The organism is Mycobacterium montefiorense (assembly GCF_025823255.1).
In the GTDB taxonomy this organism is placed as follows: domain Bacteria; phylum Actinomycetota; class Actinomycetes; order Mycobacteriales; family Mycobacteriaceae; genus Mycobacterium; species Mycobacterium montefiorense.
In genome coordinates, this window is record NZ_JACKVL010000009.1 from 55,783 (window position 1) to 112,780 (window position 56,998).

Consider the following 56,998-nt stretch of genomic DNA (forward strand, 5'->3'; position numbering starts at 1 on the left):
TCAGCACCACCTTGTGTTCCGGGGCCAAGAACACCGAATTGCCCAGCTGTTCGCGCGCCTTGGCGGTGTGTTCCGGTGTGGTCAGGTACGGGTGAGCCCCGGCGCTGCGCTCCGCGGACAGCGCCAACACCTTGGGTCCGAGTGCGGCGAGCACCCGCCGGCTGGTCGGCACCAGCGCCTCGTCGAGAGCGTCGAGGTAGCCGACCAGCGCGGCGTAAGGCTTGACGTACTCCTGGGTGTGCTCGGGGTGGCCGACTCCGAGGCCAAGCAAAAACCTTCCGGGGTAAGCACTTTCGATGCGCTTGAAGGATTCGGCGACGGGTTTGGCCGCCGCCGTCCAGATGTTGACGATGCCGGTGGCCAGCTGCAGCGAGCTGGTCTGCCCCAAAGCCGTTTCCACCCAAGCCAGTTCGGCGTCCGGCGATCCGCCGATCCAAGCGCTCGGGTACCCGAGCGCTTCGATCTTGGCCGCCAGCTCGGGTGTCACCGAACGAGTGGGCAGCCACGCACCATAGCGGCCGAGGTTGGGCTTCAGTGCTGCGGCGTCGTTCATCGAGGTTCCCCTCCGCGGTTGGTTACGAGCGGTTCAGTCCGAGCGGCCCCGCCAATTCGGCCAGTGCCGAGACCAGGTTTTCATCTTTGGTCAGGACCTGCACAGGCACATGGTCGGCACCGGCCGCGACGTGCTCGTTAAGCCGTGCGGCGATCGCGTCGGAGGTGCCGTAGGCCACCACCGCATCGACCAGCCGGTCGCTGCCCGGCCGGACGACCTCGTCGTCGGAAAAGCCCGACCGCTTCCAGTTGTTGCGGTAGTTGACCAGGTTGAAGTACATGTCCAGGGCCTTGCACCCGACCGCGCGGGCCGCGTCGGCGTCGGTCGTCAGCACCACCTTGTGCTCGGGCGCCAGAAACGCCGACGTGCCGATCAGCTCACGTGCGTGCGCGGTGTGTTCCGGAGTGGTCAGATACGGGTGCGCGCCCGCACTGCGTTGCGCCGAGACTCCCAGCACGCGCGGGCCCAGGGCGGCCACCACCCGGCGATCGGCGGGCACCCCGTAGTCGTCAAGGCGGTCCAAGTACTCCACCAGCGCGTCGTAGGGCTTCTGGTATTCGCTGATCACCTCGCGGTGGCCGACACCGATACCGAGCAAAAAGCGGTCCGGGTACGCCGTGTCGATCCGGTGGAACGACTCGGCTACCTCCTTGGCGGGCGCGGTCCAGATGTTCACGATTCCGGTGGCCACCTGCAACGTGGTGGTCGCGTTCAGGATGGGCTCCACCCACGCCAGCTCAGCGGGCGGGGAACCGCCTACCCAGACGGCTCCATAGCCAAGGGACTCGATTTCTTTGGCCTGCTGGGGCGTTACGCCCCGTCCGAACGATCCGAACCGGCCGAGATTGGGTTTGCTTGCAGCTGCGTCGGTCATGACGTCTCAAACCGCGCCGATCGTGACGCTATTCCTCGCTATTGCGAGTCGGCTTCCTCGATGTCGTCGTCCGTGGCGGCGACATCCGCGGCGGCCGGGCGCTGCAGCGGCAGCAACACGATGAACCGGGTATCGCCGGGCTTCGATTCCACCCGCAGATCCCCGTGATGTTTCTTGACGACGATGTTGAAGGCGAGGTCAAGCCCGAGGCCGGTGCCTTCGCCGAACGGTTTGGTGGTGAAGAACGGCTCGAAGATGTGCTCGCGGATTTCTGCGGGGATTCCCGGCCCGGTGTCACAGATCTCGACCCGGGCCATGTTCTCGCCGTAGCGGCAGGTGCGGACGGTCAGCGTGCCACCCGTGTCACGCATCGCGGCGATTGCGTTGTCGATGATATTGGTCCACACCTGGTTGAGATCTGCTGGATAGCAAGGGATTTCGGGAAGTGACTTATCGATATCCTTGACGACGTTGATCGCCTTGGAGTCCTTGTCCGTGTCCTTGGTCAACCGGTCGGCGAACATCACCAGCGTGCTGTACAGCAGGTCGTGCACGTTGGTCACCTGGAACGGCGCCCGATCCATTTGCGAATACTGCTTGGCATCGGCGACCAGCGCCGAAATCCGCTTGCTGGCTTCCAGAATCTGGTTCATCAGCAGTTCGCCTTCGATGGTGTAGTTGATCCATCGGATCGCCTGCTCCAGCGACGTCGACGCGAGTTCCTCGGTAACCGTGGAAATCCGCTCCAGCCAATCGGTGTCGATGCCACCCTCGACGAACGTCGGCGCGATGTCCCAGCCGCCGTCGATGCCGTGGTCGTCCAGCCAGTCGCCGACGGCGTCCTCACGGTCGGAGGTCTCGATCGCGCTCAAGTGCTGCGACGCGACTTTGGCGACCTGCTCGGCGACCCGCTCTTGCAGGCGCACCAGGGCGCTGAGCGCCTCGGGTGAGACGGTGCCGTCGGCAAGCATGGCCAGCTTGTGCCGCATGTTGGCCACTCGCTCGCGCAGATCCGACGCGGCCCGAGAGATCGCCGCGGCCGGGTTGTTGAGCTGATGGGTCAGCCCGGCCGACAGCCGGCCCAGCGCCAGGAGCTTCTCCCGGTTGTCGATGATCCGGCGGGTCCGGTCGGTGCCGACGGCGATGCCGTCGAGCAGGTGGACTGCCATCGGGAACTGGTCGCGCATGAACTGGGCGAAGACGGGCGCGTCCATCACGAAGAAGCGCGACGGCTTGGTCACGTGGACCGAGGCGTCGTAGTTCTTCTGCTTCCCGCCGGTGAACGCCCGCCAGGCGCCGCAGTAGACGCCGCGCTGCGAGGTGCGATTGGTTTCGATGTCCTGCCCGCCGGAGAGCTTGGACATCATCAGCTCGCCGGAGATCATTACGTAAAAGCACGTCGCCGGTTCGCCTTCGACGCAGATCGGGCCCGGCTGGTAGTCCTCGATGTGGCCCTGGCTGCACAACACCGCGAGCTGTTCGTCGGTCAGGGCCTCGAACAGGAACAGGCTGCGCAGCTCGTCGGGCTGACACGGCATGTTGGCGGTCATGATTCCGCCAAGTAGCGGTGGACCAGCATCACCGCCATCGACCCTTCACCGACGGCGGCCGCCACCCGTTTGGCAGACGTGGAGCGGACGTCGCCGGTGGCGAACACGCCCGGCACGCTGGTTTCCAGGTGATGCGGTGGGCGGTCCAATGTCCAGCCGCACACGTTGCGCAGATCCGGGCCGGTCAGGATGAAGCCGTGGTCGTCGCGGGCGAGCACCCCGTCCAGCCAGTCGGTGCGCGGGGCGGCGCCGATGAAGATGAACATCCGGGCGCAGGAGACTTCCTCGATTTCCTCGGTCCGGTTGTTGACCAGCGTCAGCCTCTCCAGGTGGCCGTCGCCGGTGGCGCGCTGCACCTCGGTGCAGGTCAGCACATTGATCTTGGGGTTCGCCTCGATCTGCTGGATTAAGTAGTACGACATCGACGCCTGCAACGACGGGGCGCGCACCACGATGTTGACCGACTTGGCTGTCCGCGACAGGTACATCGCGGCCTGACCCGCGGAGTTGGCCCCGCCGATCACGTAGACCTCTTCCTCCTCGCAGTCCGACGCGATGGAGATGGCCGCCCCGTAGTAGACGCCGCAGCCGGTCAGCTCGTTGCACCCCTCGGCGTCGAGATTTCGGTAGGCGACGCCGGTGGCGAGGATGACCGCGTGCGCGTCGACGGAGCCGCCGTCGGCGAACCGCACGGTGCGCTTGGGTCCGTTCACCTCCAGGGCGATCGCCTTACGGGCGGTGATGAGCTCGGCGCCGAACTTCTCGGCCTGCCGGCGCGCCCGCTCGGCCAGCTGGCCACCCGAGACCCCGTCCGGAAAGCCCAAGTAGTTCTCGATCCGCGAGCTCTGTCCGGCCTGGCCGCCGGTCGCGGTGCGCTCGATGAGCACCGTGCGCAGGCCCTCCGACGCGCCGTAGACCGCGGCGGCCAGTCCCGCGGGACCGCCGCCGATGACGATCAGGTCGTAGAACTCCTGCGACGGCGTGGTGGTCAACCCCAGCTTGTCGGCCAGTTCCGCATCGGACGGTTCCACCAGCGGGTCGCCGTGTTCGGTGACTACGACGGGCAGCCGCAGGCTGTCGGCGCCGGCGGCGTTGAGCAGCCGCTCGCCCTCGGGTTCGTCGGCCATGAACCAGGAGTAGTGCAGCCCATTGCGCGCTAGGAAGTCGCGAACCTCCCAGGACCGCGCCGACCACCGATGCCCGATCACCTTGGTGTGCGGGATGGGGTGGTCGGGCGCCGCGCGCCAGGCTTCCAGCAGCGCGTCGATGACGGGGTAGAGCTTTTCCTCCGGCGGATCCCATGGTTTGAGCAAGTAATGGTCGAGATCGACGACGTTGATCGCATCGATCGCGGCGTGGGTGTCGGCGTAGGCGGTCAACAGGATGCGCCGCGCCGACGGGTACAGGTCCATCGCATGCTCGAGGAACTCGATACCTGTCATCTGCGGCATCCGGTAGTCAGCGACGAGTGCCGCGACCGTTTCCCCGCGCAGTTTAAGCTGCTTGAGGGAGTCGAGCGCCTCGGCGCCCGACTCCGCGCGCACGATGCGGTGATCCTCGCCGTATTTGCGCCGCAAGTCCCGGGCCACGGCGCGGGATACCGCGGGATCGTCGTCGACGGTAAGGATCACCGGTTTACGCGACTGCGCGGCGCCATCAAAGGGACGTGTCATCGGGGTCAAGTATGCGCTTGTCAGGCCCGGTATGGTGGGGCGCGCGAGCGCTCTGATCGCGGATTTTGGCCACACCGTTCCAGCGGGTAACATGGGCCGACGGTGCGTCATTCCGCGCCGGCTTTTTTTTGTGTGTCCGTTCCCGAGGAATTTCCTGTCACCGGCTCACGTTCCAAAGTCGGTGTGAATGCTGTGCCGTTGTTGGCGCAGACGAACACGAAACTAAACGACGAGGATTTGACGAGAAGTTATGGCCAAGAAGGACGGCGCCATCGAGGTCGAGGGCCGGGTGGTCGAGCCGCTGCCCAATGCGATGTTCCGCATTGAGCTGGAGAACGGTCACAAGGTGCTTGCCCACATCAGCGGCAAGATGCGGCAGCACTACATCCGCATCCTGCCCGAGGACCGGGTGGTGGTGGAGTTGTCTCCCTACGACCTGTCCCGGGGCCGCATCGTGTACCGGTACAAGTAACCAACCAACAGACGAGAACAGGATCGAAAAGCCGTGAAGGTCAACCCCAGCGTGAAGCCGATTTGCGACAAGTGCAGGGTGATCCGTCGGCATGGGCGGGTCATGGTGATCTGCTCCGATCCGCGCCACAAGCAGCGCCAGGGCTAACAGCCGGGCTGAGCAATACCCACAACTGAATGCAGACCTCCCAGTACCACTGAGCGGCTGGCATCTATAGAGATGGACCGCTCACCCACGCCCGGTCGGAGGCCGGGCCCCGACACATCGGGAACGGACTGGGATAAGACCTCCGCCTAGAAAAAGAGGAAACGCCACCTATGGCTCGACTAGTAGGCGTCGATCTGCCGCGTGATAAGCGGATGGAGATCGCGCTGACTTACATCTTCGGTGTCGGCCGCACCCGTTCCAATGAGATTCTGGAAGCAACGGGGATCGACAAGGACCTGCGTACCAGGGACCTCAGCGACGACCAGCTGACCCATCTGCGTGACTACATCGAGGCCAACCTCAAAGTGGAGGGTGACCTGCGCCGCGAGGTGCAGGCAGACATCCGCCGCAAGATCGAGATTGGCTGCTACCAGGGTCTGCGGCACCGTCGCGGCCTGCCGGTGCGTGGCCAGCGGACCAAGACCAACGCGCGTACCCGCAAGGGCCCCAAGCGCACCATCGCCGGCAAGAAGAAGGCCAGGTAACCGACCATGCCACCAGCCAAGAAGGCAGCAGCGTCGGCCCCTAAGAAGGGGCAGAAGACCCGCAAGCGGGAAAAGAAGAACATCCCGCACGGCGCGGCGCACATCAAGAGCACGTTCAACAACACGATCGTGACGATCACCGACCCGCAGGGCAACGTCATCGCGTGGGCGTCGTCGGGCCACGTCGGCTTCAAGGGCTCGCGGAAATCGACTCCGTTCGCCGCGCAGCTGGCTGCCGAGAACGCCGCTCGCAAGGCCCAGGAGCACGGAGTGAAGAAGGTCGACGTGTTCGTGAAGGGCCCGGGTTCGGGCCGCGAGACCGCCATCCGTTCGCTGCAGGCCGCGGGCCTCGAGGTCGGCGCGATCTCCGATGTCACCCCGCAGCCGCACAACGGCTGCCGCCCGCCCAAGCGACGCAGGGTCTAGGAGGAGAATCATGGCTCGTTACACCGGACCCATCACTCGCAAATCGCGCCGGCTGCGCACCGACCTCGTCGGTGGCGACCAGGCATTCGAGAAGCGTCCCTACCCGCCCGGCCAGCACGGCCGCGCGCGGATCAAGGAAAGCGAATACCTGCTGCAGATGCAGGAGAAGCAGAAGGCCCGCTTCACCTATGGCGTGATGGAAAAGCAGTTCCGTCGCTACTACGAAGAGGCCGTTCGCCACGCCGGCAAGACAGGTGAGAACCTGCTGCAGATCCTCGAGAGCCGGCTGGACAACGTCGTGTACCGGGCCGGGCTGGCGCGGACCCGCCGGATGGCCCGCCAGCTGGTCAGCCACGGCCACTTCAGTGTCAACGGAGTGCACGTCAACGTGCCCAGCTACCGGGTGTCGCAGTACGACATCATCGACGTGCGGGACGGATCGCTGAACACCGTGCCGTTCCAGATCGCGCGGGAGACGGCGGGCGACCGTCCGCTCCCGAGTTGGCTGCAGGTGGTGGGGGAGCGTCAGCGCATCCTCATCCACCAGCTGCCCGAGCGGGCACAGATCGACGTACCGCTCACCGAGCAGCTCATCGTCGAGTACTACTCGAAGTAAAGACTTTTCGAGCCACCCGGCTCGGAAAATCTAACGGCATCAAATAGCGGGTGCCGAGAAGGAGAAAAGAAACACCATGCTGATTTCTCAGCGGCCCACACTGGCCGAAGAAATCCTCACCGACAGCCGGTCCCAGTTCGTCATCGAGCCACTGGAGCCCGGATTCGGTTACACCCTTGGCAATTCGCTGCGGCGAACACTGCTGTCGTCGATCCCCGGTGCGGCCGTCACCAGCATTCGCATCGATGGCGTGCTGCACGAGTTCACCACCGTGCCCGGCGTCAAGGAGGATGTCACCGACATCATCCTGAACCTCAAGGGTCTGGTTGTGTCCTCCGAGGAGGACGAGCCGGTCACCATGTACCTGCGCAAGCAGGGCCCGGGTGAGGTCACCGCGGGTGACATCGTGCCGCCGGCCGGCGTCACGGTGCACAACCCCGGCATGCACATCGCGACGCTGAACGACAAGGGCAAACTCGAGGTCGAGCTCGTCGTCGAGCGCGGCCGTGGTTACGTGCCGGCCGTGCAGAACCGTGCCTCCGGTGCCGAAATCGGCCGTATCCCAGTCGATTCCATCTACTCGCCGGTGCTCAAGGTCACGTACAAGGTGGACGCCACCCGTGTCGAGCAGCGCACCGACTTCGACAAGCTGATCCTGGACGTCGAGACCAAGAATTCGATCACCCCCCGCGACGCCCTGGCGTCAGCGGGTAAGACCCTGGTCGAATTGTTCGGTCTGGCACGCGAACTCAACGTCGAGGCCGAGGGCATCGAGATCGGGCCGTCGCCGGCCGAGGCCGACCACATCGACTCGTTCGCGCTGCCGATCGACGACCTGGACCTGACCGTGCGGTCGTACAACTGCCTCAAGCGCGAGGGTGTGCACACCGTCGGCGAGCTGGTGAGCCGTACCGAGTCCGACCTGCTCGACATTCGCAACTTCGGTCAGAAGTCCATCGACGAGGTGAAGGTCAAGCTGCACCAGCTGGGACTGTCGCTGAAGGACAGCCCCCCGAGCTTCGACCCGTCCGAGGTCGCGGGTTACGACGTCGCCACCGGCACCTGGTCCACCGAGGGTGCTTACGACGACCAGGACTACGCCGAAACCGAGCAGCTCTAAAAGAATTCCGTCCCGGTCCTACCTGATACGGGGACCGGCCCCAATTAGGAGATAGTCGCAATGCCCAAGCCCACCAAGGGCCCTCGCCTCGGCGGGTCGTCTTCGCATCAAAAGGCTCTGCTGGCCAACCTGGCCACATCGCTGTTCGAGCACGGTCGCATCAAGACGACCGAGCCGAAGGCACGTGCGTTGCGGCCGTACGCGGAAAAGCTGATCACGCACGCGAAAAAGGGCACGCTGCACAACCGTCGAGAGGTGATGAAGAAGATCCGCGACAAGGACGTGGTGCACGCCCTTTTCGCGGAGATCGGACCCCACTTCGCCGATCGCAACGGCGGCTACACCCGCATCATCAAGGTCGAGGCACGCAAGGGCGACAACGCCCCGATGGCCGTGATCGAGCTGGTGCAGGAAAAGACCGTCACGTCGGAGGCCGACCGCGCGCGTCGGGTGAAGTCTTCGAAGAAGGCTTCGGAAACTGCAGAGGCACCTGTCGCTGCGGCACCGGCCGAAGAGGCTGAGGCCGAAGAGGTCGTGGCCGAGTCCGAAGAGACGACGACGGAGGCAGCTGAGCCTGCCGCCGAGGCCGAAGAGGCCGAGGAGCCCAAGGCTGAAGCCGCCGACGAGGGTGACGAGTCCACCGACAAGTAGCGAAGACGTCCGTCTTAGGCTCGACATTGCCTATGACGGAACCGATTTCGCGGGCTGGGCAACTCAAGCCGGGCAGCGCACTGTCGCCGGCGTTATCGATGACGCGCTGACCACGGTTTTCCGCACGCCGGTACGGCTGTGGGCGGCCGGGCGCACCGACACCGGAGTACATGCCACCGGGCAGGTAGCCCACGTCGATGTGCCCGCCGCCACCTTGCCGAATGCCTACCCGCGTTCACCGCGCGCCGGCGATCCGGAATTCCTGCCGCTGTTGCGTCGCCTGAGCCGCTTTTTGCCCACCGACGTTCGGGTGCTCGGAATTGCGCGCGCCCCATCGGGTTTCGACGCACGATTCTCTGCACTGCGGCGTCATTACGAGTACCGGTTGTCGACAGCGGCTTACGGCGTGCAGCCGCAGCAGGCGCGCTACATCACCGCCTGGCCCCGTGATCTGGACGTGGACGCAATGGGCGTCGCGTCTCAGGATCTGCTGGGGCTGCACGACTTTGCGGCCTTTTGCCGTCATCGCCCGGGCGCCACCACGATTCGCCATCTACAGCGACTCGACTGGACGCGCGAGGGCGATCTGATCACCGCCCACGTCAGCGCTGATGCGTTCTGCTGGCAGATGGTGCGCTCACTGGTCGGGGCGCTGCTGGCCGTCGGTGAGCGTCGGTGTACGCCACAGTGGTGTGGTGAATTGCTGAGCGCGACAAACCGATCCAGCGATTTCGCGGCCGCGCCGGCGCAGGGCCTGACGTTGGTGGGGGTGGATTATCCGCCCGACGACCAGCTCGCATCGCGCATCCTGATCACCCGGGATCTGCGCACCCGCTAGTCTCGGGCGTCCAGCAGGTGCTCGGCGTGCTTGTCGGTGGACAGGCACAGCGAACAGATGTATGCGTCGTGGGCCTGGCAAGCCAGCATGTCGGGGCGTTCGAAGTCGTGATTGCAGACGTGGCAAGTCAATTGATCGGCCGCCGGGTTACCGTGCTCGTCGTACATCGGCAGCTCGATGCCGTCGTGGGTGCGCCGCAGGTAGTAGCGGCCCCGGGTCGCGATCGCTAGGACGGGCGGCATCACCAACGCGACGGCGATGGCCACCAACGGCGAATAGGGCCGCAGCGCCTCACCCAGGCCGCCGAAGAACGCGCTGATGGAGAGCCCCGCGGCCAGCAGCATCGAGCCGAAGCCGACCGGGTTGATCGGGTACAGCATGCCGCGCCGGAACTCCGGCGCCTTCGGTGAGAGCCCCAACAGGTACTTGTTGAAGACGATGTCGGAAGCCACCGCCACCACCCACGCCATGCCGCAGTTCGCATAGAAACCCAGGATCGTGTTCAGGAAGTCAAACATGTTGGCTTCCATCAGGATCAGCGCAATCGTCAGGTTCACGCCGAGGAAGACGACGCGGCCGGGGTAGTGCTTGGTGACGCGGGTGAACGAGTTGGTCCACGCCAGCGAGCCCGAATACGCGTTCGTCACGTTGATTTTGATCTGGCTGAGCACCACCAGGATCACCGCCAGCGTCAGAGCCAGCCAGTCCGGCATGAAGTTACGGTAGATCTCGTCGAATTGGTGCACCGGCTGATTCGCGATCGAAATCGAACCCGCCAAATGAAAGACCAGATAGACGGCCAGGAACAGCCCAACGATCTGCTTGATCGCGCCGAACAGCACCCAGCCGGGGCCGGCCAACAGCACCCACGTCCACCAGCTGCGCGAGTTCTTTCGCGTGCGCGGCGGCATGAACCGTAGGTAGTCGATCTGTTCGGCGATCTGGGCGATCAGGGCCAGGCAGACACCCGCGGCCAGCAACGCCGACCCGGCGTCCACGCCGCCGTGGCCCTGTCTGCCGGTGTAGGAGAAGAATTGGCCTACCGATTCGGGATGGCTGGTGACCAGATAGATGAACGGGGCAACCATCAGCATCAGCCACAGTGGTGTGGTCCAAAGTTGCAGCTGCGAAAGGACTTTCATGCCGTAGATCACCAGCGGGAAGATGACCAGCGTGGAGCAGGCGTAGCCGATCCACAGCGGAACATGCAAACCCAGCCGCAGACCTTGCGCCATGATCGAGCCTTCGAGCGCGAAGAAGATGAACGTGAACGTCGCAAATATCACGTTGGTCACCACGGAGCCGTAATAGCCGAAACCGCTGCCGCGGGTGATCAGATCCAGGTCGATGTTGTAGCGCGCGGCGTAGTAGGCCAGGGGGAGTCCGGTCGCGATGATCACCACCGCGAAGATCCCAATCCCGCACAACGCATTTGAGGTGCCATAGGTGATGCCGAGATTGGCGCCGATCGCGAAGTCGGCCAGATACGCGATGCCGCCCAGCGCCGAGATCCCGACCACCGCCGTAGACCACCGGCGGTAGCTACGCGGAGCGAAGCGCAGTGTGTAGTCTTCGAGCGTTTCCCGGGTGGCCGGCAATGTGTCGCGGTCGGTCGCGGCGGTGGTCGTCACGACAGTATTCTGCGGTCACGCGACCGCCACCGCCACTTGGGGCGTCTTAGAATTGTCTGTGCGCCTGTGGATTACGGCTACAGCTTGCCGGCGGCGAAGGCCGCGGCCTGATCCACCAGCCCGGAGTCGATGTAGGAGGGCTGCAGATGCGAGGCCCATACCGCCTTGCCGGTGCCCGAACAGATCGGGTCGCCGGGCGCGCACTCCTCGATCGTCTTACCGGCGAACGCGGGGCTGAAGCTGGGGACCGGGCCGAGTACGCGCTGAGTGCCGTTGCCGAACAGCGCGACGGCCGCGACGTGTTGATCCATGCCCGGCGGCAGCGGGTTCTTGAACCCGAACGAGGGCTGCGTCACCGCGACCACCAGGTCGGCCGACACGGCGCCGAGCGAATAGCCGCCGAGCACCTCGCGGGTGTTGGGGCAGTGTTTCGCCATGTACTGAACATGAGAGCTCATGTCGATGGCGCCCTTGGCGGGATCGACGTCGGCGGGGTAGTTGACGCCGTAGACGCCGACCGGCAGCTGCGTCTTGGAGCGCAGCGAGTTGGCGAACGCGTCGCCCACCAGCCCGGCGCCGGGCGGTTCCTCACGGCCCCGGGCGAACACCACTTCGGCGCCCGGACACGCCGGCGCGGCCGAGACGACCGGGGCCAAAGTCACGGTCGGGGCAATCATCAACGTCCCGGTGAGCGCAGCGGCACCCGCTACTCCGGCAAACTTGCTACCCATCTGTCCAACCCCATCAGCCGATGGTACGCATTTTCGTCGGGCGCTAGTGAACGGCTGTGACCACTGTGCGACCCCGATGTGACCGGATCTTTGCGTCGCTACATCTTGCCGGCGACGAAATGTGCGGCTTGGTTGGTCAATCCGGGCACGTAGCCGAGGTGGGCTTGCCATGAGTTGCCGTCGGAGCAGATCGGGTCGCCCCGGTTGCACAGGTTGATGATCTTGCCGCCGAAATCCGGGCTCAGCGCGCTCATCAGACCGCCGGCCCGCCCCGACGGGTTCCCGAACAGGGCGACCGCGGCGACGTGATCGGCGGCGTTGGCCGGCAGCGGCTCGTGAAAGCCGAGGGCGGGCAGCGGGGCGGCGGTGACGATGTCCATCACCGCGGCGCCCTGGGAGTAGCCGCCGAGCACCAGCGTGGTGTTGGGGCAGGCGTCGGCCATGTGCTGGATGTGGCCGCTGGCGTCGTTCGCGCCGTCGGTGGCGGCCAGGAAGTCGTCGTTGGCGGGGTAGTTGACCCCGTATGCCCCCACATTTCGGCTGGTCTGCTGGCGCAGGGAGTTGATGAAGGCTCCGCCCACCTTCCCGACGCCGGGCGGTTCGTTGGTGCCCCGGGCAAATATCACCTCGACGTCCGGGCACGATGCGGACGCCCGCGGGATCAGCGGGGCCGCGAACAGCATGGTGGCCGCCGCGAGCAGTGCGATGGCCGCCAAGCTGGGGTATCTTCGCGCCCGCGGTCTTTTTGCGGCAAGGCTCATGCCGCGATGGTACGTGTTACTGACTGTGCGTCAGTGAACTGCAGCAACCACGTCGGTCTGCGGCGAGGTCGGGCCGGGTACCGACGGGGTGGGCATCTGCGGGCCGTATCCCGGGGTCAGCGGGCCAGGAGTCTGCGGGAGGGGGCCGGGCGCTTGCCCGGGAGTCTGCGGGCCGTAGCCGGGGATCTGCGGGCCAGCGCCCGGGACCGACGGCCCGTATCCGGGCACCGATTGGCCGGTGCCGACCAGTTTGGATGCGACGAACGCCGCCGCCTGAGTGGTGTAGACGGGGACGTAGCCCTCGGTGTGCCCACTCCACTCGTTGCCGGGGCCGGAGTGGCAGATCGGGTCGTTGGGGTTGCACAGGTCGATCGCTTTGGAGCCCAGCATCGCGCTCTGGCTGGGCAGCGTCCCGCCGGCGCGGTCGGCCACGTCACCGAAGGTGGCGACGGCGACGATGTTGTTGGCGTACTGCGCCGGGAGCGCACTACCCCAGCTGATGCCGCCGATCGGGACGCCGGCCACGATGTCCATCACCGACGCGCCTTGGGAGTAGCCGCCCAGCACGATCTTGGTGTTCGGGCAGGTTTCCACGCTCTTCTTGACGCGGTCGATGGTGTCGTTGGCGCCGTCGCCGCCGTGCAGCTGCAGCTTGCTGGCGGCATAGTTCACGCCGTAGGGCAGGATGTTCAATCCGCCGGTCTGCTGGCGCAGCGAGTCGACGAAGGCGTCGCCGACGCGGCCCAGGCCGGCCGGCTCATTGGTGCCCCGGGCGAAGATGACCTCGACGTCGGGGCAATCGAAGGCGTGCGCGGTGGGGGGACTCGGCGTGGCGAGCAGGCCCGAGCCCGCGACCAGGGCGGCAGCGCCCAGGCCGAGCCAGCGACCGGCTAACCGCACGCTGCCCGCCCGACGGGTACGAATGCGGTGAAAAATCACGCGGCAATTTTACCCATTTTGAGACCTTCCGAAACGTGTGCGCCTGTGAATAACCGGCGACGGGGGTGCCGATTAGCGGTTTAACGTGGCACAACGATTCGCCGATCTTGGGAGGTCAGTGCCCCACCAACCGACGACTTGGGTGCATGTCAGCGGTTACCGATTCCTGCTGCGTCGCATCGCGCGCGCATTACTGAGCGGGGATACCTGCGCGTCCAGCGAACCCCTTTGGTCGCGAACCGGGCCCCTGAAGGTTGGCTGCGTGCTGGCGGCCATCGGGCTGGCGGGATGTGCGTTTGTTGGGGTGCTGCGGCCCCAGGTACGGCTGGATCACGCTCAGATCGTCGTCGGCAGGGCAACCGGAGCGCTGTATGTGCGAGTCGGCGATATCTGGCACCCGGCGATGAATCTGGCCTCGGCGCGGTTGATCGCGGCGACTGATGCCAATCCGCAGCCAGTGTCCGAGTCAGAACTGAGCCACACCAAACGCGGTCCGCTGCTGGGTATTCCGGGCGCACCGCAGCTTCTCGGCCCGCTGCTGTCGGGCGACGAAGCGGCCTGGACGATCTGTGATACTGACGGCGGAGCGGCCACGACCGTCGTCGTCGGGTCGACTCGGGGGTCGTCGGCCCGTCGTCTAGGCCGCGATCAAGCCCTCCTGGTCACATCCGGTACGGGTCCGCCGGCCTACCTTCTCTACAACGGGCTGCGCGCCGTGGTGGACCTTGCGGACACCGCCGTGCTGCGTGCCCTACGACTGGAGGGTCGCGCGCCGACCGTCGTCTCCCAGTCATTGCTGAACGCGGTTCCGGAGGCGCCGCCGATCACGGCTCCACGGATTCGCGGCGCGGGCGGCAAGGCGGCTGGACTTCCCGCCTTTCCGGTCGGCAGTGTGCTGCGCGTCACACGCGCAGATGGTGACGAGTATTACGCCGTCCTGAGCACCGGGGTGCAGCGGGTGGGCCAGGTAGCCGCGGATCTAATGCGTTTCAGTGACTCAAGGGGCGTCGCCAACGTCATCGCGGTGGCGCCAGACGTGCTCCGGGGCGCGCAGATCTCGAACACGCTGCCGGTGCAGACGTTTCCCGAGCGCGCTCCCGGGGATGGCAGTTCGAACGGCACTACTACCACCGTGTGCGCGAGTTCGGCGCCCACGGCGTCCGGCCCGGCCGGAGTCGCGTTCGTTGTCGGGAGTGGTCTGCCGCTGCGGGCCGACCAGACGCCGGTTGCTCTATCGCAAGCCGACGGTCGCGGTCCTGCACTCGACGGCGTCTACGTGCCGCCCGGCCACGGCGCCTACGTGCGGGGGAATAGCGGGGCCGGCGCGCGCTATCTCGTCACTGACACCGGTGTGCGGTTCGCGATTCACGACAACGACTCCGCACATGACCTCGGTCTGCGGACGGAAGCAGTACCGGTGCCATGGCCGATGCTCGCGCTGTTGCCATCCGGACCGGAACTCAGCAGGGCGAATGCGTCAGTTGCCCGCGACGTTGTCCCTTGACTTCCGTAGCTGCCGCTTGGCTGCACCGGCGACTAGCGCGCACATCAGGACGACCAGACACAGGGCTGCGCCGCGCAATGCGGTGTCGCGCGCACCAGAACTCGTGGGCGTGCGGGACGGCGGTGCGCCGATCGGCACATGTGCCGGCGGTGGTTTGGCGATGTTGCCGGGAGCACTCGAGTCGGTGCTTACCGCCGCTAGGGCATCGACTGTGCCGTTGCCGACCAACGAATTCCATCCCGCGGGTGGGTGATGGGCAGTCGACTCGATGCGCTGCATCACCTGCCGCGCCGTCAGCGCCGGAAACCGGGCCCGGATCAGGGCGGCGAGCCCGCTGACGACTGGCGCGGCGTAACTGGTGCCGGACAACGAGGTAGAACTCAGTGACATCACCGCCTCGCCGGTCGCCGCGACGTCGACCCACGGGCCGGCCAGAGTGAACGCCGACGGTGCCCCTTGGGCGTTTACCGAGCCGACGGTCAGCACGTAGTCGTCATACCAGGCCGGACTGACCGCGACCGAGATGGTCTGCCAAGTCGCATCCGGGCGCTGCGGCGGGCATTGCCCGCCGCCACCGGTATTTCCGGCCGCCGCAACGACAACGGCATTCTTGACGTCCACCGCGTAGGCCAGCGCGGCGCCTAGCGCCCGGTCGTCGAGCGCTGAGGTAGCCAAAACGCAGGCCACCGACGAAATATTGATGACCGACGCGCCCAGGTCCGCGGCGGTGCGGACCGCTCTCGCCATGGTGTCGACATCACCGATCCCCGGCCTTGACGGGTCGGTTGCGGGTGCAAATTTCCCGCTGGACTGGCGGATGCTGATCAACGTGACATCGGGCGCCACACCGCTGAAGGTATCGGCTTTGGAATCGGCTGCGGCGGCGATGATTCCGGCGACCAATGTCCCGTGCCCGTCGCAATCCTGGGTGCCGTCGCCGGTGAACACATAGTCGCCTCCCGCCACTACATCGGGCAGCCGGCGGTTTCGCGAAACACCGGTGTCGATGATCGCGACCCGTTGGCCCGCGCCGCGGGTGAGCTGCCAGATGCGCGGAAGGTCGAAAGCTGCGAGCTGGTTGCGGCCGGGGCCCGGGTCTCCTGTCACCATCGTGCAGACCTCACGTTGCGCCGTCGGCCCCGGAGGTGCCGGCAACGCCGGCTTGGGCAGCAACCTATCGTCGATCTCTGGCGGCGAAACCGCTTGTGCCCAGGGAGTTCCGAATTGTGACAGCACAGTCAGCGCCAATACCGCGACCAGCCGCACCACACGCGAAGTGCTCAACTCCATGTCGGATGCAGACCGCGAGCGGTGTCATAGAAGCCGCATATCCAAAAAGTCAACGGAACCATCGCGATCAGGACCAAACACTCCAACAGCTCGGCACTTTTTCGCGCGATGGGTGAGAAAGATATGCCAGGAGTCACGAACCCCAAGTAGACGGCTGTAGCGACCAATAGCGTGGTCGCTGCAGCAATCCACGGGCCGTGCTCTGGGGCTCTGATCGCGGCGAAGCCGACCGTTGTTCCGATAGTCATCACCGCGCCGATGAAGCACACCAACGTTCCTTTTCTATCAACCGCATTGGCGCGCAGCAGCAGTAGCACGCCAGTGGCCGCCGAAAAGGTACTGCAACCAGACCGCGGTATGCCCACCGATACGGTGACGATCGCTCCGACGGCTCCCGAGGACGAGAATGCGGCCAGCAGAATCGACAGCCAGGCATCCGCGCGGAGCGCTTTGGCGGTGAGGTCTTCGACAGCGTTATCGCAGTTGGACTTTGGTGACAATCCGGCCAGGACGACGGCAGCGGGTGCAGCTACGCCCAGCAGGCCAAGCGAAACCACCGCCGATACCGCGCCGATCACATACGGCGGGACGCCGGTGAGCACGCCTCCGAACGCGGCGACGGCGACGACCGCCGCGAAGCATGACACTGCAGTCAATGTGATTTCCCCACAGCCTGATACGCGCATCGTCAGCGTCGCCGTGACCGCCGCCGAGCTAGCAGCCAGAAGCACGTTAGGCAGACCCGGGGCGCCCGGCACCGCCAGAAATCCCGCGGTCGCGGCGAACGCCGTGCTAGTCAGGCCCAGCGTGAGCCCCGCCATCGCGTCACGATATGCGCGCTGCGCCAGCGCCGACATCATCGCGGCGGCAAATGCGACACTTACCGCGATTCCTGCGGTCGCGCCACGGTGTCCTTCCGCACCGGCTATGAAAGTGTTTCGAATGAGGGCGAGGCTCCCGATGCCGGCAAGGTAGCCCGCCGCCAGCGAGGCACTAAGCCGCATTACCCGGCGAATCTGGGATGGACTCGAGGTCCGCTCATTCAGGGTCTGTGACACGGCTTGGGCTACATCGTCGTGACGAAAATCCGGTGGCGGTGCTGCGGACCTGCTCACCACGAGGACATCACCGTCACGGATACCGTTTTGTACCAAAGTCATTGATGAATCCAATGCGGCAGCGCCGGGGATCGATAGCTGGTAGGAAACCCCGGTCAGATCGCTGACGCCGTGGGCTTTGAGGATGTCGACGATCGGTGGGAGCAACGCCGCGACAGGCATCCCGCAAGGCAGAGCCAAGTCGGCGACGGCAGTGCCGGCGTGCACGGACACGCGGCGTAACCCCTGATCGGATACGGACAACGTCACCCTCTTCAGATTCGGATGAGCGGGACGCTAACGCGATTTCAATCCATCTGTATTCGCCTGTCCACAGGTGAGTTGCGGACGATTACGTCGCCGTTTAGCGTCGTCGCACGCTGGGAGGGCCCGGGATGACTCAGAGGTTCGTGCCTGCCGCGCGGCAGCTGCCATTGCAAGTCGCGACCGCAGACATCATCGTTGCCGCGCCGCCTCAGCTGCCGGGTTCCCCTCCAAATCTGTTGGTGCGCATGCTGCCAGTTGGCATGTCGATCGCGACCTTGGGGGCCACGGCGGTGATCTTCCTGTCCGGCTCGGCCGTGACCCGCAACCCCGCATTTTTAGTGTTCCCGATGATGATGCTGGTTTCGATGGTGCTGACCGCGATCACCCAAGGTGGCCGCCGGCGCAGCGGCGAGATCAGCGCCGACCGAGTCGACTACCTGGGCTACCTGGGTCGCCTGCGTGTGCTGGTTACTGAAACCGCTGTGGCACAGCGTGCATCACTTGACTGGACGCACCCCGATCCCGCTGCCCTGTGGACATTGATAGGCGGCCCGCGGATGTGGGAGCGACGAACGACCGACGCCGACTTCTGTCGGGTTCGTATCGGGGTCGGCAGTCAGGAACTTTCGACCCGGCTGGTGGGACCCGAAATCTGCACCGAGGAGCGTTCGGATCCAGTCACCGTCGCGGCTGCGCATCGGTTTATCCACACACACGCGACGATCGCGGATGTGCCAATTGCGATTGATCTCAGTGCAACGCTATCCGTGACAGTCAATGGCGATGCTGCCGAGGTCCGCGGACTGTTGCGCGCCATGATTTGCCAGCTGGCCGTGCTACACCCTCCGGATCAATTGCTGATCGTCGGCGTGATCGAGAGCCAGAATCGGGCACACTGGGATTGGTTGAAGTGGTTGCCGCACAATCAACATCCGGCTGCCAGCGACTCGTTAGGGTCCGCCCGCATGGTGTATCACAGCGCGGGGGAGGCGCAGACCGCGCTGGCCGGTGGCGGACTGCCGCCGCGGGTGGTGGTGGTATGCGACCTACCGGGGCGCGTCGACTTTGATAGCGTCGGCGCGCTCACGGTGCTCGAGTCCGTCCCGTGCCGCAGCGGCTCCCCGATGACGATCACGCACGGCGACACGGTTCGCGAGTTGGCGCACCCCGACAAGATGGATCCGCTGGACGCCCAGATATGCGCACGCCGGCTTGCCGGTTACCGGGCCGGCGCGGCGTCTGAATCCGATGGCGGTAAAGGCTGGCTGGGCCTAGTCGGACTCGGTGCTGCCCATTCTAGCCCAATCACGTTGTGGCGCAGTCAAGACCGTCGCGATCGACTTTGTGCGCCGATTGGGCACACGGTCGACGGAATGCCTCTCGAGCTGGATATCAAGGAGGCCGCCGAAAATGGCATGGGGCCACACGGGCTTTGTGTGGGCGCAACCGGGTCGGGCAAGTCGGAGCTGCTGCGCACCGTTGCACTTGGCATGATGGCGCGAAACTCCCCGGAAGTACTGAACCTACTCCTCATTGACTTCAAAGGCGGGGCAACATTTCTCGATTTGACGCACGCGCCGCATGTCTGCGCGGTCATCACCAATCTCTCGGACGAAGCGCCGCTGGTAGCGCGGATGCGAGACGCACTGGCCGGTGAGATGAACCGTCGGCAACAGTTGTTGCGGACGGCGCGCTGCGCCAGCGTGGCCGCATACGAGCAAGCTCGCACGGCCGGCACGCAATTGACCGCCTTGCCAGCGTTGTTCATCATCGTCGACGAGTTTTCCGAACTGCTCAGCCAGCATCCCGATTTCGCAGACATGTTCGTCGCGATCGGTCGACTGGGCAGATCACTGGGCATGCATCTATTGCTCGCTAGCCAGCGGCTCGACGAGGGCCGGCTGCGCGGGCTGGAAGCACACCTGTCTTATCGGATGAGCTTGAAGACTTTGTCCGCGAGCGAATCGCGAATCGTGCTGGGAACGCCCGACGCCTACGAGCTGCCGAACACGCCCGGGGCGGGCCTGCTGCGTTCCGGTAGCGGCGAGTTGATTCGGTTCCAAACCGCGTTCGTGTCGGGACCGCTTGAGGCAGAAAGAGCGGCTCCTGCCGGCGTACCAGCACACCACAACACGCCGGCAGCGGTGCGGATGTTCACCGCCCAGGCCGTCGGACCGATCACGCGCGCCGACGAGCCGGATGGGTTGGCCGCCCCGACGATTCTGCGGACCGTGCTGGACCGCCTGTCCGGACACGGGCCGCCCGCGCACCGCGTCTGGCTGCCCCCGCTGGGCCTGGCCCCACCACTGCAGAGTCTGTTGCGCGATGCGGTACCGGCTCCTCTGGCGGTACCGATCGGCATTGTTGATCGCCCGTTCGAGCAGTGCCGGACACCGTTGGTGGTCGACGTATCCGGCGCTGCAGGCAATGTCGCGATCGTGGGTGCACCTCAAACGGGCAAGTCGACAGCGCTGCGGACGTTGATCACCGCGTTGGCTGCCGCTCATGATCCGGATCGGGTGCAGATCTACTGTCTGGACTTCGGTGGCGGAACGCTGGCGTCGCTACGCGAATTGCCGCACGTGGGTGCGGTCGCGGGCCGGGCCGAGCCGCAGCTCGTCGGCCGCATGATCACCGAGATCGAGTCCATCGTGCACTCCCGGGAGGCCCTCGGTTGCGAACTGCGCGACGGAAGCCAGATCGGTGACGTCTTTCTGGTCATCGACGGCTGGGCGAGCCTGCGCCACGAGTTCGGAGAGGTTGAGGAAGTGATTGCTGCCATTGCGGCCCAAGGGCTTTCGTTCGGAGTGCACGTGGTGCTTTCGGCTTCGCGCTGGGCAGAGATCAGACCGTCACTAAAGGATCAGATCGGCACCCGCATCGAGTTGCGGTTGGGCGATCCCGCTGATTCAGAGCTTGACCGCAAACGTGCCAACGAGGTCCCCCGCGACCGACCCGGCCGCGGTCTATCCCGCGACGGACTGCAGATGGCCATCTCCCTGCCTATTGACCTAAGCGAGCTGCGATGTCGTGACGATGAGTTAGCCGCCCCGCCGATACTGCTGCTGCCCACGCATATCGACCACCGGGTCGTCGTCGACCAGGCGGGCGGCGAAGGCGAGCCACAAATGCTCCTCGGTCTCGAGGAGCGTCGACTGCATCCGGTCGCAGTCGATTTCGAGCGGAATTCGCATCTGTTGGTTCTCGGCGACAACGAATGTGGGAAGACCACCACGTTGCGCACCTTGTGCCGCGAAATTGTTCGGACGAAGACGGCTGCGCAGGCGCAAATACTGATCGTCGACTATCGGCGCACCCTGCTCGGTGTCGTGGAGTCAGAACATCTCGGCGGCTACGCCATGTCACCGACTGCGCTCAAATCGCTGATGCTGGATCTGCACGATGAGCTGCAACGGCGGATGCCTCCCTCAGACGTGACTCAGGCACAGCTGCTGGCCAGGTCTTGGTGGTCAGGTCCAGACGTTTACCTCGTGGTCGACGACTACGACCTGGTCGCTACGCCGTCAGGAAACCCGCTGCTATCCGTGCTCGAATACTTGCCGTACGCCCGCGATCTGGGTTTGCACCTAGTCGTGGCGCGGCGCAGCGGGGGCGCGGCCCGCGGCCTCTTCGAGCCAGTGCTGGCGAGCCTGCGTGAGATCGGCTGCGTAGGACTGATGATGAGTGCGCGTCCGGATGACGGCTGCCTGGTGGGTTCGGGCCGTCCGGAGCGGTTGCCCGCGGGGCGTGGCGTCTTGGTCAGTCAGGCCGGCGACGAACAGGTAATCCAGGTGGGCTGGAGCCCGGCGCCGTGAACGCGCACCGCACCCTAGTCGCGATAGGCCCGGTGACGATCCGTCGGTTATGTTGCGGTACCGGAAGAGTCGCGGACGACATGTCCGAGGTATTTCGCGCGGCACTAGAGGCAATCGACGATCAAGTGGCGTTGGTGGATGGGCGGCCGGTAGATGTCGATTCGTTGTGGCCCGTTGTGCTGCGGTTGTTGGACTGCGGGAAATCGCACGTGCACAGGGCAATTCAGGTGGTGTACCCGTCGTGGTGGCCGTCGTCGCGGGTCGGCGTAGTTGACGCGGCGGCAGCAACCCTGCCCGGAGATGTTCAGCTGCGCCCGCGGTCGTGGTTGCTCAGGCAGGTAGCCAATGCACAGCCGGAAGTGCCGGTTGTGGAGATCGCTGAGCGGTTGGTGGCGATCTCAATTGACGATGTCGTTGCGGTGCCGCGCGCAGCAGACCAGGACGCTCTTGCCGAGAATATTTCGCGCCTGATCGGCGAAATAGAAAGTGGTACAGCATCGTCCATTCTGATCGATGCCCCCGGCGCGGTTGACGGAGCGCGAGCGCTTGCGCAGTTGATCGCCGGTCGAGTGCGCCGAAATGGTCATTCTGTAGTGGCGATCGATGACGCCGGGCTGTCACGGCTAACGGCCTCGATGCTTGCCAAGCCCAAGGGTGAGGCGCGATTGCCGCCATCCGTTGTCGATGCTTCTCACGTGCGATCACGCGTCCGGATACGTGCTGGGTTGGTAGCCGCTGCCATCGTGCTGGCCGCGACGGGGCCGGCGATGGCCGCGGGCGGTCGGCGTGCCATCCCGCCCCTGGAGGCGGCGCCGACGACATTTCTCGTGGAAGGCCGAGTTGCGCTGACGGTGCCGGCGAATTGGCGGACAGAGCGCGTGGTCGTGGGGCCGGGTTCGGCGCGGGTGCAGGTGAGTTCGCCGTCAGATCCTGAAGTGGCGCTGCACATCACACAGTCGCGGATTCCCGATGAGACGCTCAGCGCCACCGCCGCGCGATTGAAACGTGCGATCGATACCGAACCCGGCGGTGTGTTTGTGGACTTCAATCCGTCCGGAGTAAGCGCCGGCCGGCCCGCGGTGACATATCGCGAAGTTCGCAGCAGTCATCAGGTGCGATGGACGGTCGTGGTTGATGGATCGGTTCGGATCAGCGTCGGATGCCAGAGCCGGCCTGCTGGCGAGGAGGCCGTCCGTGTCCCTTGTGAGCAGGCCGTGCGGTCCGCGCACGCGATCGGATGAGTATCGGGAACGCACCGAAAATCGGACGGAACCGAATGGGGTCGGGCGTGGTCGTACTTGGTATCAGGAAGGAAGGAGAAGGGTGACTACGCTGCACGGTGCGAACACGCTCAGCACCGACTTTGATCTGATGCGTTCGGTCGCAGGCACGACGGACGCCCGCAACGAAGAGATCCGGGCGATGTTGCAGGCATTCATGGGCCGCATGAGCAGTGTGCCGCCGTCGGTGTGGGGTGGGCTTGCCGCTGCCCGATTCAAGGACGTGGTGGATCGCTGGAACGCCGAGTCGTTGCGGCTCTACCACGTGCTGCACCAGATCGCCGAAACGATTCGGCACAACGAGGCCACGCTTCAGGAGGCCGGCCAGAACCATGCACACCACATCGGCGCCGCCGGCGCAGATCTGTGAGAGGACGTTCCTGTGGACCCCGTGCTGTCCTATAACTTCGGCGAAATCGAACATTTGGTGCGCCAGGAGATCCACAACACGTCGGCGCGTCTCAACGCCGCGCTTGATGAGCTGAGGTCTCAGATCGCCCCGTTGCAGCAGCTCTGGACCCGCGAAGCGGCAGCCGCGTACCAGGCCGAACAGCTCAAGTGGCACCAGGCGGCCACCGCGTTGAACGAGATCCTGATCGATTTGGGACACGCGGTCCGCGATGGCGCCGACGAGGTGGCGCGCCGATCGCCGGGCAGCCGGTGTCTGGGCAAGATAGCCGCAACCACGAGCCCCTGTGTGGTCCCGGCGGAAGGAGAGTCGGCGGGACCACACAGTCATTTTGACCTGCGGGGATATGGGTCGGTAAGCTGCTCGGTTGGCGTGCGGTACGCCGGGGACTCGGGTCAATGTCGGTCGCCGAGACCAAACCCCAACCGTGGACGCCTGACCGGCACCCGGCTCGAACCGGGATCCACCCGAGAGAAGAAGGTAAGCGCTGTGCCCACCTACGCGCCAAAGGCGGGTGACACCACGAGGTCGTGGTACGTCATCGACGCCACGGACGTAGTGCTTGGCCGCCTTGCCGTCGCGGCAGCCACCCTGTTGCGCGGTAAGCACAAGCCGACGTTCGCACCCAATGTCGATGGCGGCGATTTCGTCATCGTCATCAACGCCGAAAAGGTCGCCCTGTCCGGCGACAAACTGAAGAACAAGCTGGCCTACAGCCACTCGGGGTATCCCGGCGGTCTGCGTAAGCGCACGATCGGCGTGCTGCTGGAAAAGCACCCCACCCGCGTCGTCGAGAACGCGATCGTCGGCATGCTTCCGCACAACAAGCTCAGCCGTCAGATCCAGAAAAAACTCCACGTCTACGCCGGCCCGCAGCACCCGCATGCCGCCCAACAGCCGGCTCCTTTCGAGATCAAGCAGGTGGCCCAGTGACCGAAACCAACGACGAAACGACCGAAGCGGTCGCCGAAGTGGTCGTCGAGGTGACCACCGAGGAGGCCCCGGCCGAGACCCCGGCTGAGGCCGCTGTCGAGACTGCGGCCGAGCCCGCTGCGGAGGCAGCTGCGGCCCAGCCCAGCGCGCCGGTCGTGCTCGATCGGCCCATCCAGACCGTCGGCCGCCGCAAGGAGGCCGTGGTGCGGGTGCGCCTGGTGCCCGGCACCGGCAAGTTCGACCTCAACGGCCGCAGCTTGGAGGCCTATTTCCCCAACAAGGTGCACCAGCAGCTGATCAAGGCTCCGCTGGTCACCGTCGACCGGGTGGAGACCTTCGACGTCTACGCGCTGCTGCACGGCGGTGGCCCGTCGGGGCAGGCCGGTGCGCTGCGTCTGGGTATCGCCCGGGCGCTGATCCTGGTCCAGCCCGAGGACCGGCCTCCGCTGAAGAAGGCCGGATTCCTTACCCGTGACCCGCGTGCCACCGAGCGCAAGAAGTACGGCCTCAAGAAGGCCCGTAAGGCACCTCAGTACAGCAAGCGCTGATCAGCGATCACTTTCTGGCCGCGACCGCGTATCTTTGTGCGACTTATGTCCGCCGTCTTCGGCGTGTCGTCGCGTAAACGTGCGCGGTTGCGGTCACAAAAGTAAGTGCGCTTTGTGCGCATGACATCACTGTGAGAGGTTTGTGCGATGGGTCGACTATTCGGCACCGACGGTGTGCGTGGGGTCGCGAATCGCGAGTTGACCGCCGAGCTGGCTCTGGCCTTGGGCACCGCCGCGGCGCGGCGCCTGGCCGGGCCGGGAAAGCCGGGGCGACACGTTGCCGTGATTGGCCGCGATCCGCGGGCCAGCGGCGAGATGCTGGAAGCCGCGGTGATCGCCGGCCTGACCAGCCAGGGTGTTGACGCGCTGCGGGTCGGGATCCTGCCCACCCCCGCGGTGGCCTATCTGACCGGCGCTTATGACGCCGACTTCGGCGTGATGATCTCCGCGTCGCACAATCCGATGCCCGATAACGGCATCAAAATCTTCGGGCCCGGCGGCCGCAAGCTGGACGACGACACCGAGGATCAGATCGAACAACTCGTCGCGGCCGGTCCGGGATTGCGTCCCGTCGGCGCCGGGCTCGGTCGCGTTATCGACGCCGAGGACGCCGCCGATCGCTACCTGCGCCACGTCGGCAAGGCCAGCACCCAGCCGCTCGACGGCCTGACCGTGGTCGTCGACTGCGCCCACGGCGCGGCATCGTCGGCCGCACCGCGCGCCTACCGGGCCGCCGGCGCCCGGGTCATCGCGATCAACGCCGAGCCCAACGGCCTCAACATCAACGACGGCTGCGGATCGACGCACCTGGGCCCGCTGCGCTCGGCGGTGCTCGCGAACCGTGCCGACCTGGGCCTCGCGCACGACGGCGACGCCGACCGGTGCCTGGCCATCGACGCCAGCGGCGAGCTCGTCGACGGCGATGCCATCATGGTCGTGCTCGCGCTGGCGATGCAGGAAGCCGGCGACCTGGCTTCCAACACGTTGGTCACCACCGTGATGAGCAACCTCGGGCTGCATCAGGCCATGCGCGAGGCGGGGGTCACGGTCCGCACCACCGGGGTCGGCGACCGCTACGTCTTAGAGGAGCTGCGCTCCGGCGAGTACAGCCTGGGCGGTGAGCAATCCGGCCACATCGTGATGCCCGCGCATGGTTCCACCGGCGACGGCATCGTCACCGGGCTCTGCTTGATGACCCGCATGGTGCAGACCGGCTCATCGCTGGCCGACCTGGCCGCGCCGATGCAGTCGTTCCCACAGGTGCTGATCAACGTCGAGGTCGCCGACAAGGCCACGGCGGCCGCCGCGCCCTCGGTACGCAGCGCGGTCGACGAGGCAGCGGCCGAACTCGGCGATACCGGTCGAATCCTGTTGCGCCCCTCGGGAACTGAGCCGATGATTCGGGTCATGGTGGAAGCGCCCGAAGAAGACATCGCGCAGCGGGTGGCGACTCGCGTCGCCGAAGCGGTCAGCGCTGCGCGCTAATCCATTCAGGCGGGAACCCCGGCGGGGTGTCCGGCGTCGGATTAGGCATGGGAATACCACACGCTTCTTTTGACCGCACCGGAATCGACGTCGCGGCGGTGCATCGGATTGCCGACCAATTGCGGGCCGCCGCCGAACTGATCGACAGCGCTGTCTGTGATCACCTGGCGGCGTTGGCTTTTAGCGGAGCCACGGCCGGGCGGGCTTACACCGCACGCGGCGATGCGTTACGCGCCGAGCTGGAGCGACTGACGGCGCAGTTGTCGCAGTGGTCGCGGGCTTCGGTCGCGATCGCCGTCGCGCTGCGGTCCGGCGCGCAGCGTTATGCCGATGCCGAGCTGTATGCCGCGGCGCGAATCGCCTGAGCTGTGGCTGACCGGCTGGACGTCGCCGAGCGCCTCGCCGAGGGCAGGGTTGCCGTCGAGCACACCCAGGCCTACGTACGGGCTTGCCACACAATGGGATACGAGCATCCGGACCTGACGTCACACCCGAGCCAGATTCGTGACTGGCTCGACAGTGAGGACGGCCTGGACCTTCACGTCCTCGACCGCGACTGCGCGCAACTGCGGGCGGCGGCCGCCGTGGCCTCAGAAGGCCTGCGGATTCAGCATGCCCAGGTTGCCGATCTGACTGCAGCATGGACCGGGATGGGCAGCGACGCCGCCGTCGCGTTCTTGCAACGCCATTGCGATGCCGCGAACCTCGTCGCCACCGAGGTGCGGGCGGCCGCGCAGCGGTGCGAATCGCTACGCGACAACCTGTGGCATCTGCTCGACTCGAAGGTCGGTACCGCCATCGCGATCGACGATCGCAACCAGGCGCAGCGGTCGACGTGGTTGGCCGCCGCGGCGGTGGTGACGGCCGGGGCGGGTGAGCGGTCGACGGCCGATCAGATCGTCCAGGAGCAGATAAAACCTCACGTGGACAATGATATTCGCAACGATTGGTTGGCGGCCATGCGCTCATCGCTCGCCGCGTTCGGGACTGCCTACGACATGGTGAACGACCGGATGGCTACCGCTCCCGTGGCGTACTTCGACATGCCCGGCGACCTCGGACCGGGTTGGCAACCGTCCCGGCCTGGGGCGCCGTCAGTTGCTTGGGCGCCGTCGACGGCTTCGGCGGCGACGCAACCGGCCGCTGCGCTTCCCGGCGTCGCGGCGGGCCCAATGCCCGCGCCGCCGGCTTCCATCCCGGCTGCGCCGTCGACGCCCGGTGCGCCACCGCTGTCCGACTTGGCGTCCGCGCCCGGAGATGCTTCGGCCTTGCCGACGGGAGCCGGCGGCCTGGGCGGACTTGGTGGACTCGGCGGGCTGGCCAGCCAGATTGTCGATGCAATGAGCGGTCTGCTGGGTTCGGTGACCGACGGGTTTGGCGATTCGGCGGGGCTTGACGATCCGGCGGGCAAAGATCCCTTCGGCGAAGACAGCTCCGATGACGATCCGTTTCACCCCGACGACCGCCATCACGGCGCCGACGATGAGCGTGATGCTGCCGACGCTGAAAAGACTGATGAGCCAAAGGAAGCCGTGCAGTCTCAGCCTGTCGGCGCTGCGCCGCCTGCCGACACGCCACCCCTGCCGGTTGACGGTCCGCCGCCCGCCAACGCTGCACCGCCCGCCGACGCAGCTGCCCCGGCGGTCACGCCCGCTCCCGCCGCCGCGCCGGCGCCGGCGGCCGAGGGGTCAACGCCGTGTGAGATTGCCGCAGACCAGGTTCCGCAGGCGGGGCAGTGACGTCTTAGGCGCCGCGCAGCTCGAGTACTTCTTCGACGAAGCGCACGGCCTCTTTCGGGTCGGCCGCCGCGGGGCTCACCAACAGCGTCGTGACGCCCGCCTCGGCGAAGGCGGCGATGCGTTCTTTGATGAAACCGCGTGGGCCGATCAGCGACATCCCGCGCACCAGCTCGTCGGGCACCAGGTCGATGGCCTCACTCTTGCGGCCAGACAGGTACAGCTCTTGGATCTTGTCCGCAACCTCTCCGTAGCCGTAGCGCGTCGCGAGGTTGTGATAGAAATTGCCTCCCTTGGCGCCCATGCCACCGATGTAGAGGCCCAGCTGCGGCTTAACCCAGGCCAGCCGATCCTCGACGTTGTCACCGATCGCCGTCGACGCGTGCACCATGATGTCCAGCGGCCCCAACGCCGGATCCCGTTTGGCGGTCCCGGCGGCCAGCGCTTCGCCCCAGACGGTGCTGGCCTTCTCCGGAAGGTAGAAGACCGGCTGCCAGCCCTCGGCGATCTCGGCGGTGAGCTCGACGTTCTTCGGGCCAAGCGAGGCGATCGTAATCGGAATACGTTCGCGCACAGGGTGATTGATCAGCTGCAGCGGTTTACCCAAACCGGTACCGCGATCCGCGGGTAGTGGCAGCTGGTAGTACTTGCCGTCGTATTGGACCCGCTCCCGGCGCCACACCTTCCGGCAGATCTCCACGACCTCGCGGGTGCGGCCGATCGGGGCGTCGAACTCGACGCCGTGAAACCCCTCCATCACCTGAGGCCCCGACGTTCCGATGCCCAGCCGGAATCGGCCGCCCGACACGAAATCCAGGCCCGCAGCGGTCATCGCCAGCAGCGACGGCGTGCGGATGTAGATGGGAACGACGCCAGTGGCCAATTCGACGGTGTTGGTCTTGGCGGCCAGATAGCCGAGCTGGCTGATGGCGTCGTAGGAATATGCCTCGGCCACCACGGCGATGTCGATCCCGGACTTCTCGAGTTCGACGATGCGGTCGACGGCTTCGTGGAAGCCGCCCGAATAGTCCAGGGCGATACCGATTCGCATGAACGCCACTTAATCACGGCGAGTGTGACGCGTGGCTGTGTGGTGCCCTGTCTGGAGTTCAGGGCCGTATGTAGCGGTTTGCTACACTTGTTACATATTGCTACAGATGGAGGAGGAATGGCTGACAGCGCTGGTCGGGTGACCCGCTTCGCCGCTGACCTGGTCGACAGCGCCGCGGCTGAGGGGGCGCGGCAGAGCCGTTCGGCCAAGCAGCAACTCGACCACTGGGCCCGGGTCGGGCGCTCAGTATCGAGCCAGCACTCCGCTGCACGTCGCCGGGTTGAGGCGGCACTGGCCGGGGACCTGGAACTGGGCGAGCTGAGTATCGAAGAAGGCGTCGTCTTCAACGCCGAAATCTCCGCGGCGATCCAAGAAAACCTCAACGAATCCCACTACGGGGAGCTCTTGGCCAAGCGTGGTGTCACCACTGTGGCCCTTAACCAGGCCGGCGAGATCGTCGAATACCGGCCCGATGGTGAGTCGGTGGTGTTGAGTTCCAAGCCGCGACCCAAACGACGCAAGAAGGTGAACGCCGGGGCCCGATGAACCGGCTCGACCTGGTCGTCGGCCCGAACGGAGCCGGCAAATCGACCTTCGTCGAACTCACCCTCGCTCGGCTGCTACCGAAAAGCGTTTTTGTCAATGCCGACGAGATAGCCAGGCAACGGTGGCCCAGCGACTCGGCCGCGCATTCCTATGAGGCCGCCCGGGTAGCCGCCGACACCAGGGCGAGGCTCATTGAGCTGCACCGATCGTTCATCGCCGAAACGGTGTTCTCCCACCCGTCCAAACTCGAGCTGATCGACAGCGCACACGCGGCGTCCTACACCATCGTTCTGCACGGACTGCTCGTTCCCGAAGAGCTGGCCGTCGAGCGGGTGAAGCACCGAGTCGCGGCGGGCGGGCACCAGGTGCCCGAGGACAAGATTCGTCAGCGGTACCAACGCCTTTGGCCATTGGTCGCCACCGCGATCACCCGGTGCGACTCCGCGACCCTCTATGACAACAGCGCACTCAAAGGACCTCGCATCGTCGCTGAGATGAGCGTTGGCCAGCTTGTCGGCGCGCCTACTTGGCCAGCGTGGACGCCAAGCACTTTGACGTCGCGCTGGCCCGCATAGGCGCGCTACTTCAGCAGCGCGACGATCTTCTCTTCGAGCGCGACGGGTGGCTCCTCGAGATCGACCGGAATCGTCTTGGGCAGTACTACATCTGGATCGGCGAAGTCGCGATACGTTTTGTCGCCGGCCAGCGTAGCGAGCAGATATCCGGTCAGCAGGGCACGAACCGACCGCTGGGTGCGGCGGTCGGAGTTGGGTAACCCGAACACCGATGCCAGTCGCCGGCCCTCGCCCAACCCCCTGGGTTCGGCCTTGCTGACGATGCGCAGCGTGGCCGAAGTCCACGCGCCAGAGAGCGCCAGCGCGTTGGCGTTCAACGTCTTTGAGTCTCCCGGTGCGGCGAGGATCAAGCCGGGCACCTTCAGCGACGTTGCCGGCTGTTCGGCCGGGGGAGCGGTGACGGCCGGGAACACCGCGGCCACCGCCGCCAGTGTGGTCGGCATTCCGGCCGCCGCGAATACGGCGGCCGAGGCCCCGAAACCATGGCCCACCACCCCGAGCTTGGCGGGGTGCACGCTGATGTTGCCCGGCCCAAGGCGTACACCGGCCACGATGTCGAGGGCGGTGCCGAGATCGGAAGCCGCATTGAGCACCGAAGGCGCCAGGCCCCGCTCGGTGTCGGGAGCGCCGGCCACGATGCCCCACGACGCGAGATGCTCAAGCAGACCCGCATAACGGGCCGTGCCGGTGAGCCAATCGTGACCGAAGGCGATGCCGGGAAGGTTCAGCCCCGATTCGGGGGTGTAGACCACGCCTGGCAAACCGGCAAAAGCCAGGTCACCACGCAAAACCCGGTGCGGGCCACGGCGGCTGAGGACGGCGACGAGCTTGCGGGTGCGGGCCACCCGTTGACGTTAGCGGGGATGGGTCCGATGCGTCCATGTGACGCCGTCCGAGTACCGCTGCCGCGGGCCGACCGGCCTGTCGGGGCGTTGGGGTTCCCGGACAAGGCCGGCAGGTCCGGCCTTGCGCCGGCGGGTGAAAAACCGCCTAGAGCGCCCACTCGATGCGGTTTGACCAGGGGTTTAGCGCCTGATCGCCTCGCCACAGGCCGGGCTGAATCTCCATCTGCACTACCCTGGTCATGATGTGCGGAATTGTCGGCTACGTGGGGCAGGCCCCTGCCTGCCAAGTCGTCATGGACGCACTGCGCCGCATGGAGTACCGCGGCTACGACTCGTCGGGCATCGCGCTCGTCGATGGCGACGGCAAACTGACCGTGCGCCGTCGCGCCGGCCGGCTGGAAAACCTGGACAAAGCGGTAGCCGAGATGTCGCCGGAGCACCTGCGCGGCACCACCGGCCTGGGCCACACCCGCTGGGCCACCCACGGCCGTCCGACCGACCGCAACGCCCACCCGCACCGCGATGCCGCCGGCAAGATCGCCGTCGTCCACAACGGCATCATCGAGAACTTCGCGACCCTGCGTCAGGAGCTGGAATCGGCCGGCGTCGAATTCGCCAGTGACACCGACACCGAGGTCGCCGTGCACATGGTCGCCCGCGCGTATCGCGAGGGTGAGACGGCCGGCGACTTCGCCGCGTCGGTGCTGGCGGCGCTGCGCTGGCTCGAGGGCCACTTCACTCTGGTGTTCGCCAACGCCGACGAGCCGGGCACCATCGTGGCGGCCCGACGGTCGACCCCGCTGGTGGTCGGTGTCGGTGACGGTGAGATGTTCGTCGGCTCCGACGTCGCCGCGTTCATTCCGCACACCCGCAACGCCGTCGAGCTCGGCCAGGACCAATGCGTGGTGCTCACCGCGGACGGCTACCGGATCACCGACTTCGACGGCAACGAAGACGTCGAATATCGCGAGTTCCATATCGATTGGGACTTGGCCGCCGCCGAAAAGGGTGGCTACGAGTACTTCATGCTCAAGGAGATCGCCGAGCAACCTGTCGCGGTCGCTGACACTCTGCTCGGCCATTTCGTGAACGGCCGCATCGTGCTCGATGAGCAACGGCTCTCCGATCAGGAACTGCGCGAGGTCGACAAGGTATTCGTGGTCGCCTGCGGCACCGCGTATCACTCCGGGCTGCTGGCGAAGTATGCGATCGAGCACTGGACGCGCTTGCCGGTGGAAGTCGAGCTGGCCAGCGAATTCCGGTACCGGGACCCGGTTTTGGACCGCAGCACGCTGGTGGTGGCCATCTCGCAGTCCGGTGAAACCGCGGACACGCTGGAAGCGGTCCGGCACGCCAAGGCGCAGAAGGCCAAGGTGCTGGCGATCTGCAACACCAACGGCTCGCAGATCCCGCGCGAGTGCGACGCGGTGCTCTACACCCGCGCCGGGCCGGAGATCGGTGTGGCCTCGACGAAGACCTTCCTGGCTCAGATCACCGCCAACTACCTGGTCGGCCTGGCGCTGGCGCAGGCCCGCGGCACCAAGTACCCCGACGAGGTCGAGCGCGAATACCGTGAGCTGGAAGCGATGCCGGATTTGGTGTCCCGGGTGCTCGCGACGATCGGGCCGGTATCCGCGCTGGCTCAACGCTTCGCCCAATCCTCGACGGTGCTGTTCCTGGGTCGCCATGTCGGCTACCCAGTGGCGCTGGAAGGCGCGCTGAAGCTCAAGGAACTGGCCTACATGCACGCCGAGGGTTTTGCCGCCGGCGAGCTCAAGCACGGCCCGATCGCCCTGATCGAGGACGACCTGCCGGTCATCGTCGTCATGCCCTCGCCCAAGGGATCGGCCACGCTGCACGCCAAGCTGATGTCCAACATCCGCGAGATTCAGACCCGCGGTGCGGTGACCATCGTGATTGCCGAAGAGGCTGACGACACGGTGCGGCCCTACGCAGACTACTTGATCGAAATCCCTTCGGTATCAACACTTCTGCAGCCTCTACTGTCGACCATCCCGCTTCAGGTGTTCGCCGCGGCGGTGGCCCAGGCGCGCGGCTACGACGTCGACAAACCGCGAAACCTGGCGAAGTCGGTCACAGTTGAATAGCCGGCGCTCGAGACTCGGCATCGCCGGTGTCGTGCTGCTCGTTGCGGCCTATGTCGTCTCGATCGCGCTCTACATCGGCAGCGGTATGGGCCACCGCAATGTGGCGGTTCGCGGTTTCACGGCGCCCGATGTTCCCAAGGTGACCATCGATGTGCAAGAAGTTCAGACGAACAACAGTCTGCTTATCGCCGACGTCAGCGTTGCGCCCGGACCCTCGATGCTGGACCCGCAAACCCACAGCCTCAAGGAAGACCTCACCATCGCGGTCACCTCCGCGGTGACGGCCAGCAAGCGCACATGGCCGAAAGGCACACTGCCCGACGTGTTTCGCGTATCGCTGGCGGTGGCCGGCGAAGTCGCGGAATGGCCCTTCGACGAATACCATTCGGGGCCCATCGTCGCCGAACTCTTGTCCGGCTCGTCGAACCTGCGGCTGGCGGCGACGGTCACCTTGGTCGACCGCATCCTGGGCTGGGATATCGAGGTGAATCGCCTCGACGAAGCCGATCTGGTCAGCCCCTATCAAGTGGACGTGATGCGGGCGCCGAGCACCGTGGCGTTCGGGGTCGTCATCCTCGCCGTGCTGATCGCACTTGCAGCCTTCGGCGCGTTCGTCGCGGTGCAAACGGTGCGGGATCGACGGCAATTCCAGCCACCGATGACGACGTGGTACGCGGCCATGCTGTTCGCGGTGGTGCCGCTGCGAAATGCGCTGCCCGACGCGCCTCCATTCGGAAGCTGGATCGACATCACGATCGTGCTCTGGGTGATCGTCGTCCTGGTGATCTCGATGGGGCTCTATATCTCGTGCTGGTGGCGGCATCTGCGGCCCGAACCCGAACAGCCCGCCGCTCTCGAGTAGCAGGGCCGCGATCGGATTGCTGGTGGCGAACCGTGAGAGAACACGCGCACAAGCCGACTTAGCTTCTGGCAATGGCGCGTAGCACGGGTTTACTATCTGTGGCCGGGCTCGCATCTCAGGCAACCCAGTCAACGGGGAGGCAATCTTGTCGTCGCGCGGCGTCGCTGGGGGCAATCGTCTGACGAAAGTTTCGATGCTTGGCCTGGTGGTCTTTTTCGTTGCCGCGTACATCACCACGATCGCGCTCTACGCCAGATCCGGTTGCGGCTGCCCGCTTCAACTCACCCAGGGCGCACCGGCGGCCGACGGGACCACGGTGACGATCGACTTCCTCGAACTTCAATCGATGCAGGGCGCGCTGCACGCCAACGTCACTATCACCCCCGGGCCCGGGCTGGTGGATCCGGTAACCCGTGGTCTGAACGCAGACCTCGCTGTCGTGGTCCACTCCGCCGTCACACCGAGCAAGCGCTCCTGGACAAAAGGAATGCTGCCCGGCGAGTACCCCGTCCCGCTGACCATCAGTGGTGACCCCTCGCAGTGGCCGTTCGATGCTTTTCAGTCCGGGCCAATCACGGTTGACCTGATCTATGGCTCCCAGCGACCCGAACAGGTGCCGGTCAAATTCGTCGACCGCGTTTCCGGCTGGGCACTTGCCGTGGCCGGCGCCGGCAGCCCGCAGTCGCCGTACCGAGTGGAACTGCGGCGGTCGCCCAGCATTGCGGCGTTCGCGGCCGTCGTCATCGTGGTGATGCTCGCGCTCGCCGGGGCTGCTTCCTTCGTCGCCATTCAGACGGCGCGCAACCGTCGAAAATTCCAGCCGCCGATGACAACGTGGTATGCGGCAATGCTGTTCGCGGTGATACCGCTGCGAAATGCGCTGCCCGACGCACCCCCGATCGGATCGTGGGTTGACGTCACAATCACGCTGTGGGTCATCGTCACCTTGGTGATGTCGATGCTGCTCTACGTCTATTGCTGGTGGCGGCACCTAAGACCCGAACCGGAAAATTCGGCATAAAGTCTGCCGAAACGACCGGGCATGCGAAAGTTGACGCCGTGGCGGATGGATCGGTGCAGGCGAGACTGCGGAGCCTGGCGCTCGCGGTCTGGCATTTTGTCAGCGGTGCACCGTTAACCTACGGCTGGCTGTTGGTCCTGATGGCTACGACGATCGTCCAAAACCAGCTGTCCGGGCGGCAATTGCACTCGGTTTTACTGCACCGCTCCACCAACATTCACGAGTTGGGAACCGATCCGCTCGCGGTGCTGTTTTCCAGCCTGCTGTGGATCGACGGCAAAAGCCTGGAGCCCTATCTGCTGCTGTTCACCCTGTTTCTCGCGCCGGTTGAACACTGGCTCGGCCACCTCAATTGGCTCGTCGTCGGATTGACCAGTCACATCCTTGCGACGTATATCAGCGAAGGCATCCTGTACTTCGCGATCGAGGAACACGACGCATCCGAACGGCTGGTGCTCTCGCGCGATATCGGGGTCAGCTATTTCCTTGCCGGCATTATGGCCGTGCTGACTTATCGCATCGTGCGACCGTGGCGCTGGCTTTATCTCGGCGTGCTGCTCGTCATCTTCGGCTTCCCGCTGATCACGATGAGCCGGCACGGCATCAACTTCACCGCGATAGGTCACTTCACGTCGATCCTCATCGGACTCTGCTTCTATCCGATGGCCCGCGCCAAGCAGGATCAGCCATGGAGTCCGGCGCGGGTCAGGGCCGCTTTCCGGCGATACCGTTACGGGTAATTTGCACGGCGAAGTGCTCGGTGGCACGCTACGCGCTGACCGGTGACGCGACTCGGAAGGCTGAAACGATGGGACAGGTGCGCGAGGTCTACGGCGCGTCACTGTCCCCGGATGCAACCGCGTTCGCCCACATCGTCGACGACGGCGGCTATCCCCGCGCGGTGCAACGCTTTTTGCGCGGTTGGCGGGCCAGCTCTTCGCGCAATGTTGAGCTCCCGGTCGAGGGTCCGGTCTCTCGCGTCATCCACTCCGCGGACGGCCAGTGGCTGGCATGTGAGGTGACGCCGGACGGGAGCGGATCTCGCAGCCAAATCTGGTTGGTCACCACCGATCCCGATGATCGAATGGCCCGGCGCATCGACGACCAAGAGGCCGGGACCGCTGAGCTGATCGCGTGGGACGGCACCCTGGTGGCGGCGATCCTGACCGGTGAGGACGGGGTCGGGCGGTCCTGCCTGATCGATCCGGCAGACGGTCGCCACATCGTGCTGGACAGCCGATCCGGCGGCCGGCTGGTCGACGCCTGGGCCGGGGCGGCACTGATTCGGGTCGGCCCGCGTGGCTACCACGAAATGATCATGCTGTTCGGAGAGACCGAAATCGCCTTGCTGCCTTCCGATCCCGGATCCACGACCGCGGACGGGATCATTCTGGACGACCACCAGCCCCGTCGGCTGCGCTACGGACTCACCGGCGAGCAGACGAAGCTGTACAACCCGGGTGTCGGCGCGGACGGATACGTACGGGCACTGATCCGCAGTGACCATGGCTGCGAGCACGCCCGCCTGCTGGAAGTGACCGTCACGCTGGACGGCGTCAAATACTCCGTAGTGGCCGAGCGTCCGGACTGCGATCTCGCCGAGTTCGCCGTCAGCGACGACCTGTCCACCGTCGCGCTACTGTGGAACCTGCAGGGCCGCAGCGAATTACAGATTCTGGAATACTCCGATTACACGCTGACAGCGCCCATTGGATTGCCCGGGCCCCTCGCGCGCGAGCTGTCGATCAGTGCCGGTGGCTCGATGGTCGCGATGACCGTCGAGGGACCCGCCCTGCCGCGAATCGTTGAATTGGTGGACCCGCGTTCGCGCGAATGGGAAGTCGTCGACACCGAACGCGACCGCGGCGCGGAGATCCCCGGTATCTTCGCCCAGTCGCAATCGATTACGGCGCGCGACGGGCTGAGCCTGAATGCCTGGCTGTATCGCCCGATGGAAGCCAGCGCTCCGGCGGGCGCGGTCGTGTTCCTGCACGGCGGTCCCGAGGGTCAGGCCCGGCCCGGTTACAACGACATCTTTGCGCAACTGGTCAACGACGGGTTCAGCGTGCTTGCACCGAATGTCCGCGGCTCCGGGGGTTTTGGAAGGACTTTCGTCCACGCCGACGACAAGGAAAAGCGGTTCGCCGCCATCGATGACGTCGCCGACTGCGTGCGATTCCTGGTGGACAGCGGCCTCGCCGACCCGCGCCGCGTTGCCTGCGCGGGCTGGTCATACGGCGGCTACCTGACACAGGCGGCGCTGACGTTTCATCCCGCATTGTTCGCAGCAGGAATCAGCATTTGCGGAATGAGTGACCTGAGCACGTTCTATCGCAACACCGAACCGTGGATCGCGGACTCCTCTTATCCCGAGTACGGCCACCCCATTGGCGACCGCGAACTACTCGAGCAGTTGTCGCCGTTGCGGCGGGTCGATGCGTTGGTGGCCCCGTTGTTGGTGGTGCACGGGGCCCATGACACCAATGTGCCGGTCAGCGAATCGGAACAGATCGTCGAGGCGCTGCGCAACGTTGGTCGCCGCGTTCACTACCTGCTGTTCAGCGACGACGGACATGAGATCGTCAAGCGCGAGAACCGCGCGGCGCTGGCCACGGCGATGAGCGAGTGGCTGACCGTGGCATTCGACGCCAGCGCCGTTTCGCCGCCGTCTCGCGCGGTGCGCGAAGTCGGCAACGCTTAGCTTCGCGTGGCGGTGACGTAGTGCATCGCCGACAGCGTCTCTTCCTTGTCGACCGGCCCGGCGGGCCTGGGCGGCAGCGAAAGACCGTAATTCGCAGCCAATTCCGGCACCGTGGCGGCGAATGTCGTCCAGCCGTGCGAGCTCAGGTAGTCGACCACGTCGTTGCGGTCGCCGGCATACCAGAGATCCGTCATCTCGATGTCGAAGCCGTGCTCGCGCCACTGCTCGGTGACTACCCGGATCCGGTCGGCCATCATGGCGCCCAGGCCCACCATCCCGGAGTCGCCGTTGTCGTCGACCGTGGCGGGATCCAGCTCGCCGCCGGCCAGCCGGGTGAAGGAGTTCACGCCGACCGCGCGCACCAGCGGTTCGGCAAACGGGTCGTGGATCAGTGGGTTGGGCGCACGGCCGGCCAGCGCGCGTCCCACCGCGACGCCGGTTGCGGTGGCTCCCACGCCATTTGCCAGGTCTCAGGTGTCGTCGTCCGTCCGCGTCATCGTCCCTCCATTTGCCGCTACAGCCGAATGTACGGACGGCTCCTTGACGCGTGCTGTGCGCAAACACAGATGAGCATGGAATGCTGAATTCGATGCGGCATTACTACTCCGTAGATGCGATCCGCGACGCCGAAGCACCGCTGCTGGCCAGCCTGCCCGATGGCGCCCTGATGAAGCGCGCCGCCTTCGGGCTGGCCACCGAGATCATCGGTGAGCTGAGGACCCGCACCGGCGGGGTCGCGGGCCGCCGGGTGTGTGCGGTCGTCGGGTCGGGCGACAACGGTGGTGACGCACTGTGGGCGGCCGCTTTCCTGCTGCGCCGCGGCGCGGCGGCGGACGCGATATTGCTCAGTCCGGACCGCATCCACCCCAAGGGACTGGCAGCCTTCCGGAAGGGCGGCGGCCGCATCGTGGAGAGCGTCTCGCCGACAACCGATCTCGTCATCGACGGCGTGGTCGGCATCTCCGGCTCCGGTCCGCTGCGGCCGGCGGCGGCTGAGGTATTCGCGGCTGTCGATGCGCAGGGAATCCCGGTGGTCGCCGTCGACCTCCCCAGCGGTATCGACGCGGCGACCGGCGCGATCAGCGGCCCCGCGGTGCACGCCGTGTCGACCGTCACGTTCGGCGGCCTCAAGCCCGTACACGCGCTCGCCGACTGCGGCGACATCACGATGGTCGATATCGGGCTGGATCTCGCCGAAACCGACGTGCTGGGTTTCCAGGCCGGCGACGTCGCGGCCCGCTGGCCGGTTCCGGGTGCGCACGACGACAAGTACACGCAGGGGGTGACCGGCATCCTGGCCGGCTCGTCGACGTATCCGGGCGCCGCCGTGCTGTGCACCGGCGCCGCGGTAGCGGCCACCTCGGGCATGGTCCGTTACGCGGGCAGCGCGCACAGCCAGGTGCTCGCGGTATGGCCCGAGGTCATCGCGACGCCCACCCCTGCGGCGGCCGGCCGGGTGCAGGCGTGGGTTGTCGGTCCGGGGCTGGGCACCGATGAGGCGGGTGCCGCCGCGTTGTGGTTCGCGCTGGGCACCGACCTGCCCGTGCTGGTGGACGCCGACGGGCTGACCATCCTGGCCGCGCACCCCGACCTGGTGGCCAACCGCCGGGCGCCGACACTGCTGACACCGCACGCCGGTGAATTCGCCCGGCTGGCGGGCGCCGCGCCCGGCGACGACCGGATCTCGGCCTGCCGCAAGCTCGCCGACACGTTCGGCGCCACCGTGCTGCTCAAGGGAAATGTCACCGTCATCGCGGACCCCGGTGGCCCGGTCTACCTGAATCCGGCTGGGCAGTCCTGGGCGGCGACCGCCGGGTCGGGCGACGTGCTGTCGGGAATGATCGGCGCGCTGCTGGCGGCGGGACTACCGCCGGCCGAGGCCGCCGCTGCCGGCGCGTTCGTTCACGCCCACGCCGCCGCGCTCTCGGCCGCCGACCCGGGCCCGGGCGAGGCACCCACCTCGGCGTCACGAATCGCCGGCCACATCCGCGCCGCCCTAGCCTCCCTTTAACAGCTCACGAGAGGATCCGCCATGACCGGCAGCCATCCATCCGTTCCCGGGCACTCGATCGCCCCGGCTTACACCGGCCGGCTGTTCACCGCACCGGTACCCGCGCTGCGGCTGCCGGAGGAATCGATGGATCCGGATGCCGCCTACCGCTTCATCCACGACGAGCTGATGCTCGACGGCAGCTCGCGGCTGAACCTGGCCACCTTCGTCACCACCTGGATGGATCCCCAGGCCGGGCGACTGATGGCCGAGACCTTCGACAAGAACATGATCGACAAGGACGAGTACCCCGCGACCGCGGCCATCGAGCAGCGCTGCGTGTGCATGGTGGCCGACCTCTTTCACGCCGAGGGCCTGCGCGACGACGACCCGTCCAGCGCGACCGGGGTATCCACCATCGGGTCCAGCGAAGCGGTGATGCTGGGCGGGCTCGCGATGAAATGGCGCTGGCGCGAGAAGGTCGGCAAAGACTGGAAGGGCCGCACCCCGAACCTGGTGATGGGCTCCAACGTCCAGGTGGTCTGGGAGAAGTTCTGCCGCTACTTCGACGTCGAACCGCGCTACCTGCCGATGGAGGAGGGGCGCTACGTGATCACGCCCGAGCAGGTCCTCGACGCCGTCGACGAGGACACCATCGGCGTGGTGGCGATCCTGGGCACCACCTACACCGGCGAGCTCGAACCCGTCGCCGAGATCTGCGCGGCGTTGGACAAGCTGGCGGCCGGCAGCGGCGTGGACGTTCCGGTGCACGTCGACGCGGCCAGCGGCGGATTCGTGGTGCCGTTTCTGCACCCCGAGCTCAAATGGGACTTCCGGCTGCCCCGGGTGGTGTCCATCAACGTCAGCGGCCACAAGTACGGGCTGACCTACCCGGGTGTCGGGTTCGTCGTCTGGCGCAGCAACGAGTACCTGCCCGAGGACCTGGTGTTCCACGTGAACTACCTGGGCGGCGACATGCCGACGTTCACGCTGAACTTCTCCCGCCCCGGCAACCAAGTGGTCGGCCAGTATTACAACTTCCTGCGGCTGGGCCGTGAGGGCTACACCCAGGTCATGCAGACGCTGTCGTCGACCGCGCGCTGGCTGGCCGAGCAGCTGCGCGTCGGCGACCATTGCGAGCTGATCTCGGACGGTTCGTCGATCCCGGTGGTCAGCTTCCGGCTCGCTCGCGACCGCGGATACACCGAGTTCGACGTCTCCCACGAGCTGCGCGGCTACGGCTGGCAGGTGCCCGCCTACACGATGCCCGACAACGCGACGGACGTATCGGTGCTGCGCATCGTGGTGCGCGAGGGTCTGTCCGCCGACTTGGCCCGAGCGCTGCACGACGACGCCCGCACCGCCCTGGCCTCGCTGGACAAGCTGAAACCGGGCGGGCACTACAGCAACGAACATTTCGCGCACTAGCTTTGTGAGCGCAGACTCTTGGGTATAGCCAGTTCCGTACTGCGGGACGACAGGAGGCGGGCGTGAGCGGCGAGGTCAGCGAAGGCAAGGACGCGGGCCAGCGGGTTAATTGGCCGGGGACGGCCGCGACTGGGGCGGAATCCACCGAACTTAGAGAGGTGGACCTTGTCGAGCTGGCGCTGGAGTCCTATAGCGCCGAGATACATCCGGCCCACGACCAGATCGATCTGGAGACTTATGGTGGCGGATTCGATCTCACCAGGCGCGCCACCGCACCGAGGCTACGGGTGGGCGCGGACAAGTGGTTCAACCTGCTTTGGCTGATCCCGATCGGCTTCGCGCTACTGGTTGCGGCGGTGGCGATCGGCAAGGGCCTGCACAACATGCCGGCGGTGCAGGCATTCATCCAGCGGTACCCCGGCACAGATAGTCGCGGTGTCAGCCCTGGCATGCATGCCTGGGAAGGGTGGACACACTTTTTCAATCTGTTCCTGATGACCTTCATCATTCGGTCCGGGATTCAGATTCTGTGTGACCATCCGCGGCTGTACTTCAGCCGCAACTGCACCCCGGGTAAGGACGAGTGGCTGCGAGTGGGGCCGCCGGTGCCGGAGGGATATTGGACCGCCAACGATGACACCGTCGCCTTGCCGGGACAGTTCGGCCTGCCCGGCTTCCGGCACTCCATCGGGCTGGCGCGCTGGTGGCATCTCGGAGCTGACGTGCTGTGGCTGCTCAACGGGCTGGTTTTCTACGTGCTGCTGTTCACCACCGGGCAGTGGCGTCACCTCGTGCCGACGAGCTGGGACGTCTTCCCCAACGCCGCGTCGGTGGCGATCCAGTACCTGTCGCTGGACTGGCCGACCACCGACAACGGTTGGGTTGCCTACAACGGTTTGCAATTGCTGGCTTATTTCACGGTGGTCTTCGTCGCGGCGCCGGCAGCGCTGATCACCGGATTGGGGATGTCTCCGGCGCTGTCGATGCGTCTGACGGTCATCAGCAAGCGATTGAGCATCCAGGCCGCGCGCTCGCTGCACTTCCTGGTGCTGTTATTTTTCATCTTCTTCATCGTCGTGCACGTCACGTTGGTGTTCGCCACGGAGGCATTGCGCAACCTCAACCACATGTTTGCCGCGAGTGACGACAACGGTTGGGTGGGCTTTGGCGTGTTCGTCATCGCCATGGTGGTGACGGCCGTGGGCTGGGTGGCGGCCACCCCGTTCACCATTCGCCACCCCCGGGTAGTGCAGCGGGTCGGAGACGCGCTGATCGGACCCCTGCAGCGAGTGCTGGAAAGGATGAATCCGGAACCTGGCGCCTTCACCGAGAAGGACATCTCGTCCTACTTCTGGCACAACGGCCGCTTACCCGACACCGTCGAGTACAAGGACCTGGAGGCGAACGGCTTCCGCGATTGGCGACTGCGGGTATACGGCCTCGTCGAAAACCCCAGGCAGTTCTCGCTCGACGAGCTAAAGGCGCTGAACTACCACGACCAGATCACGCAACACTTCTGTATCCAGGCCTGGTCGGGCGTCGCCAAATGGGGCGGTATCTCGATGCAGGCGATCATGGACATCGTCAAGCCACGACCAGAAGCGAAATGGGTGGCGTTCTACTCGATGGGCCTCGGTGCCACCGGCGGCATCTACTACAACGTGCATCCGATCGAGCAGATGAGCCATCATCTGACGATGCTGGCCTACAGCATGAACGACGAACCACTGAGCTATGGTCACGGCGCACCCTTGCGGCTGCGCAACGAATTGCAGCACGGCTTCAAGCAAGTCAAGTGGATCAAAGGGATCGAGTTTCTCGCTCATTACTCCGAAATCGGGAGCGGGTATGGCGGTTACAGCGAGGACCACAAGTACTTCGGGCGCCACCAGACGATCTGAGCGGCCACGGGATCAGTGTGCTCGGGAGGTTCTGGGACAATGGCGTCCGTGGCAGCTACGCCGATATCCCTGACACCGGGCATCCTCGCCGAGGCCCTGGTGGACCTGGGGGCAATCGCGCACAACGTCCGAGTGCTGCGTGAACACGCCGGTTCTGCGCAGGTGATGGCTGTCGTCAAGGCCGACGGCTATGGCCACGGCGCCATCCGTGTTGCCCACACCGCATTGGCGGCCGGCGCCGCCGAGCTGGGTGTGGCCACCGTCGACGAAGCCTTGGCGCTGCGCGCGGACGGAATCACCGCGCCGGTGCTGGCCTGGCTACATCCGCCCGGCATCGACTTCGGGCCCGCGGTGATGGCCAACGTGGAGATCGCCGTGTCCTCGGCGCGCCAGCTCGACGAGCTGCTGGATGCCGTGCACCGAACCGGCCGCACCGCAACGGTGAGCATCAAGGTCGACACCGGGCTGAATCGCAACGGTGTGGCCCCGGGCCAGTACGCAGCGATGCTGACCGCGGTGCGCCAGGCTGTCGCCGACGAGACGATCCGGGTGCGGGGACTGATGTCGCACATGGTGTTCGCTGACCAGCCGGACAACTCCGTCAATGACGTTCAAGCGCAACGGTTCAGCGAGATGCTTGCCCAGGCGCGCGAGCGGGGGGTGCAATTTGAGATTGCCCACCTGTCGAGTTCGTCCGCCACGATGTCTCGTCCCGACCTGGCCTTTGACATGGTGCGGCCCGGGATCGCGGTGTACGGGCTGAGCCCCGTTCCTGAGCTCGGCGATATGGGCCTGATACCGGCGATGACGGTGAAATGTGCTGTCGCATTGGTGAAGTCGATTCGTGCCGGCGAAGGCGTGTCTTACGGACACACCTGGATCGCGAAACGCGACACCACCGTGGCGTTGCTGCCCATTGGATACGCCGACGGTGTCTTCCGATCCCTCGGTGGACGCCTCGACGTGCTGATCAACGGCAGACGACGCCGCGGCGTGGGGCGGATCTGCATGGATCAATTCCTCGTCGACCTCGGTCCCGGCCCCCTCGATGTGGCAGAAGGCGACGAGGCGATTCTGTTCGGTCCCGGCACCAGTGGCGAGCCCACCGCTCAGGACTTGGCCGATCTGCTCGGCAGCATCCACTACGAAGTGGTCACCAGTCCGCGGGGGCGGATCGTCAGGACCTATCGCGAGGCCGGAACCGTTGAGCGATGAGGAAACTCGCCGGCGCCAGCGGGGGAGGGTCTGGCTTGCTGGAGGTGCGGGGCTGACCGCGGTTGCCACCATCGTGGGCGCCTCGGTCCGCCGGTCGATGACGCAACGCGTCACCCTGATCGAAGATCCTTACGCCGATGAGGATTTCGAGCAGTTGGACTGCGATCGCAGCTATGTGGTGACCACGCCCGACGGCGTGCCGCTGGCGGTCCGCGAAGTCGGTCCGCTGGACGCCCCGCTGACCATGGTCTTCGTGCACGGATTCTGTCTGCGGATGGGGTCGTTCTATTTTCAGCGCAAGCGGCTCGCCGAGAAATGGGGTCCGCGAGTGCGCATGGTGTTCTATGACCAGCGCGGGCACGGGCGTTCCGGGGAGGCCTCGCCGGAGACTTACACGTTGACTCAGCTGGGCCAGGATCTGCAAAGCGTGCTGACCGAGGTCGCGCCGCGCGGGGTGATCGTGTTGGTCGGCCACTCGATGGGCGGGATGACGGTGTTGTCGCACGCCCGGCAGTACCCCGCCCAGTACGGCGGCCGGATCGTCGGCGCGGCGCTGATTTCCTCTGCGGCCGAAGGCGTTACCCGATCACCGCTGGGTGAGATACTGAAAAACCCTGCGGTGGAGGCACTTCGATTCACCGCACGGTCGGCCCCTAAGCTGATGCACCGCGGCCGCAATGTGTCCCGGTCGCTGATCGGCCCGATTCTGCGGGCCGCCTCCTACAGCGATCTACATGTCAGCCGCAGCCTGGACGCGTTCTCCCAGCGGATGATGAACGGCACCCCGATTCCCACCCTGGTGGGCTTCCTGCGCGCCCTGGAAACCCACGACGAAACCGCCGGGCTGTGGACGCTACTGCGGGTCCCGACCATGATCGCTTGCGGCGACCACGATCTGATCACGCCGGACGAGTACTCGAGAAAGATGGCGGCCTCGCTGCCGCGATCGGAGCTGGTCATCGTCGGCGGGGCCAGCCACCTGGCCCTGCTGGACAAGCCCGAGGCCATAAATGAGGGCCTGGTACGGCTGATCAATCGGGCCACTCCAGGCAAAATGACCCTGTGGTACCAGCGGACCCGAGTACGGTTGCGGCGCCGTGGCTGAGCTGAGACTGGGATCGGGCACGGCCAGCTGCGAGCGCGTCCAGGACACCATTGCGCTCGGCTCGCAGTTGGGGCAGCAGCTGCGCGCCGGCGACGTCGTGGTGCTCTCCGGTCCACTCGGAGCCGGAAAGACCTTGCTGGCCAAGGGGATTGCTGCGGCGATGGATGTCGACGGTCCAGTCACCTCGCCGACGTACGTGTTGGCCCGGGTGCACCCGCCGCGACAGGCGGGTACACCGGCGATGATTCACGTCGACGTATACCGGCTGCTAGACCACCAGGGCACCGACCTGCTGGGCGAACTCGACTCGCTGGACCTCGACACCGATCTCGAGGACGCTGTCGTGGTGGTGGAATGGGGCGAGGGCCTTGCCGAACGCCTTTCCGAACGTCACCTCGACATCCGGCTGGAGCGGGTCAGCGGATCCGACGTGCGGATCGCAACCTGGGAATGGGGCCGCTCGTGAGCCTGATCCTGACGCTGGATACCTCCACGCCGGCGGTGACGGCGGGCATTGTGCGGCTGCCCGATCACGCCGTCCTGGCCCAGCAGGTCACCGTCGACGCCCGGGCGCACGCCGAACGGCTCACTCCCAACGTGCTCGGCGCGCTCGCCGAAGCCGCAGCGACGATGGGTGACCTCGATGCCGTCGTGGTCGGCTGCGGCCCCGGGCCGTTCACGGGATTGCGGGCCGGGATGGCTAGCGCCGCGGCGTACGGGCATGCGCTGGGCATCCCGGTGCACGGCGTGTGCAGCCTGGACGCCATTGGCGTGCTGACCACTGGGGAGGTGCTGGTGGTCACCGACGCCCGCCGTCGCGAGGTCTATTGGGCGCGCTACCGCGACGGAGTCCGCACCGACGGCCCGGCCGTTAACGCGCCCGCCGACGTCGACCCCGGAGCGGCCGAAGCAGTCGCCGGCTCACCCGAGCATTCCGCGCTGTTCGGCCTGCCGCTGCGCGAGCCCGTGCACCCGACACCGGCCGGACTAGCGGCCGCGGTGTCCGACTGGTCCGCCGACCCGGCGCCGCTGGTGGCGCTGTATCTGCGCCGGCCCGACGCCAAGCCGCTGGCGACCCGCCAATGACCGCCGGCAGCGAGCCGGTGACGATCGGTGACTTGAACCGCGCCGACGCGCAGCGGTGCGCGCAGCTGGAAGCTGCGCTGTTCGACGGCGACGACCCCTGGCCTGCGGTAGCGTTCTGCCGCGAATTGGCTAGTGCCCACAACCATTACGTCGGCGCGCGCACCGCGAGCACGCTCGTCGGCTACGCGGGCATCTCCAGGCTGGGCCGCAAACCGCCGTTCGAGTACGAGGTGCACACCATCGGCGTCGACCCGGCCTACCAGGGCCAGGGCATCGGCCGCCGGCTACTCGCCGACTTGCTCGAGTTCGCCGAAGGCGGCGTCGTCTACTTGGAAGTGCGCACCGACAACGAGGCGGCTCTTACGCTGTACCGCAGCATGGGTTTCGAGCAGATCGGCCTGCGCAAGCGCTATTACCGAATCAGCGGTGCGGATGCGTACACGATGCGGAGGCTGGCCTTGTGACTCACATTTTGGCCATCGAAACCTCTTGCGACGAAACAGGAGTCGGCATCGCGCGGCTCGACTCCGATGGCACCGTCACGCTGCTGGCCGACGAGGTGGCGTCCAGCGTCGACGAGCATGTGCGGTTCGGTGGCGTGGTCCCCGAAATCGCGTCCCGCGCACACCTGGAAGCCCTCGGCCCGGCCATGCACCGCGCGCTGTCGACCGCAGGCCTGGTGCGGCCGGACATCGTCGCGGCCACCATCGGACCCGGGCTGGCCGGCGCCTTGTTGGTAGGAGTGGCTGCGGCCAAAGCGTATTCGGCCGCGTGGGGCGTGCCGTTCTATGCGGTGAACCATCTGGGCGGGCACCTGGCCGCCGATGTGTACGAACACGGGCCGCTGCCCGAGTCGGTGGCACTGCTGGTGTCCGGCGGACACACGCACCTGCTGCACGTGCGTTCGCTCGGTGAGCCGATCGTCGAGCTGGGCAGCACGGTCGACGACGCCGCGGGCGAGGCCTACGACAAGGTGGCGCGGCTGCTGGGTCTGGGCTATCCGGGCGGCAAGGTGCTCGACGACCTGGCCCGCACCTGCGGCCGGGACGCCGCGGAGATCCCTGTGTTCCCGCGCGGCATGACCGGCCCGCGAGATGACCCGTTCACGTTCAGCTTCTCCGGGCTCAAGACCGCCGTCGCGCGGTATGTGGAGGGCAATCCGGACGCGCAGTCGACCGACATCGCCGCCGGGTTTCAGGAGGCCGTCGCCGACGTGCTGACGCGCAAGGCGGTGCGCGCGGCCACCGGGCTCGGCGTGCAGACCTTGCTGATCGCCGGGGGAGTGGCCGCCAACTCGCGGCTGCGGGAGCTGGCGACGCAGCGCTGTGCCGAAGCCGGCCTGACGCTGCGTATCCCCAGGCCACGGCTCTGTACCGACAATGGGGCGATGATCGCGTCGCTCGCCGCGCACCTGGTTGCCGCGGGTGCGGCGCCGTCGCCGCTGGACGTGCCCAGCGACCCGGGGCTGCCGGTGGTAAAAGCCCAGGTGAGCTGAGCTCAGAGCGTAAATACGCGGGAAGCAGCAGGGCGGTCTTGAGTGCTAGCACTCTCGTGTATAGAGTGCTAGGTGGCAATCGGACGATCCCCTGTGTCGGCTCCCGCGACGACGGCTCAAGGGCCCAGCCGAATGCCGAATCATCTGGTAATTGGACGGTTCGGGCAACCCCTGGATCGACCGCCAACTCCAGTCCGGGCGAGCGTCCCGGACCCGATCCAAATAGTGGAGGGCTCCAATCGTGGCGAAGGTGAAGATCAAGCCACTCGAGGACAAGATTCTCGTGCAGGCCAACGAGGCCGAAACCACGACCGCGTCCGGTCTGGTTATTCCTGACACCGCCAAGGAGAAGCCGCAAGAAGGCACCGTCGTCGCAGTCGGCCCCGGCCGGTGGGACGAGGACGGCGACAAGCGGATCCCGCTGGACGTGTCGGAAGGTGACACCGTCATCTACAGCAAGTACGGCGGCACCGAGATCAAGTACAACGGCGAGGAGTACCTGATCCTGTCGGCACGTGACGTGCTGGCTGTCGTATCCAAGTAAAGAACCGTGTCCCGCCCCGGCGATCCCCGTGTGCAAGCACGGGTGATTTCCGGGGCGGCATGCGTTTAAAGGAGCCTGATGAGCAAGCTGATTGAGTACGACGAAACCGCTCGCCGCGCGATGGAGGCGGGCGTGAACAAGCTCGCCGACACGGTGCGCGTCACGCTGGGCCCCCGCGGCCGGCATGTGGTGCTGGCCAAGGCGTTTGGCGGTCCCACTGTGACGAACGACGGCGTGACCGTCGCGCGGGAGATCGACCTGGAAGACCCGTTCGAGAACTTGGGTGCCCAGTTGGTGAAGTCGGTGGCCACCAAGACCAACGACGTCGCCGGCGACGGCACCACCACCGCGACTGTGCTGGCGCAGGCGCTGATCAAGGGCGGCCTGCGCATGGTCGCCGCCGGAGCTAACCCGATCGCCCTGGGCGTGGGCCTGAGCAAGGCCGCCGACGCGGTGTCCGAGGCGCTGTTGGCCGCGGCCAAGCCGGTGTCCGGCAAGCACGCCATTGGGCAGGTGGCGACGGTCTCCTCGCGTGACGAGCAGATCGGTGCGCTGGTCGGCGAGGGCATGAACAAGGTCGGCACCGACGGCGTCGTCAGCGTCGAGGAATCCTCGACGCTGAACACCGAGCTGGAGTTCACCGAGGGTGTCGGGTTCGACAAGGGCTTCCTGTCGGCATACTTCGTCAACGACTTCGACTCCCAAGAGGCCGTGCTCGACGAGCCGCTGATCCTGCTGCACCAGGACAAGATCAGCTCGCTGCCGGACTTGTTGCCGATGCTCGAGAAGATCGCCGAATCGGGTAAGCCGCTGCTGATCGTCGCCGAGGACGTCGAGGGCGAGGCGTTGGCGACGCTGGTGGTTAACTCGATCCGCAAGACGCTCAAAGCGGTTGCGGTCAAGGCGCCGTTCTTCGGCGACCGTCGCAAGGCCTTCCTGGAGGATCTGGCGATCGTCACGGGCGGCCAGGTGATCAATCCCGACGCCGGCCTGGTGTTGCGTGAGGTGGGCGCCGACGTGCTGGGCTCGGCCCGCCGCGTGGTGGTCAGCAAGGACGACACCATCATTGTCGACGGCGGTGGCCCCAAGGATGCGGTGGAAAAGCGTGTCAAGCAGCTGCGTGCCGAGATCGAGGGCAGCGATTCGGAGTGGGATCGCGAGAAGCTGCAGGAGCGGGTGGCCAAGCTGGCCGGCGGCGTGGCCGTCATCAAGGTGGGGGCCGCCACCGAGACGGCGCTCAAGGAGCGCAAGGAAAGCGTCGAGGACGCCGTCGCGGCTGCCAAAGCGGCCGTCGAGGAGGGCATCGTCGCGGGCGGTGGATCGTCGCTCATCCAGGCCGGCAAGTCGCTGGAAAAGTTACGTAAGTCGCTCAGCGGCGACGAGGCCGCGGGCGTCGGCGTGTTCGCCGAGGCCCTTTCCGCACCGTTGTACTGGATCGCCGTCAACGCCGGTCTCGACGGCGCGGTCGCGGTCCACAAGGTCAGTGAGCTGCCCGCCGGGCACGGCCTGAACGCCAGCACGCTGACCTACGGCGACCTGATCAAGGACGGTGTTATTGACCCGGTCAAGGTCACCCGGTCGGCGGTGCTGAACGCGGCGTCGGTGGCCCGCATGGTGCTGACCACCGAGACGGCGGTTGTCGACAAGCCCGCCAATGAAGACGACGACCACGGCCACGGTCACGGGCATGGCCACCATCACCACTGAGTGAGTTTGTGCAAAGCGCCCCCGGTCATTCGGCCGGGGGCGTTTTGTTTGCCTCGACCGCGACGATTGTTAGGCTGGCGCACCACGAGGTTGGGGGGCCCGAGCATGAGCTATCCGCAGCAGTGGCCGCCGCCACAGCCACCGCGGTACCCGCAGCAATGGCCCCCGCCGTACCCACCGCCGGGACCGTATCCGCCGCCTGCGCCGCGCAAGACCAATCGCGTGTTGATAGTTGTGCTCGCGCTCGCAGCAACGGTCGTTCTGGTACCGGTGGCGTTGGTCGGGTTTTTCGTGATCCGCGACATTGTCCACGACGGTCTCGACGGGCGCGGAGGCGCTAAGAAGGCAACCTCCCTCTCGGACTTCGATGTGGTCTGCGATGGCGGGTCAATCACTAACGCCGCCGCGTACGGGAAGCCGTACAAGATTGCCGCGTTCGCTCCCTACGACGAGCCCAACCCGATGCGCCAAATGACAAACACCCCCTGGAGCGAAGTCATGCTCGACTCCCGTGCCGACTACCGGGCGAACCCCGGCGACTTCCTGTCGACGAATGTCGTTGCCTGCCTTACCCGCAAACGCGGAACCGAGGTGAAGTCACTCACCTGCAGCCTCAGGACCGACACGGGTGAACACGTGACTGTCGACTATTACGCCGTCCAATACAACATCGAACTTCACGAGGCGAGGACCGGCAGGCACATCGCGCAACTCGGAACGGTGGACAGCCCCGCGGCCAGCTGCCCATTCCTCGTATGGGTCAACAAGCGCGACCCCAAGACGTACGCGGGACCGGATACTGCGGCAGTCGATGCCAAGCTCGCTGAATTCGCGCACAGCTGATACCTGGTCAATTCGGGCGGCTACTTAGCCACCGGCTGGATCGACACCAGCCGAAAGCCATCGGCATTGGCGTCATCGGGCACGAACCGGACGACTGTGGTGTTGGGGGGAAATTGGGTGGCCAGTCCATTCAGCTCTCTTGGCAGGAAGGCTCGGGACTTGGCTTGCCCGTACCAATCCGGACCGGACGGGATGGCGTCTTTCACGCGGTCAATCGCGGCATCCCAGCGTTGGACTGGGTCCGGTGGCGAATTCCCAAACCCGGCTGACCGAAGGTACGCATTCAGTTGTCCCGCGAGGGTAATTGGAGCCACGCCGCCGACTGGGATCCCGGTGATCGTCCCGTCGATGGTGTTCGCGGTCACCGAGGTCAGTCTGACGCTGCATACGTTGTCGGCGCCGGTGGTGGCCGAGCTGCAGACCTCGGGCAGCGGTGCGGCGTGAGCCGAGGCAATGCCGACGACGGCAGGAATCAGGACGGCAGATATCGCCGCAATCGCGCTAGTCCGATCGTCAGGCATCGAGTCCCCTCGACGGCGAGAGCGACACCAGAACGGGACCAACCCCAGCCTGAACAACACCGTCTGCATCTCCGAACACTATGGGCGTGCGGCCGCGTGCGCCTGGGAATGCTCTCAAGTCGTGATCGCTAGCCGGAAGCGCTTCCTACGGCACGACGGCGCGCACGAAGTTCTCGGCGAATACGTCGCAGGTGGTGTCGATGTCGGGCAGCTGCAAGCCGGGGACATTCGGCAGCAGCGGCCGGGTGAGCATGTGAATCAGGATGGGGCCCAACAGTTGTTGGGCCAGTAGCGGTAGGGGCATGTCGCGGATATGTCCAGCATGAATTTCGGTGTCGAACCAGCGACTGAGTGCGCCGAGTAAGCGCGGTGGGCCGTAGGCCGCCAGCGACTGCACGGCGGGACTGCTAGGTCGTGCGAAGGCCTCGGCGAATATAGCCGGCGCAACGCGGGGTTCGCGGCTCAGGGCATTCGCCACCGTTCGGTAGAAGCCGCGCACCATCTCGAGCAGGTCATCGCTGGGACGCGCCAGGTATTCCTCGATATCCAGGATGGGGCTGTAACGCTCGAAGACCGCCCGCATCATTTCGTCGCGCCCGCCGAAAGCCGCGTGCAGGCTGTAAACCGAGCAATCGGCGCGGGCGGCGACGGCTTCCAATGTTGCCGCGGCAAGGCCGGATTCGCTGATCAGGGTCGCGGCGGCAGCCACTGCCCGGTCGCGGACGGGGGGCAGGCCGCCGGGGTCGACGCCGGCCGCGCGGACGGCGTCGTTCAGGGCGGTGCGCGATCCGTCGAAGCGCCGCAGCAGGGTGCTGCGCGAGATGCCGGCCTCCGCGGCGATCAATGCGACCGGAACGTCGGCGACGTCCTTGCCCAATTTCTCCGCGGCGCGCAGTGCGGCCTCCACCACCTGTGGCGTCGACACCGGTCGGGCCATACCGTCTCCTTCCGACATGTGATACATTACCTTATGTATGCTGCAATTGTATTCCACAACTGCACGAGGAGCACACCATGACACAAGTTCTGCAGACCCAGGTCTGCGTTGTCGGGGGCGGGCCCGCCGGTCTGGTTCACGCCCTGCTGCTCGCCCGCGCCGGAATCCGGGTCGTCGTCCTGGAGAAGCACAACGACTTTCTGCGCGACTTCCGCGGCGACACCGTGCACCCAAGCACCCTGCGGATCATGGACGAGCTCGGATTCATCGACGAGTTCCTGAAGCTGCCGCACACCAAGATCGACCGACTTGCCTTCGACACCGGTGGCTCGATTCGCACCCTCGGCAACTTCAAGGTGCTCAAACGGCTGGGCTTCAAGCAGCCCTATATCGCGATGATGCCGCAGTGGGACTTCCTGGACTTCCTCGCCGAAAAGGCTTCCGCCTACCCGGAATTCACCTTGATCCGCAATGCCGAGGTGACCGACCTGATCTGCGACGGCGATCGGGTGGTTGGGGTGCGCACGCCGGATCTAGAGGTGCGGGCCGAGTTGGTGGTGGCCGCCGACGGGCGAAAGTCGGTGGTGCGCGCGGCGGCGGGATTGCGGACCGCCGCGGCGCACTCCCCGATGGACGTGCTGTGGTTTCGGCTGAAATGGCGCCCCGGCGACCCGCAGGAACTGTTCGGGGTGGTCCGCAAAGGCCTGCTGATGGCAATGATCTACCGGGGCGACTACTGGCAGGTCGCCTATCTGATGCCGAAGGGCGCCAGCCCCCGGGGCGGATCGCTGGAGGAGTTCAAGGAGCGAATCGTCACCGCACAACCGCGGCTGTGTGAGCACGTCAACGATCTGACGTCGTGGGACGACACCAGCGAGCTCGACGTGCGGGTCGACCGGCTGCAGACGTGGTGGCGCACCGGCCTGCTGTGCATCGGCGATGCCGCACATGCGATGTCGCCGGCCGGTGGGGTCGGTATCAACCTCGCGGTCGCCGATGCCGTGGCCGCGGCCAATATCCTGTGCGCCCCGCTGCGCGAAGGCCGGCTGACCGACGCCGACCTGGCCAAAGTGCAGCGCCGCCGCGAGCTGCCAACTCGGATCATCCAGGCGGGTCAGGTGCTGGTGCAGGACAAGGCGGTCGCGCCCAACTTGAGCGGTGACCTGTCGCCGATCCAGATTCCGAAGATCATCGGTTGGGGCCCGCTGCAAGCGCTTCCGCCGATCTTCGTAGGGCGCGGTCTCCGCCCAGAGCACGTACGGACTCCCGACGTACACGCCTGGGCTGATTCGCGGTAACTCGGCTAGGGTGAATTGCCATGTCGCCGAGTGACAGTGATTCCCTGGTAACGGCTCACAGCGCGATCCGCGCCTTCTGGGAGCAGGAGGGTGCGCGGTATGACCAGAAGGACGCGCACGGCATCTTCTCCGAGGCCGAACGGCAGCTGTGGACAACGGCTTTGGGTGCGATCCCGCCCTGCTCCCGGGTGCTCGACATCGCCACCGGCACGGGATTTGTCGCGCTGCTATTGGCCGAGCTTGGTCACCAGGTGACCGGATTCGATGCGTCGCAGGCAATGCTGGGCAACGCTCGCGCCAAGGCCGCCGAGCGCGGGATGTCCATCACCTTTGTGGAGGGTGTCACCGAACGGCTGCCGTTTCCCGATGCCAGTTTCGATGCCGTGACGGCCCGGCACTTTATCTGGACCCTGCTCGAACCCGACAAGGCTTTCGCGCAATGGCGCCGCGTCTTGACTCCTGGCGGGACACTGGTCGCCGACTGTTCCCTGAATGTGCAAGTGGCAGCACATCATTACGCCGACGACGTTGCGGCGGCGTTGCCGTTTAGCGGTGTCGGTGACCCCGCTCCGATCGTCGGTGCTCTTCGGTCCGCGGGCTTCGGGGAGGTTGACGTCGAAATCCACGATGACGAGGGTGAGCGCCGGCGTGCCGTGCTGCTGGCTCGGGCGACTGTTGGACGGTGAGGACATTGTGGTCAGTCGGCTCGAGCATCTCGGAATTCACTCTTTATCGCGCCGGCGGACCGGGGATCATCCCGTTTAAGCTGGCCGGCAACGCGGTCGAGGGCGTCTCGCTGCTGAGGTTCTCAATGGCACCCGCGTCGCCGAGAATGCGCGGCGCGCACGAAGCGCGGCTGTCACCGCAACGACGTGGCGACCCGGACCTCGGAGGTAAGGGTCTGATGGACCGGGCAGCGTTCGGCGATGAGCATTAATCGTTGCCGTTGCGTGTCGTCGAGGTGGCCGGTCAACTCGATCTCCCGATCGATGTGGTCGATCCATCCGGTTTTGGTTTCGCAGTCGGCGCAGTCTTGCGCGTGAATGCGCGAGTGCCGCAACGTTACTCGAACGTTCTCCAGCGGCCAGCCTTTGCGTTTGGCATACATCCGCACCGTCATCGAAGTACACGAACCCAGCGCGGCCAGTAGCAGATCATAGGGTGTCGGCCCGGCGTCGTCGCCGACTGGCTGTGGCTCATCGGCGATGAGTCGGTGGTGTCCGGCGGTGATCTGCTGCGTATAGGTTCCCGTGCCTGTCTCGGCGACGGTCACCGCGCGCTCGGCCGACGCCGCGTCCTGGCCAGTCTCGTTGCTAGTCATGCGCCCGATCGTTGCACGACTGGGGTGGGCTGAGGCGAAGTCTGCTCAGCCCTACAGGCCCGCGGCGGACGCGAATACCGTGAGTTCCCGCTCGATGTCGGATCCGGCTGGCTGGTAGACGATCTCGGTGATGCCCTGCGCAGCGAGTACGGCGACCTTCTCGGCCATTTCCTCGGCGGTTCCGGTCAACCCCATCGAGCTGGCAAACGGGATCACGTCGGCGACATGCGGCTCGTCACTCGGGTTGGCTTTGACCAGATGTCCTTGATGGATCGCGAAATGCCGCTCGTCTTCGGGATAGGCCTCGATCTTCTCCCGCCAGCTTTGGCCACCCGGCAGGGCATCGACCGCAGTGGCGCCGCCCCGCTCGTACACCGCGTGGTAGAGCACCACCGCGCCAGGCGCCGCGGCGTCGGTCGCGCGCGGTGACGTCAGCTCCTCTGCTTCGTCGAGCACCGTGCCCCAGCACAGCAGTGCCCGCCAGTCGGCCGCTTTCGCGGCATCGGGCTGCGGTACGGCCGCGGAGAAGACACCGTCGCCGAGTTCAGCCGCAACTGCCAGTCCTTTCGGGCCGTCGGCGCCGATCAGTATCGGCACATCGATCGGTCGCCTCGCCCCGAAACCGGGCAGCTGCAACATCTGGATCTTCGCGCCCTCCCACTCCGCGGCTTCGCCGGCCAACAGAATTCTCAAGCACCGGACGTATTCGGCGACCTGGCGCCACGGCATTGCTCGCTGGCCCAGTGCCATCCGACCCGTATAGCCCGAACCGATTGCCACCGCGACGCGCCCCGGCGCCTGGCTCTGCAGCTCGGCGATTGCGGCGGCGTTGACCATCGGATGCCGCAAGCTGGGAACGAGCACACCGGGCCCCAGGCCGATGCGCGACGTGCGCTCCGCGCAGCGGGTGAGAATCATCCACACGTCGGGATAGAGGGCCGGCGAGTCGTAGAGCCACGCCCGCTTGTAGTGCAGAGTTTCGGCGAGCTCCACGTGGACCGGGGTGTTCGAGGCAGTCGCGAACGCGCACGAGAAGTCCATCTTCGAACTGTAGTGACGATGGCGCGTGGGCGGCGCAGTTGAAGAACGATGGTTGAAAGCCAACGAGGTCAGGCGAATTGACAACGTGCGATCCCACTTGCCACAGGGAATAGTATCGTTCAATACAGTATTATATGATACGAAAGACGAAGTTCCGGATGGCAGGTAGGCGATCATGGACGTATACGAGGCAGTCACAAGCCGGCGGGCAGTGCGCGGATTCACCGATCAACCCGTGTCAAAAGAGGTGCTCGAGCGGGTGCTGTCCGCCGCGGCGCGGGCACCGTCCGGTTCCAACATTCAGCCGTGGAGCATCTACGTGGTGACCGGTGCGCCGTTGGCGGCACTGAAGAAGCACGCGGTCGAGCGGGTGGCCGCGGGCGATCCCTGGGACGAGCGGGAGTACGAGATGTACCCGCAGGCGCTGCCGTCCCCGTATCGCGACCGGCGGTCCGCCTTCGGCAAGGAGCGTTACAGCGCGCTCGGTATTGCGCGGGACGACTGGGAGGCACGCCAGCGGGCCGCGATTGCCAACTGGGATTGTTTCGGCGCACCCGCAGCCATGTTCTGCTACATCGACCGCGACATGGGCCCGGCCCAATGGGCCGACTTGGGGATGTATTTGCAGACGGTGATGCTGCTCCTGCGCGCCGAGGGCCTGCACAGCTGCCCGCAGATGGCGTGGTCGCAGGTTCGTGAGACGGTTGCCGAGACCGTGCGCCCGCCGGATCGGCTGATGCTCTTCTGCGGCATGTCAATTGGCTACGAGGACCCGGCGGTCAGTTACGTCCGTACCGGGCGGGCGCCGCTGGACGAAACGGTGACATTCGTCGACGACGAGTCGCCCGAATTCCACGAGACCGGACCCGACCCGGTTTTGGGTCTCGCTGAAACTCTCCGAGCGTCATGACTGGTGACGACCGCAGGCGCGGGGCCGCCGCGCGTGCGACCGACCGCCCCGGCGAT

The 56,998-nt window shown here is 65.9% G+C and carries 56 protein-coding genes and 2 pseudogenes (2 of these 58 running past the window's edge); 41 read left to right on the forward strand and 17 right to left on the reverse strand.

Going from position 1 to position 56,998, the window contains the following annotated elements:
• The 4 genes in view from H7K34_RS07895 to H7K34_RS07910 are tightly spaced (at most 38 nt apart) and all read right to left on the reverse strand, a layout consistent with a single transcriptional unit that may run on beyond the window.
• Nucleotides 1–553, reverse strand: partial view of an LLM class F420-dependent oxidoreductase gene (locus tag H7K34_RS07895; RefSeq protein ID WP_264061318.1) — the 5' portion only. Its footprint begins 314 nt before the window's first position; 553 of the gene's 867 nt are visible here — the first part of the coding sequence; it begins with the start codon at nt 551–553; its stop codon lies off the left edge, out of view.
• 22 nt (nt 554–575) lie between these two features.
• Nucleotides 576–1,427, reverse strand: coding sequence for an LLM class F420-dependent oxidoreductase (locus H7K34_RS07900; protein WP_264061320.1), 852 nt, complete (start codon nt 1,425–1,427; stop codon nt 576–578).
• 38 nt (nt 1,428–1,465) lie between these two features.
• The gene (locus H7K34_RS07905) at nt 1,466–2,977 is read right to left on the reverse strand and encodes an ATP-binding protein (RefSeq protein WP_264061321.1); all 1,512 of its coding nucleotides are present in this window, start codon (nt 2,975–2,977) and stop codon (nt 1,466–1,468) included.
• Complete coding sequence (locus tag H7K34_RS07910; protein ID WP_264061323.1) at nt 2,974–4,650, reverse strand: NAD(P)/FAD-dependent oxidoreductase; 1,677 nt, start codon at nt 4,648–4,650, stop codon at nt 2,974–2,976. The genes H7K34_RS07905 and H7K34_RS07910 overlap by 4 nt, the downstream gene beginning before the upstream one ends.
• Nucleotides 4,651–4,900: 250 nt before the next feature.
• On the opposite strand from H7K34_RS07910, the gene infA reads away from it, so the two are divergent.
• The 8 genes from infA (at nt 4,901) to truA (ending at nt 9,465) form a co-directional block, all read left to right on the forward strand.
• Nucleotides 4,901–5,122 carry a translation initiation factor IF-1 gene (gene infA / locus H7K34_RS07915; RefSeq protein WP_003418601.1) on the forward strand — a complete coding sequence of 74 codons (222 nt, stop codon included), beginning with the start codon at nt 4,901–4,903 and terminating at the stop codon, nt 5,120–5,122.
• Between the two features lie 33 nt (nt 5,123–5,155).
• Nucleotides 5,156–5,269 (forward strand): 50S ribosomal protein L36, encoded by a 114-nt coding sequence (gene rpmJ, locus H7K34_RS07920; RefSeq protein ID WP_003879483.1) that lies wholly within the window; start codon nt 5,156–5,158, stop codon nt 5,267–5,269.
• Nucleotides 5,270–5,439: 170 nt separating this feature from the next.
• Nucleotides 5,440–5,814 carry a 30S ribosomal protein S13 gene (gene rpsM, locus H7K34_RS07925; RefSeq protein WP_066818322.1) on the forward strand — a complete coding sequence of 125 codons (375 nt, stop codon included), beginning with the start codon at nt 5,440–5,442 and terminating at the stop codon, nt 5,812–5,814.
• 6 nt (nt 5,815–5,820) lie between these two features.
• Nucleotides 5,821–6,240, forward strand: a complete 420-nt coding sequence (rpsK, locus tag H7K34_RS07930; RefSeq protein WP_108921092.1) for a 30S ribosomal protein S11 — start codon at nt 5,821–5,823, stop codon at nt 6,238–6,240.
• A gap of 10 nt (nt 6,241–6,250) precedes the next feature.
• A complete protein-coding gene (gene rpsD, locus H7K34_RS07935; RefSeq protein ID WP_264061324.1) occupies nt 6,251–6,856 on the forward strand; it encodes a 30S ribosomal protein S4 in 606 nt (201 codons plus the stop codon).
• A gap of 76 nt (nt 6,857–6,932) precedes the next feature.
• Nucleotides 6,933–7,976, forward strand: a complete 1,044-nt coding sequence (locus H7K34_RS07940; protein ID WP_264061325.1) for a DNA-directed RNA polymerase subunit alpha — start codon at nt 6,933–6,935, stop codon at nt 7,974–7,976.
• A gap of 60 nt (nt 7,977–8,036) precedes the next feature.
• On the forward strand, nt 8,037–8,627 hold the full coding sequence (rplQ, locus tag H7K34_RS07945) for a 50S ribosomal protein L17 (RefSeq protein ID WP_264061326.1): 591 nt from the start codon (nt 8,037–8,039) through the stop codon (nt 8,625–8,627).
• Entirely contained in the window at nt 8,605–9,465 is an 861-nt protein-coding gene (gene truA / locus H7K34_RS07950) for a tRNA pseudouridine(38-40) synthase TruA (RefSeq protein ID WP_264061327.1), read from the forward strand. Before rplQ ends, truA begins: the two co-directional genes overlap by 23 nt.
• Here the strand turns inward: truA and H7K34_RS07955 are convergent.
• The 4 genes from H7K34_RS07955 to H7K34_RS07970 all read right to left on the reverse strand — a co-directional run bounded on the left by H7K34_RS07955 (nt 9,462) and on the right by H7K34_RS07970 (nt 13,488).
• Nucleotides 9,462–11,096 (reverse strand): purine-cytosine permease family protein, encoded by a 1,635-nt coding sequence (locus H7K34_RS07955; RefSeq protein ID WP_264061328.1) that lies wholly within the window; start codon nt 11,094–11,096, stop codon nt 9,462–9,464. The two genes, truA and H7K34_RS07955, sit on opposite strands and share 4 nt — an antisense overlap.
• A gap of 77 nt (nt 11,097–11,173) precedes the next feature.
• Nucleotides 11,174–11,827: a cutinase family protein gene (locus tag H7K34_RS07960; protein WP_372510711.1), complete on the reverse strand. Its 654-nt coding sequence runs from the start codon at nt 11,825–11,827 to the stop codon at nt 11,174–11,176.
• Between the two features lie 98 nt (nt 11,828–11,925).
• Nucleotides 11,926–12,588 (reverse strand): cutinase family protein, encoded by a 663-nt coding sequence (locus H7K34_RS07965; protein WP_264061330.1) that lies wholly within the window; start codon nt 12,586–12,588, stop codon nt 11,926–11,928.
• Nucleotides 12,589–12,618: 30 nt separating this feature from the next.
• Nucleotides 12,619–13,488: a cutinase family protein gene (locus H7K34_RS07970; protein WP_264061570.1), complete on the reverse strand. Its 870-nt coding sequence runs from the start codon at nt 13,486–13,488 to the stop codon at nt 12,619–12,621.
• 157 nt (nt 13,489–13,645) lie between these two features.
• Here H7K34_RS07970 and eccB point away from each other — a divergent pair, with 157 nt between their 5' ends.
• Nucleotides 13,646–15,031, forward strand: coding sequence for a type VII secretion protein EccB (gene eccB / locus H7K34_RS07975; RefSeq protein WP_264061331.1), 1,386 nt, complete (start codon nt 13,646–13,648; stop codon nt 15,029–15,031).
• On the opposite strand, the gene mycP is transcribed toward eccB, so the two are convergent.
• Together mycP and eccD are read right to left on the reverse strand one after the other, a co-directional pair.
• Nucleotides 15,005–16,315: a type VII secretion-associated serine protease mycosin gene (gene mycP / locus H7K34_RS07980; RefSeq protein ID WP_457852188.1), complete on the reverse strand. Its 1,311-nt coding sequence runs from the start codon at nt 16,313–16,315 to the stop codon at nt 15,005–15,007. The genes eccB and mycP overlap by 27 nt on opposite strands.
• Nucleotides 16,312–17,688, reverse strand: coding sequence for a type VII secretion integral membrane protein EccD (gene eccD / locus H7K34_RS07985; RefSeq protein ID WP_264061333.1), 1,377 nt, complete (start codon nt 17,686–17,688; stop codon nt 16,312–16,314). Before eccD ends, mycP begins: the two co-directional genes overlap by 4 nt.
• A 125-nt stretch (nt 17,689–17,813) precedes the next feature.
• Between eccD and eccCa the strand changes: the two genes are divergently transcribed.
• The 9 genes and pseudogenes from eccCa to H7K34_RS08030 all read left to right on the forward strand — a co-directional run bounded on the left by eccCa (nt 17,814) and on the right by H7K34_RS08030 (nt 27,894).
• Nucleotides 17,814–21,500 carry a type VII secretion protein EccCa gene (eccCa, locus tag H7K34_RS07990; RefSeq protein ID WP_264061334.1) on the forward strand — a complete coding sequence of 1,229 codons (3,687 nt, stop codon included), beginning with the start codon at nt 17,814–17,816 and terminating at the stop codon, nt 21,498–21,500.
• On the forward strand, nt 21,497–22,741 hold the full coding sequence (locus H7K34_RS07995) for a type VII secretion-associated protein (protein ID WP_264061335.1): 1,245 nt from the start codon (nt 21,497–21,499) through the stop codon (nt 22,739–22,741). The genes eccCa and H7K34_RS07995 overlap by 4 nt, the downstream gene beginning before the upstream one ends.
• A 91-nt stretch (nt 22,742–22,832) precedes the next feature.
• On the forward strand, nt 22,833–23,150 hold the full coding sequence (locus H7K34_RS08000; RefSeq protein ID WP_264061571.1) for a WXG100 family type VII secretion target: 318 nt from the start codon (nt 22,833–22,835) through the stop codon (nt 23,148–23,150).
• Between the two features lie 12 nt (nt 23,151–23,162).
• Nucleotides 23,163–23,457 (forward strand): annotated as a pseudogene (locus tag H7K34_RS08005) (WXG100 family type VII secretion target).
• A gap of 221 nt (nt 23,458–23,678) precedes the next feature.
• Nucleotides 23,679–24,122, forward strand: coding sequence for a 50S ribosomal protein L13 (rplM, locus tag H7K34_RS08010; RefSeq protein WP_264061336.1), 444 nt, complete (start codon nt 23,679–23,681; stop codon nt 24,120–24,122).
• Between the two features lie 50 nt (nt 24,123–24,172).
• Entirely contained in the window at nt 24,173–24,670 is a 498-nt protein-coding gene (gene rpsI / locus H7K34_RS08015; RefSeq protein WP_443677702.1) for a 30S ribosomal protein S9, read from the forward strand.
• A gap of 147 nt (nt 24,671–24,817) precedes the next feature.
• The gene (gene glmM, locus H7K34_RS08020; protein WP_264061338.1) at nt 24,818–26,155 is read left to right on the forward strand and encodes a phosphoglucosamine mutase; all 1,338 of its coding nucleotides are present in this window, start codon (nt 24,818–24,820) and stop codon (nt 26,153–26,155) included.
• Nucleotides 26,156–26,202: 47 nt separating this feature from the next.
• Nucleotides 26,203–26,520 (forward strand): type VII secretion target, encoded by a 318-nt coding sequence (locus H7K34_RS08025; RefSeq protein WP_264061339.1) that lies wholly within the window; start codon nt 26,203–26,205, stop codon nt 26,518–26,520.
• A 3-nt stretch (nt 26,521–26,523) separates the two neighbouring features.
• A complete protein-coding gene (locus tag H7K34_RS08030) occupies nt 26,524–27,894 on the forward strand; it encodes a hypothetical protein (RefSeq protein ID WP_264061340.1) in 1,371 nt (456 codons plus the stop codon).
• Nucleotides 27,895–27,898: 4 nt separating this feature from the next.
• On the opposite strand, the gene H7K34_RS08035 is transcribed toward H7K34_RS08030, so the two are convergent.
• Nucleotides 27,899–28,942, reverse strand: coding sequence for an LLM class F420-dependent oxidoreductase (locus tag H7K34_RS08035; protein ID WP_264061341.1), 1,044 nt, complete (start codon nt 28,940–28,942; stop codon nt 27,899–27,901).
• A gap of 117 nt (nt 28,943–29,059) precedes the next feature.
• Here H7K34_RS08035 and H7K34_RS08040 point away from each other — a divergent pair, with 117 nt between their 5' ends.
• On the forward strand, nt 29,060–29,488 hold the full coding sequence (locus H7K34_RS08040; RefSeq protein WP_264061342.1) for a ParD-like family protein: 429 nt from the start codon (nt 29,060–29,062) through the stop codon (nt 29,486–29,488).
• Nucleotides 29,485–30,063, forward strand: coding sequence for a zeta toxin family protein (locus tag H7K34_RS08045; RefSeq protein WP_264061343.1), 579 nt, complete (start codon nt 29,485–29,487; stop codon nt 30,061–30,063). Before H7K34_RS08040 ends, H7K34_RS08045 begins: the two co-directional genes overlap by 4 nt.
• A gap of 5 nt (nt 30,064–30,068) precedes the next feature.
• Here the strand turns inward: H7K34_RS08045 and H7K34_RS08050 are convergent, their stop codons facing one another.
• Complete coding sequence (locus tag H7K34_RS08050; RefSeq protein WP_264061344.1) at nt 30,069–30,908, reverse strand: dienelactone hydrolase family protein; 840 nt, start codon at nt 30,906–30,908, stop codon at nt 30,069–30,071.
• Between the two features lie 242 nt (nt 30,909–31,150).
• Here H7K34_RS08050 and glmS point away from each other — a divergent pair, with 242 nt between their 5' ends.
• From glmS to H7K34_RS08075, 5 genes are all read left to right on the forward strand, one after another.
• A complete protein-coding gene (gene glmS / locus H7K34_RS08055; protein ID WP_264061346.1) occupies nt 31,151–33,016 on the forward strand; it encodes a glutamine--fructose-6-phosphate transaminase (isomerizing) in 1,866 nt (621 codons plus the stop codon).
• Nucleotides 33,009–33,878 (forward strand): DUF4436 domain-containing protein, encoded by an 870-nt coding sequence (locus H7K34_RS08060; protein WP_264061348.1) that lies wholly within the window; start codon nt 33,009–33,011, stop codon nt 33,876–33,878. The genes glmS and H7K34_RS08060 overlap by 8 nt, the downstream gene beginning before the upstream one ends.
• 193 nt (nt 33,879–34,071) lie before the next feature.
• The gene (locus tag H7K34_RS08065) at nt 34,072–34,899 is read left to right on the forward strand and encodes a DUF4436 domain-containing protein (protein ID WP_264061349.1); all 828 of its coding nucleotides are present in this window, start codon (nt 34,072–34,074) and stop codon (nt 34,897–34,899) included.
• Nucleotides 34,900–34,937: 38 nt separating this feature from the next.
• Nucleotides 34,938–35,639 carry a rhomboid-like protein gene (locus H7K34_RS08070; RefSeq protein ID WP_264061572.1) on the forward strand — a complete coding sequence of 234 codons (702 nt, stop codon included), beginning with the start codon at nt 34,938–34,940 and terminating at the stop codon, nt 35,637–35,639.
• A gap of 68 nt (nt 35,640–35,707) precedes the next feature.
• Nucleotides 35,708–37,600: an alpha/beta hydrolase family protein gene (locus H7K34_RS08075; RefSeq protein WP_264061573.1), complete on the forward strand. Its 1,893-nt coding sequence runs from the start codon at nt 35,708–35,710 to the stop codon at nt 37,598–37,600.
• A gap of 275 nt (nt 37,601–37,875) precedes the next feature.
• On the opposite strand, the pseudogene H7K34_RS26880 reads toward H7K34_RS08075, so the two are convergent.
• Nucleotides 37,876–38,067 (reverse strand): annotated as a pseudogene (locus H7K34_RS26880) (class I SAM-dependent methyltransferase); the annotation flags it as partial.
• 122 nt (nt 38,068–38,189) lie between these two features.
• Between H7K34_RS26880 and H7K34_RS08085 the strand changes: the two are divergent.
• From H7K34_RS08085 to H7K34_RS08140, 12 genes are all read left to right on the forward strand, one after another.
• Nucleotides 38,190–39,611 (forward strand): NAD(P)H-hydrate dehydratase, encoded by a 1,422-nt coding sequence (locus tag H7K34_RS08085; RefSeq protein ID WP_264061575.1) that lies wholly within the window; start codon nt 38,190–38,192, stop codon nt 39,609–39,611.
• A gap of 21 nt (nt 39,612–39,632) precedes the next feature.
• The gene (locus H7K34_RS08090) at nt 39,633–41,018 is read left to right on the forward strand and encodes a glutamate decarboxylase (RefSeq protein WP_264061351.1); all 1,386 of its coding nucleotides are present in this window, start codon (nt 39,633–39,635) and stop codon (nt 41,016–41,018) included.
• Nucleotides 41,019–41,176: 158 nt separating this feature from the next.
• Nucleotides 41,177–42,919, forward strand: coding sequence for a molybdopterin-dependent oxidoreductase (locus H7K34_RS08095; protein WP_108921157.1), 1,743 nt, complete (start codon nt 41,177–41,179; stop codon nt 42,917–42,919).
• Between the two features lie 48 nt (nt 42,920–42,967).
• Nucleotides 42,968–44,134, forward strand: a complete 1,167-nt coding sequence (gene alr / locus H7K34_RS08100) for an alanine racemase (protein ID WP_264061576.1) — start codon at nt 42,968–42,970, stop codon at nt 44,132–44,134.
• Nucleotides 44,124–45,239, forward strand: coding sequence for an alpha/beta fold hydrolase (locus H7K34_RS08105; protein WP_372510712.1), 1,116 nt, complete (start codon nt 44,124–44,126; stop codon nt 45,237–45,239). The genes alr and H7K34_RS08105 overlap by 11 nt, the downstream gene beginning before the upstream one ends.
• On the forward strand, nt 45,232–45,705 hold the full coding sequence (gene tsaE, locus H7K34_RS08110; RefSeq protein WP_264061352.1) for a tRNA (adenosine(37)-N6)-threonylcarbamoyltransferase complex ATPase subunit type 1 TsaE: 474 nt from the start codon (nt 45,232–45,234) through the stop codon (nt 45,703–45,705). The genes H7K34_RS08105 and tsaE overlap by 8 nt, the downstream gene beginning before the upstream one ends.
• Nucleotides 45,690–46,325 carry a tRNA (adenosine(37)-N6)-threonylcarbamoyltransferase complex dimerization subunit type 1 TsaB gene (gene tsaB / locus H7K34_RS08115; protein WP_264061353.1) on the forward strand — a complete coding sequence of 212 codons (636 nt, stop codon included), beginning with the start codon at nt 45,690–45,692 and terminating at the stop codon, nt 46,323–46,325. Before tsaE ends, tsaB begins: the two co-directional genes overlap by 16 nt.
• Nucleotides 46,322–46,789 carry a ribosomal protein S18-alanine N-acetyltransferase gene (rimI, locus tag H7K34_RS08120; protein WP_264061354.1) on the forward strand — a complete coding sequence of 156 codons (468 nt, stop codon included), beginning with the start codon at nt 46,322–46,324 and terminating at the stop codon, nt 46,787–46,789. The genes tsaB and rimI overlap by 4 nt, the downstream gene beginning before the upstream one ends.
• Nucleotides 46,786–47,820 carry a tRNA (adenosine(37)-N6)-threonylcarbamoyltransferase complex transferase subunit TsaD gene (gene tsaD / locus H7K34_RS08125; protein ID WP_264061355.1) on the forward strand — a complete coding sequence of 345 codons (1,035 nt, stop codon included), beginning with the start codon at nt 46,786–46,788 and terminating at the stop codon, nt 47,818–47,820. The genes rimI and tsaD overlap by 4 nt, the downstream gene beginning before the upstream one ends.
• 241 nt (nt 47,821–48,061) lie before the next feature.
• Complete coding sequence (gene groES, locus H7K34_RS08130; protein WP_036466886.1) at nt 48,062–48,364, forward strand: co-chaperone GroES; 303 nt, start codon at nt 48,062–48,064, stop codon at nt 48,362–48,364.
• 78 nt (nt 48,365–48,442) lie between these two features.
• On the forward strand, nt 48,443–50,071 hold the full coding sequence (gene groL / locus H7K34_RS08135; RefSeq protein WP_264061357.1) for a chaperonin GroEL: 1,629 nt from the start codon (nt 48,443–48,445) through the stop codon (nt 50,069–50,071).
• A gap of 105 nt (nt 50,072–50,176) precedes the next feature.
• Nucleotides 50,177–50,914: a hypothetical protein gene (locus H7K34_RS08140; RefSeq protein WP_264061358.1), complete on the forward strand. Its 738-nt coding sequence runs from the start codon at nt 50,177–50,179 to the stop codon at nt 50,912–50,914.
• A gap of 20 nt (nt 50,915–50,934) precedes the next feature.
• Here H7K34_RS08140 and H7K34_RS08145 read toward each other — a convergent pair whose 3' ends face one another.
• A complete protein-coding gene (locus tag H7K34_RS08145; protein WP_264061360.1) occupies nt 50,935–51,435 on the reverse strand; it encodes a hypothetical protein in 501 nt (166 codons plus the stop codon).
• Between the two features lie 145 nt (nt 51,436–51,580).
• The gene (locus tag H7K34_RS08150) at nt 51,581–52,372 is read right to left on the reverse strand and encodes a TetR family transcriptional regulator (RefSeq protein ID WP_264061362.1); all 792 of its coding nucleotides are present in this window, start codon (nt 52,370–52,372) and stop codon (nt 51,581–51,583) included.
• 77 nt (nt 52,373–52,449) lie between these two features.
• Here H7K34_RS08150 and H7K34_RS08155 point away from each other — a divergent pair, with 77 nt between their 5' ends.
• The gene (locus H7K34_RS08155) at nt 52,450–53,670 is read left to right on the forward strand and encodes an FAD-dependent oxidoreductase (RefSeq protein ID WP_264061363.1); all 1,221 of its coding nucleotides are present in this window, start codon (nt 52,450–52,452) and stop codon (nt 53,668–53,670) included.
• Nucleotides 53,671–53,690: 20 nt separating this feature from the next.
• A complete protein-coding gene (locus H7K34_RS08160; protein WP_264061364.1) occupies nt 53,691–54,356 on the forward strand; it encodes a class I SAM-dependent methyltransferase in 666 nt (221 codons plus the stop codon).
• A gap of 173 nt (nt 54,357–54,529) precedes the next feature.
• Here the strand turns inward: H7K34_RS08160 and H7K34_RS08165 are convergent, their stop codons facing one another.
• Complete coding sequence (locus H7K34_RS08165) at nt 54,530–54,991, reverse strand: OsmC family protein (protein ID WP_264061365.1); 462 nt, start codon at nt 54,989–54,991, stop codon at nt 54,530–54,532.
• A gap of 51 nt (nt 54,992–55,042) precedes the next feature.
• Nucleotides 55,043–56,032, reverse strand: a complete 990-nt coding sequence (locus H7K34_RS08170) for an LLM class flavin-dependent oxidoreductase (RefSeq protein ID WP_264061366.1) — start codon at nt 56,030–56,032, stop codon at nt 55,043–55,045.
• Between the two features lie 175 nt (nt 56,033–56,207).
• Here H7K34_RS08170 and H7K34_RS08175 point away from each other — a divergent pair, with 175 nt between their 5' ends.
• A complete protein-coding gene (locus H7K34_RS08175) occupies nt 56,208–56,942 on the forward strand; it encodes a nitroreductase (RefSeq protein WP_264061367.1) in 735 nt (244 codons plus the stop codon).
• Nucleotides 56,939–56,998, forward strand: the start of a protein-coding gene (locus tag H7K34_RS08180; protein WP_264061368.1) for a MarR family winged helix-turn-helix transcriptional regulator. 420 nt of this gene lie beyond the right edge of the window; the window shows 60 of its 480 coding nt (coding positions 1–60); the start codon lies at nt 56,939–56,941; its stop codon lies beyond the right edge, outside the window. Before H7K34_RS08175 ends, H7K34_RS08180 begins: the two co-directional genes overlap by 4 nt.

What these genes read in the sequence shown, in the direction of transcription:
- H7K34_RS07900 (WP_264061320.1), bottom strand. Translation starts at nt 1,427, where the DNA reads ATGACCGACGCAGCTGCAAGCAAACCCAATCTCGGCCGGTTCGGATCG.
- H7K34_RS07905 (WP_264061321.1), bottom strand. Translation starts at nt 2,977, where the DNA reads ATGACCGCCAACATGCCGTGTCAGCCCGACGAGCTGCGCAGCCTGTTC.
- H7K34_RS07910 (WP_264061323.1), bottom strand. Translation starts at nt 4,650, where the DNA reads ATGACACGTCCCTTTGATGGCGCCGCGCAGTCGCGTAAACCGGTGATC.
- infA (WP_003418601.1), top strand. Translation starts at nt 4,901, where the DNA reads ATGGCCAAGAAGGACGGCGCCATCGAGGTCGAGGGCCGGGTGGTCGAG.
- rpsM (WP_066818322.1), top strand. Translation starts at nt 5,440, where the DNA reads ATGGCTCGACTAGTAGGCGTCGATCTGCCGCGTGATAAGCGGATGGAG.
- rpsK (WP_108921092.1), top strand. Translation starts at nt 5,821, where the DNA reads ATGCCACCAGCCAAGAAGGCAGCAGCGTCGGCCCCTAAGAAGGGGCAG.
- rpsD (WP_264061324.1), top strand. Translation starts at nt 6,251, where the DNA reads ATGGCTCGTTACACCGGACCCATCACTCGCAAATCGCGCCGGCTGCGC.
- H7K34_RS07940 (WP_264061325.1), top strand. Translation starts at nt 6,933, where the DNA reads ATGCTGATTTCTCAGCGGCCCACACTGGCCGAAGAAATCCTCACCGAC.
- rplQ (WP_264061326.1), top strand. Translation starts at nt 8,037, where the DNA reads ATGCCCAAGCCCACCAAGGGCCCTCGCCTCGGCGGGTCGTCTTCGCAT.
- H7K34_RS07960 (WP_372510711.1), bottom strand. Translation starts at nt 11,827, where the DNA reads ATGGGTAGCAAGTTTGCCGGAGTAGCGGGTGCCGCTGCGCTCACCGGG.
- H7K34_RS07965 (WP_264061330.1), bottom strand. Translation starts at nt 12,588, where the DNA reads ATGAGCCTTGCCGCAAAAAGACCGCGGGCGCGAAGATACCCCAGCTTG.
- eccCa (WP_264061334.1), top strand. Translation starts at nt 17,814, where the DNA reads ATGACTCAGAGGTTCGTGCCTGCCGCGCGGCAGCTGCCATTGCAAGTC.
- glmM (WP_264061338.1), top strand. Translation starts at nt 24,818, where the DNA reads ATGGGTCGACTATTCGGCACCGACGGTGTGCGTGGGGTCGCGAATCGC.
- H7K34_RS08025 (WP_264061339.1), top strand. Translation starts at nt 26,203, where the DNA reads ATGGGAATACCACACGCTTCTTTTGACCGCACCGGAATCGACGTCGCG.
- H7K34_RS08035 (WP_264061341.1), bottom strand. Translation starts at nt 28,942, where the DNA reads ATGCGAATCGGTATCGCCCTGGACTATTCGGGCGGCTTCCACGAAGCC.
- H7K34_RS08040 (WP_264061342.1), top strand. Translation starts at nt 29,060, where the DNA reads ATGGCTGACAGCGCTGGTCGGGTGACCCGCTTCGCCGCTGACCTGGTC.
- H7K34_RS08045 (WP_264061343.1), top strand. Translation starts at nt 29,485, where the DNA reads ATGAACCGGCTCGACCTGGTCGTCGGCCCGAACGGAGCCGGCAAATCG.
- glmS (WP_264061346.1), top strand. Translation starts at nt 31,151, where the DNA reads ATGTGCGGAATTGTCGGCTACGTGGGGCAGGCCCCTGCCTGCCAAGTC.
- H7K34_RS08065 (WP_264061349.1), top strand. Translation starts at nt 34,072, where the DNA reads ATGCTTGGCCTGGTGGTCTTTTTCGTTGCCGCGTACATCACCACGATC.
- H7K34_RS08075 (WP_264061573.1), top strand. Translation starts at nt 35,708, where the DNA reads ATGGGACAGGTGCGCGAGGTCTACGGCGCGTCACTGTCCCCGGATGCA.
- H7K34_RS08085 (WP_264061575.1), top strand. Translation starts at nt 38,190, where the DNA reads ATGCGGCATTACTACTCCGTAGATGCGATCCGCGACGCCGAAGCACCG.
- H7K34_RS08090 (WP_264061351.1), top strand. Translation starts at nt 39,633, where the DNA reads ATGACCGGCAGCCATCCATCCGTTCCCGGGCACTCGATCGCCCCGGCT.
- tsaB (WP_264061353.1), top strand. Translation starts at nt 45,690, where the DNA reads ATGGGGCCGCTCGTGAGCCTGATCCTGACGCTGGATACCTCCACGCCG.
- rimI (WP_264061354.1), top strand. Translation starts at nt 46,322, where the DNA reads ATGACCGCCGGCAGCGAGCCGGTGACGATCGGTGACTTGAACCGCGCC.
- groL (WP_264061357.1), top strand. Translation starts at nt 48,443, where the DNA reads ATGAGCAAGCTGATTGAGTACGACGAAACCGCTCGCCGCGCGATGGAG.
- H7K34_RS08140 (WP_264061358.1), top strand. Translation starts at nt 50,177, where the DNA reads ATGAGCTATCCGCAGCAGTGGCCGCCGCCACAGCCACCGCGGTACCCG.
- H7K34_RS08145 (WP_264061360.1), bottom strand. Translation starts at nt 51,435, where the DNA reads ATGCCTGACGATCGGACTAGCGCGATTGCGGCGATATCTGCCGTCCTG.
- H7K34_RS08150 (WP_264061362.1), bottom strand. Translation starts at nt 52,372, where the DNA reads ATGGCCCGACCGGTGTCGACGCCACAGGTGGTGGAGGCCGCACTGCGC.
- H7K34_RS08155 (WP_264061363.1), top strand. Translation starts at nt 52,450, where the DNA reads ATGACACAAGTTCTGCAGACCCAGGTCTGCGTTGTCGGGGGCGGGCCC.
- H7K34_RS08160 (WP_264061364.1), top strand. Translation starts at nt 53,691, where the DNA reads ATGTCGCCGAGTGACAGTGATTCCCTGGTAACGGCTCACAGCGCGATC.
- H7K34_RS08165 (WP_264061365.1), bottom strand. Translation starts at nt 54,991, where the DNA reads ATGACTAGCAACGAGACTGGCCAGGACGCGGCGTCGGCCGAGCGCGCG.
- H7K34_RS08170 (WP_264061366.1), bottom strand. Translation starts at nt 56,032, where the DNA reads ATGGACTTCTCGTGCGCGTTCGCGACTGCCTCGAACACCCCGGTCCAC.
- H7K34_RS08175 (WP_264061367.1), top strand. Translation starts at nt 56,208, where the DNA reads ATGGACGTATACGAGGCAGTCACAAGCCGGCGGGCAGTGCGCGGATTC.